The 57,671-nt window shown below is 44.9% G+C and carries 58 protein-coding genes, 1 tRNA gene and 3 pseudogenes (2 of these 62 only partly in view); 31 read left to right on the plus strand and 31 right to left on the minus strand.

The window, feature by feature from the left end:
* Positions 1-328, plus strand: partial view of an aspartate aminotransferase family protein gene (locus KHN79_RS20415; RefSeq protein ID WP_182010868.1) — the end only. It extends 1,079 nt beyond the left edge of the window; only the last 328 of its 1,407 coding nucleotides appear in the window; its start codon lies off the left edge, out of view; its stop codon occupies positions 326-328.
* A gap of 130 nt (positions 329-458) precedes the next feature.
* Positions 459-980: a DUF2058 domain-containing protein gene (locus KHN79_RS20420; protein WP_182010867.1), complete on the plus strand. Its 522-nt coding sequence runs from the start codon at positions 459-461 to the stop codon at positions 978-980.
* Positions 981-1,153: 173 nt separating this feature from the next.
* Here the strand turns inward: KHN79_RS20420 and KHN79_RS20425 are convergent, their stop codons facing one another.
* Genes KHN79_RS20425 through KHN79_RS20435 form a run of 3 tightly spaced genes read right to left on the minus strand, consistent with a single transcriptional unit; the run spans position 1,154 to position 3,001 of the window.
* Positions 1,154-1,672, minus strand: coding sequence for a phosphoribosyltransferase family protein (locus KHN79_RS20425; RefSeq protein ID WP_182010866.1), 519 nt, complete (start codon positions 1,670-1,672; stop codon positions 1,154-1,156).
* Between the two features lie 41 nt (positions 1,673-1,713).
* On the minus strand, positions 1,714-2,265 hold the full coding sequence (locus KHN79_RS20430; RefSeq protein ID WP_182010865.1) for a sugar O-acetyltransferase: 552 nt from the start codon (positions 2,263-2,265) through the stop codon (positions 1,714-1,716).
* A 49-nt stretch (positions 2,266-2,314) separates the two neighbouring features.
* Complete coding sequence (locus KHN79_RS20435; RefSeq protein WP_244812715.1) at positions 2,315-3,001, minus strand: sugar O-acetyltransferase; 687 nt, start codon at positions 2,999-3,001, stop codon at positions 2,315-2,317.
* 220 nt (positions 3,002-3,221) lie between these two features.
* Between KHN79_RS20435 and KHN79_RS20440 the strand changes: the two genes are divergently transcribed.
* On the plus strand, positions 3,222-4,028 hold the full coding sequence (locus tag KHN79_RS20440; RefSeq protein ID WP_182010863.1) for an HAD family hydrolase: 807 nt from the start codon (positions 3,222-3,224) through the stop codon (positions 4,026-4,028).
* Between the two features lie 124 nt (positions 4,029-4,152).
* Positions 4,153-4,923, plus strand: a complete 771-nt coding sequence (locus KHN79_RS20445; protein WP_182010862.1) for a DeoR/GlpR family DNA-binding transcription regulator — start codon at positions 4,153-4,155, stop codon at positions 4,921-4,923.
* Positions 4,924-5,110: 187 nt separating this feature from the next.
* On the opposite strand, the gene KHN79_RS20450 is transcribed toward KHN79_RS20445, so the two are convergent.
* Positions 5,111-6,055: a D-2-hydroxyacid dehydrogenase family protein gene (locus KHN79_RS20450; protein WP_182010861.1), complete on the minus strand. Its 945-nt coding sequence runs from the start codon at positions 6,053-6,055 to the stop codon at positions 5,111-5,113.
* A 35-nt stretch (positions 6,056-6,090) separates the two neighbouring features.
* Complete coding sequence (locus KHN79_RS20455; RefSeq protein WP_182010860.1) at positions 6,091-6,606, minus strand: GNAT family N-acetyltransferase; 516 nt, start codon at positions 6,604-6,606, stop codon at positions 6,091-6,093.
* Between the two features lie 313 nt (positions 6,607-6,919).
* Between KHN79_RS20455 and KHN79_RS20460 the strand changes: the two genes are divergently transcribed.
* A tRNA-Pro gene (locus tag KHN79_RS20460) sits at positions 6,920-6,996 on the plus strand.
* A gap of 258 nt (positions 6,997-7,254) precedes the next feature.
* On the opposite strand, the gene KHN79_RS20465 is transcribed toward KHN79_RS20460, so the two are convergent.
* Positions 7,255-8,394 carry a lipase family protein gene (locus tag KHN79_RS20465; protein ID WP_182010859.1) on the minus strand — a complete coding sequence of 380 codons (1,140 nt, stop codon included), beginning with the start codon at positions 8,392-8,394 and terminating at the stop codon, positions 7,255-7,257.
* A 3-nt stretch (positions 8,395-8,397) separates the two neighbouring features.
* The gene (locus KHN79_RS20470; RefSeq protein WP_244812717.1) at positions 8,398-8,862 is read right to left on the minus strand and encodes a DUF6795 domain-containing protein; all 465 of its coding nucleotides are present in this window, start codon (positions 8,860-8,862) and stop codon (positions 8,398-8,400) included.
* A 376-nt stretch (positions 8,863-9,238) separates the two neighbouring features.
* On the opposite strand from KHN79_RS20470, the gene KHN79_RS20475 reads away from it, so the two are divergent.
* The 3 genes and pseudogenes from KHN79_RS20475 to KHN79_RS20485 all read left to right on the plus strand — a co-directional run bounded on the left by KHN79_RS20475 (position 9,239) and on the right by KHN79_RS20485 (position 13,335).
* Positions 9,239-9,790, plus strand: a complete 552-nt coding sequence (locus KHN79_RS20475; protein WP_244812719.1) for a hypothetical protein — start codon at positions 9,239-9,241, stop codon at positions 9,788-9,790.
* 138 nt (positions 9,791-9,928) lie between these two features.
* Complete coding sequence (locus KHN79_RS20480) at positions 9,929-10,510, plus strand: class I SAM-dependent methyltransferase (protein ID WP_182010905.1); 582 nt, start codon at positions 9,929-9,931, stop codon at positions 10,508-10,510.
* A gap of 13 nt (positions 10,511-10,523) precedes the next feature.
* Positions 10,524-13,335: pseudogene (locus tag KHN79_RS20485) on the plus strand (DEAD/DEAH box helicase family protein).
* Between the two features lie 71 nt (positions 13,336-13,406).
* Here the strand turns inward: KHN79_RS20485 and tdh are convergent.
* The 9 genes and pseudogenes from tdh to KHN79_RS20530 form a co-directional block, all read right to left on the minus strand.
* A complete protein-coding gene (tdh, locus tag KHN79_RS20490; protein WP_182010857.1) occupies positions 13,407-14,438 on the minus strand; it encodes an L-threonine 3-dehydrogenase in 1,032 nt (343 codons plus the stop codon).
* A 142-nt stretch (positions 14,439-14,580) separates the two neighbouring features.
* On the minus strand, positions 14,581-15,774 hold the full coding sequence (locus KHN79_RS20495) for a glycine C-acetyltransferase (RefSeq protein WP_182010856.1): 1,194 nt from the start codon (positions 15,772-15,774) through the stop codon (positions 14,581-14,583).
* Positions 15,775-15,986: 212 nt separating this feature from the next.
* Positions 15,987-18,311: pseudogene (locus KHN79_RS20500) on the minus strand (EAL domain-containing protein).
* Positions 18,311-19,240, minus strand: a complete 930-nt coding sequence (locus tag KHN79_RS20505; RefSeq protein WP_182010855.1) for a transporter substrate-binding domain-containing protein — start codon at positions 19,238-19,240, stop codon at positions 18,311-18,313. Before KHN79_RS20505 ends, KHN79_RS20500 begins: the two are co-directional and overlap by 1 nt.
* Before the next feature lie 63 nt (positions 19,241-19,303).
* Positions 19,304-20,722: an aminotransferase class V-fold PLP-dependent enzyme gene (locus tag KHN79_RS20510; protein ID WP_182010854.1), complete on the minus strand. Its 1,419-nt coding sequence runs from the start codon at positions 20,720-20,722 to the stop codon at positions 19,304-19,306.
* Positions 20,723-21,169: 447 nt separating this feature from the next.
* Positions 21,170-22,543 carry a HAMP domain-containing sensor histidine kinase gene (locus tag KHN79_RS20515; protein WP_182010853.1) on the minus strand — a complete coding sequence of 458 codons (1,374 nt, stop codon included), beginning with the start codon at positions 22,541-22,543 and terminating at the stop codon, positions 21,170-21,172.
* A 12-nt stretch (positions 22,544-22,555) separates the two neighbouring features.
* Positions 22,556-23,299 carry a response regulator transcription factor gene (locus KHN79_RS20520; protein WP_182010852.1) on the minus strand — a complete coding sequence of 248 codons (744 nt, stop codon included), beginning with the start codon at positions 23,297-23,299 and terminating at the stop codon, positions 22,556-22,558.
* A gap of 195 nt (positions 23,300-23,494) precedes the next feature.
* The gene (locus KHN79_RS20525; RefSeq protein ID WP_182010851.1) at positions 23,495-24,220 is read right to left on the minus strand and encodes a spondin domain-containing protein; all 726 of its coding nucleotides are present in this window, start codon (positions 24,218-24,220) and stop codon (positions 23,495-23,497) included.
* Positions 24,221-24,229: 9 nt separating this feature from the next.
* On the minus strand, positions 24,230-24,925 hold the full coding sequence (locus KHN79_RS20530; RefSeq protein ID WP_182010850.1) for a spondin domain-containing protein: 696 nt from the start codon (positions 24,923-24,925) through the stop codon (positions 24,230-24,232).
* A 313-nt stretch (positions 24,926-25,238) separates the two neighbouring features.
* On the opposite strand from KHN79_RS20530, the gene KHN79_RS20535 reads away from it, so the two are divergent.
* On the plus strand, positions 25,239-26,168 hold the full coding sequence (locus tag KHN79_RS20535) for a LysR family transcriptional regulator (RefSeq protein WP_182010849.1): 930 nt from the start codon (positions 25,239-25,241) through the stop codon (positions 26,166-26,168).
* Positions 26,169-26,298: 130 nt separating this feature from the next.
* Here KHN79_RS20535 and fliJ read toward each other — a convergent pair whose 3' ends face one another.
* The 8 genes from fliJ to KHN79_RS20575 all read right to left on the minus strand — a co-directional run bounded on the left by fliJ (position 26,299) and on the right by KHN79_RS20575 (position 34,132).
* Positions 26,299-26,739: a flagellar export protein FliJ gene (gene fliJ / locus KHN79_RS20540; protein ID WP_182010848.1), complete on the minus strand. Its 441-nt coding sequence runs from the start codon at positions 26,737-26,739 to the stop codon at positions 26,299-26,301.
* Between the two features lie 25 nt (positions 26,740-26,764).
* Positions 26,765-28,105, minus strand: a complete 1,341-nt coding sequence (locus KHN79_RS20545; protein ID WP_182010847.1) for a FliI/YscN family ATPase — start codon at positions 28,103-28,105, stop codon at positions 26,765-26,767.
* Positions 28,098-28,850, minus strand: a complete 753-nt coding sequence (gene fliH, locus KHN79_RS20550) for a flagellar assembly protein FliH (RefSeq protein ID WP_182010846.1) — start codon at positions 28,848-28,850, stop codon at positions 28,098-28,100. Before fliH ends, KHN79_RS20545 begins: the two co-directional genes overlap by 8 nt.
* Before the next feature lie 3 nt (positions 28,851-28,853).
* Positions 28,854-29,876, minus strand: coding sequence for a flagellar motor switch protein FliG (locus KHN79_RS20555; RefSeq protein WP_182010845.1), 1,023 nt, complete (start codon positions 29,874-29,876; stop codon positions 28,854-28,856).
* Positions 29,836-31,590 carry a flagellar basal-body MS-ring/collar protein FliF gene (gene fliF / locus KHN79_RS20560; RefSeq protein ID WP_182010844.1) on the minus strand — a complete coding sequence of 585 codons (1,755 nt, stop codon included), beginning with the start codon at positions 31,588-31,590 and terminating at the stop codon, positions 29,836-29,838. Before fliF ends, KHN79_RS20555 begins: the two co-directional genes overlap by 41 nt.
* A 3-nt stretch (positions 31,591-31,593) precedes the next feature.
* Positions 31,594-31,950 (minus strand): flagellar hook-basal body complex protein FliE, encoded by a 357-nt coding sequence (gene fliE / locus KHN79_RS20565; RefSeq protein ID WP_182010843.1) that lies wholly within the window; start codon positions 31,948-31,950, stop codon positions 31,594-31,596.
* 13 nt (positions 31,951-31,963) lie between these two features.
* Positions 31,964-33,295: a sigma-54 dependent transcriptional regulator gene (locus tag KHN79_RS20570; protein ID WP_182010842.1), complete on the minus strand. Its 1,332-nt coding sequence runs from the start codon at positions 33,293-33,295 to the stop codon at positions 31,964-31,966.
* 150 nt (positions 33,296-33,445) lie between these two features.
* Positions 33,446-34,132 carry an OmpA family protein gene (locus KHN79_RS20575; RefSeq protein WP_211907288.1) on the minus strand — a complete coding sequence of 229 codons (687 nt, stop codon included), beginning with the start codon at positions 34,130-34,132 and terminating at the stop codon, positions 33,446-33,448.
* Positions 34,133-34,642: 510 nt separating this feature from the next.
* Here KHN79_RS20575 and KHN79_RS20580 point away from each other — a divergent pair.
* From KHN79_RS20580 to KHN79_RS20670, 19 genes and pseudogenes are all read left to right on the plus strand, one after another.
* Positions 34,643-35,443 carry a flagellar motor switch protein FliM gene (locus tag KHN79_RS20580; protein WP_182010840.1) on the plus strand — a complete coding sequence of 267 codons (801 nt, stop codon included), beginning with the start codon at positions 34,643-34,645 and terminating at the stop codon, positions 35,441-35,443.
* On the plus strand, positions 35,440-35,808 hold the full coding sequence (gene fliN / locus KHN79_RS20585) for a flagellar motor switch protein FliN (RefSeq protein WP_182010839.1): 369 nt from the start codon (positions 35,440-35,442) through the stop codon (positions 35,806-35,808). Before KHN79_RS20580 ends, fliN begins: the two co-directional genes overlap by 4 nt.
* 13 nt (positions 35,809-35,821) lie before the next feature.
* On the plus strand, positions 35,822-36,580 hold the full coding sequence (fliP, locus tag KHN79_RS20590; protein WP_182010838.1) for a flagellar type III secretion system pore protein FliP: 759 nt from the start codon (positions 35,822-35,824) through the stop codon (positions 36,578-36,580).
* A gap of 11 nt (positions 36,581-36,591) precedes the next feature.
* Complete coding sequence (gene fliQ / locus KHN79_RS20595; RefSeq protein ID WP_182010837.1) at positions 36,592-36,861, plus strand: flagellar biosynthesis protein FliQ; 270 nt, start codon at positions 36,592-36,594, stop codon at positions 36,859-36,861.
* Complete coding sequence (gene fliR / locus KHN79_RS20600) at positions 36,861-37,637, plus strand: flagellar biosynthetic protein FliR (protein WP_182010836.1); 777 nt, start codon at positions 36,861-36,863, stop codon at positions 37,635-37,637. Before fliQ ends, fliR begins: the two co-directional genes overlap by 1 nt.
* Entirely contained in the window at positions 37,634-38,761 is a 1,128-nt protein-coding gene (flhB, locus tag KHN79_RS20605) for a flagellar biosynthesis protein FlhB (RefSeq protein ID WP_182010835.1), read from the plus strand. The genes fliR and flhB overlap by 4 nt, the downstream gene beginning before the upstream one ends.
* 29 nt (positions 38,762-38,790) lie before the next feature.
* Entirely contained in the window at positions 38,791-40,881 is a 2,091-nt protein-coding gene (gene flhA, locus KHN79_RS20610; protein WP_182010834.1) for a flagellar biosynthesis protein FlhA, read from the plus strand.
* The gene (locus KHN79_RS20615) at positions 40,874-41,686 is read left to right on the plus strand and encodes a diguanylate phosphodiesterase (RefSeq protein WP_182010833.1); all 813 of its coding nucleotides are present in this window, start codon (positions 40,874-40,876) and stop codon (positions 41,684-41,686) included. The genes flhA and KHN79_RS20615 overlap by 8 nt, the downstream gene beginning before the upstream one ends.
* 237 nt (positions 41,687-41,923) lie before the next feature.
* Positions 41,924-42,760 (plus strand): lateral flagellin LafA, encoded by an 837-nt coding sequence (gene lafA / locus KHN79_RS20620; protein ID WP_182010832.1) that lies wholly within the window; start codon positions 41,924-41,926, stop codon positions 42,758-42,760.
* 358 nt (positions 42,761-43,118) lie between these two features.
* Positions 43,119-44,456, plus strand: a complete 1,338-nt coding sequence (gene fliD, locus KHN79_RS20625; protein WP_182010831.1) for a flagellar filament capping protein FliD — start codon at positions 43,119-43,121, stop codon at positions 44,454-44,456.
* A gap of 19 nt (positions 44,457-44,475) precedes the next feature.
* Positions 44,476-44,862, plus strand: coding sequence for a flagellar export chaperone FliS (gene fliS / locus KHN79_RS20630; protein ID WP_182010830.1), 387 nt, complete (start codon positions 44,476-44,478; stop codon positions 44,860-44,862).
* Positions 44,846-45,160 (plus strand): LafD, encoded by a 315-nt coding sequence (locus tag KHN79_RS20635; RefSeq protein ID WP_182010829.1) that lies wholly within the window; start codon positions 44,846-44,848, stop codon positions 45,158-45,160. The genes fliS and KHN79_RS20635 overlap by 17 nt, the downstream gene beginning before the upstream one ends.
* Positions 45,161-46,297, plus strand: coding sequence for a flagellar hook-length control protein FliK (locus tag KHN79_RS20640; protein WP_244812721.1), 1,137 nt, complete (start codon positions 45,161-45,163; stop codon positions 46,295-46,297).
* Between the two features lie 18 nt (positions 46,298-46,315).
* Positions 46,316-46,818: pseudogene (locus KHN79_RS20645) on the plus strand (flagellar basal body-associated FliL family protein).
* 9 nt (positions 46,819-46,827) lie between these two features.
* On the plus strand, positions 46,828-47,556 hold the full coding sequence (locus tag KHN79_RS20650) for a FliA/WhiG family RNA polymerase sigma factor (protein WP_182010827.1): 729 nt from the start codon (positions 46,828-46,830) through the stop codon (positions 47,554-47,556).
* 9 nt (positions 47,557-47,565) lie between these two features.
* Positions 47,566-48,423, plus strand: a complete 858-nt coding sequence (gene motA, locus KHN79_RS20655; protein WP_182010826.1) for a flagellar motor stator protein MotA — start codon at positions 47,566-47,568, stop codon at positions 48,421-48,423.
* Positions 48,423-49,394, plus strand: coding sequence for a flagellar motor protein MotB (locus tag KHN79_RS20660; RefSeq protein ID WP_182010825.1), 972 nt, complete (start codon positions 48,423-48,425; stop codon positions 49,392-49,394). The genes motA and KHN79_RS20660 overlap by 1 nt, the downstream gene beginning before the upstream one ends.
* 108 nt (positions 49,395-49,502) lie before the next feature.
* Positions 49,503-49,787 (plus strand): hypothetical protein, encoded by a 285-nt coding sequence (locus KHN79_RS20665; protein WP_182010901.1) that lies wholly within the window; start codon positions 49,503-49,505, stop codon positions 49,785-49,787.
* Between the two features lie 137 nt (positions 49,788-49,924).
* Positions 49,925-50,335 carry an SPOR domain-containing protein gene (locus KHN79_RS20670; protein ID WP_182010824.1) on the plus strand — a complete coding sequence of 137 codons (411 nt, stop codon included), beginning with the start codon at positions 49,925-49,927 and terminating at the stop codon, positions 50,333-50,335.
* Positions 50,336-50,463: 128 nt separating this feature from the next.
* Here KHN79_RS20670 and KHN79_RS20675 read toward each other — a convergent pair whose 3' ends face one another.
* The 3 genes from KHN79_RS20675 to KHN79_RS20685 form a co-directional block, all read right to left on the minus strand.
* Positions 50,464-50,943 (minus strand): GNAT family N-acetyltransferase, encoded by a 480-nt coding sequence (locus KHN79_RS20675; RefSeq protein ID WP_182010823.1) that lies wholly within the window; start codon positions 50,941-50,943, stop codon positions 50,464-50,466.
* Positions 50,944-51,056: 113 nt separating this feature from the next.
* Positions 51,057-51,809, minus strand: a complete 753-nt coding sequence (locus tag KHN79_RS20680) for a hypothetical protein (protein WP_182010822.1) — start codon at positions 51,807-51,809, stop codon at positions 51,057-51,059.
* Complete coding sequence (locus tag KHN79_RS20685; protein WP_182010821.1) at positions 51,806-52,141, minus strand: hypothetical protein; 336 nt, start codon at positions 52,139-52,141, stop codon at positions 51,806-51,808. The genes KHN79_RS20680 and KHN79_RS20685 overlap by 4 nt, the downstream gene beginning before the upstream one ends.
* Before the next feature lie 398 nt (positions 52,142-52,539).
* On the opposite strand from KHN79_RS20685, the gene KHN79_RS20690 reads away from it, so the two are divergent.
* Entirely contained in the window at positions 52,540-52,866 is a 327-nt protein-coding gene (locus tag KHN79_RS20690; protein WP_182010820.1) for a hypothetical protein, read from the plus strand.
* 400 nt (positions 52,867-53,266) lie between these two features.
* On the opposite strand, the gene KHN79_RS20695 is transcribed toward KHN79_RS20690, so the two are convergent.
* Positions 53,267-53,566: a hypothetical protein gene (locus KHN79_RS20695; RefSeq protein ID WP_182010819.1), complete on the minus strand. Its 300-nt coding sequence runs from the start codon at positions 53,564-53,566 to the stop codon at positions 53,267-53,269.
* A 237-nt stretch (positions 53,567-53,803) separates the two neighbouring features.
* Between KHN79_RS20695 and KHN79_RS20700 the strand changes: the two genes are divergently transcribed.
* Together KHN79_RS20700 and KHN79_RS20705 are read left to right on the plus strand one after the other, a co-directional pair.
* Positions 53,804-54,388 (plus strand): NADPH-dependent FMN reductase, encoded by a 585-nt coding sequence (locus tag KHN79_RS20700; RefSeq protein WP_182010818.1) that lies wholly within the window; start codon positions 53,804-53,806, stop codon positions 54,386-54,388.
* Between the two features lie 441 nt (positions 54,389-54,829).
* Positions 54,830-55,033 carry a cold-shock protein gene (locus KHN79_RS20705; protein ID WP_182010817.1) on the plus strand — a complete coding sequence of 68 codons (204 nt, stop codon included), beginning with the start codon at positions 54,830-54,832 and terminating at the stop codon, positions 55,031-55,033.
* A gap of 247 nt (positions 55,034-55,280) precedes the next feature.
* On the opposite strand, the gene KHN79_RS20710 is transcribed toward KHN79_RS20705, so the two are convergent.
* The 3 genes in view from KHN79_RS20710 to flgK are tightly spaced (at most 18 nt apart) and all read right to left on the minus strand, a layout consistent with a single transcriptional unit that may run on beyond the window.
* Positions 55,281-56,330, minus strand: a complete 1,050-nt coding sequence (locus tag KHN79_RS20710) for a flagellin (protein WP_182010816.1) — start codon at positions 56,328-56,330, stop codon at positions 55,281-55,283.
* 18 nt (positions 56,331-56,348) lie between these two features.
* Complete coding sequence (flgL, locus tag KHN79_RS20715) at positions 56,349-57,248, minus strand: flagellar hook-associated protein FlgL (RefSeq protein WP_182010815.1); 900 nt, start codon at positions 57,246-57,248, stop codon at positions 56,349-56,351.
* Positions 57,249-57,263: 15 nt separating this feature from the next.
* Positions 57,264-57,671, minus strand: the 3' portion of a protein-coding gene (gene flgK, locus KHN79_RS20720) for a flagellar hook-associated protein FlgK (protein ID WP_182010814.1). It continues 966 nt past the right edge of the window; the window shows 408 of its 1,374 coding nt (coding positions 967-1,374); its start codon lies beyond the right edge, outside the window — the gene reads right to left on this strand; its stop codon occupies positions 57,264-57,266.

The following is a 57,671-nucleotide window of genomic DNA, read 5'->3' on the forward strand; positions in this document are numbered from 1 at the left end:
GCAACAAAGTATGAATAAAACCTTTAAAGATCATCCGCTTGTAGGGGATTCTCGTGGTATTGGTTTACTCCATGCACTGGAATTTTCGCCGGACAAACTGCGTCGTGCGCACTTTGATCCCAACCTGAAAGTTGGCCCGCAAATATCCGCAGCGTGTCTAGAAGTCGGACTGATTGCCCGCGCCATGCCACACGGTGATATTCTGGGCTTTGCCCCGGCGCTTATTACCAGTCGCAACGACGTTGATACTATCGTGGATAAAGCGCATCGAGCCGTCAACAAAGTCATGGATAACCTCGTCACCTCGAAGCAATGGAACGCGAAGTAGCACTTACCTCATAATCTGCCGACTTTGACTTGCGAAGTCGGCATTTTATTAGGTTCCATCCCTTCCCTGCTCTTTCCTTGCGGATCAGTACTGGTTAAAATGGTAAAAATTGCGTATTACTGGATTAAACATGGCAAAACTTACCCTTCAAGAACAAATGCTAAAAGCTGGCTTGGTTAACGAGAAAAAACTGAAAAAAGCGAAGAAAGGCTCCAAGAAATCCCGCGTTCAGGCACGAGAAGTCAAAGCGGCTGTTGAAGAGAGCAAACGCCAGCAGTTAGAACGAGATAAAGAGTTGAGCAAGCAACAAAATGCTGAGCGCTTGAGTAAAGAGATCAAAGCGCAAATCAACCAACTTATTGAGATGAACAAAGTGGATTTGAAAGATGGCGACATCAAATACAACTTCACTGACGGTACTTTGGTGAAATCACTTTACGTTGATTCTGTCATTCGCGAGCAGCTGATCAAAGGCATCCTTGCTATCGCAGTTGTGGGCGAAAGTTACGTGGTTATCCCGCGTGGCGTAGCGAACAAAATTGCCCAGCGCGACGAGTCAGTCATTATCGATCAAAAAGAGCCTGAAGCGGATATCCCGGCAGAAGACGATCCATATGCAGAATTCGTCGTTCCAGACGATTTGATGTGGTAAATCCTACGCACTTTTTAAATAGATAGTGTACTAATTTAGTTCTGACCGTGTTGGTGGCTTGGTAATTTACCTGACGCCACCAACTCGATTCTGGACAAGCCTTACTGATAGACTTTGCTGAATTTAGCCATAGATAAATTAGTCTGTCTGTCACTCAATGACCTCAGCCCGAATCAGATAACTTTCGCTATGAAAGGTAAATTTCGGGACTTATCCTGCCAAGGTAGACCATACCCTACCAATAAATCGTCATTGTCCATTTCATAAGCAAAATATTGTGAAGCATGAATTTCAGCACGACTTGGTTTCACGAACAATGTCGCTATCGATAAAGACCTAAAATTAAAATTGTGAGTTAAGTAATCAACAATACGCTTCATAGTTCCACCGGACTCAATCGCATCATCAATTAAAATAACATCTCGTCCAGCAATATTGATGTTTTGGTGATACACAATTTCAGAGCGGTTATTTCGATCTCCGGGTGTATGCGGGCAAGAGATATAATCCATATTAATGTCAAATGTTAATAATCGAACCAGATCAGCAGTAAATAGTATCCCCCCAGGAACAACGGTTATAACGACAGCGTCATCGAACTGTTTATTAAGCTGGTCAGCGACCATTTTTACACCCGTCAAGATCTGGGTTTCATCCAGAACGGTCTTGCCGACATATTGATTAATATTCACAGTATCCCCCTTTCAGCCCAAGTGCTACGACCCATTACGCTTTAAATTTCCCGTAAAATTTTCGCAGGATTACCTCCGATGACGACATTGTCTCCAAAGCTTTTCGTGACAACGGCTCCTGATGCCACAACAACGTTATCGCCCAAAGTAACGCCAGGATTGATCGTGGCATGCCCTCCAATCCAGCAGTTATCCCCAATGATGATTGGTTGAGCGAACTCTTTACCACTGTTACGTTCAACTGGGTCCAGAGGATGACACGCTGTATATATACCGACTTGCGGCCCTATCAGACAATTGTCCCCGATAGTGACTTTCGCAACGTCTAATATCACACAACCAAAATTGACGTAAAAGTTTCTTCCTACCTCTATATTCGTTCCATAATCACAATTAAAAGGAGGTTCGATACTTACTCCATCAAACTCCTTACCAAACAAATCCTTTAGTATCTGTTTGCGCTCGTTTATTTGGCTACGTAGCGAGACATTATATTGTGTCGTCAACGCCCTAGCTTTATCACGCATAAGAGATAACGTCGAATCACTAGGATCGTACATTTCGCCAGCCAACATCTTTTCTAACTCGTTCATTAGATATGTCTCTCATTAATTTCGTCCAGAAATCGGCATTGATTTCCTATTACCTCAAGCGTGCTTCCTCATTTAAATCGTCTAGAGAGATTTCACGGCCTTTATAATAATGCCTCATGTCATGTTCATTAATCTCGCGCAATACTCTACAAGGGTTACCTACCGCAATGGTATTAGGTGGTATATCTCCGGTAACCACACTGCCTGCTCCAATTACGGAGTTTTCCCCTATCGTCACGCCAGGTAAGATCGTTGTACCAGCACCTATCCAGCAGTTATCTTTGATGACGACCGAATCAGCAAACATGTATTCCCGATAATCTGGATTGATAGGATGACCAACGGTTGCAATCGTCACAGCAGGGCCAAACATCACCTTGTTACCAATAATGATTTTTCCGTCATCTACAAAATTGCAATTAAAATTGATGTAGCAGTCATCGCCGAGTTCAATGTTAGTCCCGTAGCAAAAATATATCGGCGGCTCTATCCAAGAATTCGTGTGTTTCCCGAATATTTCGGTCATCAAGCGAGAGCGCTCTTCCAGTTCATCAGGTCCAGTCAGGTTGAATGCTTTCATTCTTCTCTTAGCGTTCGCTCTGTCTTCTGGTAAACCCTCACAGTGATCAGTGAATAGTTTTCCTTCAGAAATTCTCGCTCTCATACTCATCGAATTGACCTCTTGATATTGCATGCGTTGTTGAAAACTAGGATTTATTACGTTTCTTACAGGCATGAAGTTAGCTCCTGAGACCTGTCAGGATTTTCATCCATAACCATATGGTTAATAGAACTGTCATCACCAGCACTCACTGATGTACCAACAGTATCAAACTGGAGCATATCGCAAACGAACCAAAACGATCAACATAAATGTTCATAATTGCATTATTGTGTTCATTTGAGTTTATGTGTAACAATAAACGGTGTTACGACTGATAGCGAAGAGCTTACTTATGATTAAATTAATTGTTACAGACATGGACGGAACGTTTCTTAACAGCCACGGGGATTACAATCGCGAGCTTTTCCGGACTGTAGTGGAAACAATGCGTGAGCATGATGTGATGTTTGCCCCTTGCACTGGTAAACAAGTTGAAAGAGTTGAAGAACTATTAGGTGAATACAGTAAGGATTTTTGGATACTCGGAGACAGTGCGACTCGCATCAAGCACCAAGGAGAATATGTTTATCAATCATTGCTCAACAATGACTTGGGACTGAATATCATAAAACACTTAGAGTCTATAGAAGGATCACATATTGTGATTGCCTGCACCCCTCAGTTTGCAGCAATTAAACGCGATACTCCTGAGCATTTACGTAGACTGGTCAGGCGCTCATATACAGAAGTTAAACTCGTAGAATCTTATGACGACATCGGCGCTGATTTCGTAAAAATTACTGTCTACGATGAAAAGAAACAATGTCCGGCAATCCGCCCTCAACTCAATGCCTTTGATGAGCAAGCCTATATCGTAGTATCGGAAGATGCATGGATCGATATTGCTAACTTAGGGGTTCACAAAGGAACAACCGTCAAAAAGTTGCAATCCATGATTGGAGCAACAGAAGCTGAAACCATGGTATTTGGCGATGGTCTCAATGATATTGAACTGATGGAACGTGCACACTTTAGCTTTGCCATGCGTAACGCTTTTGAAGAAACCAAAGCCGCTGCAAATTACATCACTCGTTCAAATGATGAAGATGGTGTGATGCACACTATTTTGCAGTTCTTAGCACTTCAAAGAAGAATGTGATCTGTTTGATTAAAGAGATGTAACCAACCACCCCCTCGAAACTCGACATGCTTAAATGAACAGATATGAACACTAAGTGTGTTTGTTTATAATGGTCGTATTAGTCCAAAGATAGAAAATGATAATGGAAAAATTTTCACCGGAAGAACGTCATCAGTTAATCCTGAATTTACTGAAGTCTCATAATAAAGTGATGGCGAACGACCTTGCTGTTCAACTTGGAACAACCGAAGCCACTATACGTCGAGACCTACGTTTTCTTGCTAATGAAGGATTGTGTAAACGAATTCATGGCGGTGCACTGTCTCTTGTACCACCGACAGGTACACAAGAGCAGCGTCTGGAAAACAGTAATAGTGAAAAGCAAGCCCTGGCTCTAGCTGCACTAACTATTATCAAAGCAGAACAAGTCATTTTCTTAGACGCCAGCAGTACTCACATGCTGCTGGCAAGCCTGTTACCAAACGATATCGATCTAACAGTCGTAACCAATAGTCCCGCTATCGCAACTCGACTACTGGAAAGGCAGTCTATCAGAACCATTCTCATCGGTGGTGAAGTGAATTATGCAGTTGGCGGAGCGATAGATATCACAGCTGTGGAAGCGTTAAACAAGTTCCGATTTGATCTTTGTTTTATGGGTATTTGTGGATGGTCATCTGAGGCAGGGTTCAGTGCAATTCATTATCAAGACGGCGAGTTTAAACGCCACGCAGCGTCTAAAGCGGGAGCTATCGTTGCCCTGTGTACAGAAGACAAAATCGAAGCATTAGGTCCGTATCCATTTATGACATCAGAAGATGTGGATTACCTGATATGCTCTCCAGACAATACCGTTGTAAAAGACTATTTTAATCGATTGGACTGCACCGTAGTAACCAGCAATCCTCTATAACCGGAAAGCTCCAGAACCTCTTTCACTGAGTTGAACGAATTACCTTCATACGGATTGGCCGAATGAAGGTAAGACCAACGTTAAACACCTAACTTAAGACATTACTGACTAAACTCATCCGCCGTTTAAGCTGAACAAGCCTGGCATAGAGCACTCTTTAAAATAGTGGTTTCCTTATCGCAAAGGTTTACACCGTCTCCCGCTCAAACGACAGAATGTTCTCGAACGCTATTCTGAAGTACAGCTCATAACTATTATGTTCAACGTAGCCAATGTGAGGTGTCGCTGTCACATTTGATAATGAGAGCAAAGGTTCATCTTTTACAGATGCAGGCTCACTATCAAATACATCGATCGCTGCTCTTTTGGTTGGGACGGAGCGTAGTTCATTATATAACGCAGATGTCTCAACAAGCTCCGCACGACTGATGTTTAGAAAGAGAGAATCCGGTTTCATTAGCCTTAGATCGTCAGCAGTCACACTTGCTCTGGTTGCTTCGTTTAAGCGTAAATGGAGCGAAACAACGTCTGAGGTGGAAAAGAACTCTTGTTTGGAAGTGGCAGCTTCAAAACCATGTTCAAGGGCTAAGTTTCGGGACGACTCGCTTCCCCAAACTAAAACTGACATTTCAAAGGCTTTTGCATATTGGGCCATGCGCTGACCTATTTTACCGTAACCCCAAATACCTAATTTTAAGCCTTTTAGCGTGCGACCTAACCCTAACACACCTGAGTTCTGCCATTGATCATTTTGAAGATTGGAAGCGTATGTTGGTATATGCCGACTGGCGGCCATGAGCAGTGCCCAACCCAGTTCAGAAGGTGCAACAGGAGAGCCCTGGCCTTCGAGGACGCTGACTCCAAACTTCTTACAGAGCTCAACATCAATGTGACTACTCACTTTACCCGTCTGACTAATCACTTTTAAACATGGCAACTGAGATAATAGTGATTCTGTAATTACCGTTCGCTCTCTAATAAGTACAAGCGCTTCGGTGTCTTTGAGTTTGGTAATTAGGTCTGACTCTGTAAAGGATTCAGTCAGAACCGTTACATCATGATATGACAATAGCTTGAAGCAATCTAAAGTTTTGACTACATCCTGATAGTCATCCAACACTGTAATTTTCACGGAACTCTCCTTATTGCTATCATGCCGAATTTAAATTAGGTTTCAATCCAATAGTACTGAACTAAACCTTCTTGCCCCGATACTTTCTTTTCCGCTTCGAGCACGCCTCCATTGGACTGAATAGCTTTAACTGAACCCAGATTTGACTTGTTCACGGTAAGCAAAGCTTTATCAATACCAGCGTGTTTAGCCTTAGGTAAAGTGAGTTCTAAAATAAGTTTTGCGTACCCTTTTTTACGCTCCGATGGTTTGATTCCATAACCTATATGTCCACCCAAGACTAACAGCCCTTCATTTAACTCATGCCTTAGATTTGAGCACCCGACGACTTGATTACTATCATCAACCAACCAGAATGAACTGTGAGCGACAAAACCTCTGGGCATCTGATCACCTCTGGAGTACGCAGCTAACCTATCCAGCATTAAAGGAAAATCGTCATAATCTTCAGCCAATATAAATGGCACAAAAGCTTCGCCTCGGTCAGAAAACTCACGAACCATCTGAATATAAGACTCTTGATACTCAGCACTTGGAACTACTAATTTCATCATCATTTCCTTTGATAGGCATACTTTTGTTTAGGCGAAGGCAGCGCCCTAGCATGATGAAGTCTTTCTTGTAACTCTTCAATTGATAATCAATAGATTAGAGAACCGAAAAGGAAGAACTGATTGCAAAATGAGGTTTAATTTTATGAAAGGGTCGCATCTAGATGCTTAGGGTAACGTCAGACCATGAATACTCGTATCAATAAAATACAAATTAGCTTCAGAACCAGATCACTTCGAGAAGATTTTGTTTAAACTTCATGAAGTTAAATATTGACAGTACGCGTAGACCTGCGTTAAAACGTAACTCAGTCGGACTGTAGCGCAGCTTGGTAGCGCACCGTCATGGGGTGTCGGGGGTCGCTGGTTCAAATCCAGTCAGTCCGACCATCTCCTTCCCCTTGTCAACATCACGTTAATTGCTGCAATGAACCGATTTTAGCCAATCTCAAATGTCATCTGATACTTAAATAAACAGCGCACCGTCCAGTGCTATCTGACCTTACTCCCAAACAATAATAGCTTTGCCAGAAGTCCCGCTACACATCCTGTCTAGTCTTCTTGGAAGTCATCGATATTGTTAAGGAGAGCAACAATTGGTGATAGATCCAGACCAGATTGGCTCAAGAGAAGCTAGCCGTTTTGTAGTTAAGCGACAATATTTAGTGCGCTTCTAACATGATTATCCAGTCTTCTAACTAGCTTAGAAAAACAAAGCTTTATAACTCTATAAGTAATATTAGATAGATCGATAGTCACATTACCAGACATTACATTCATGTGACCTAGAATACCGCGAACATGTTCTGTGTACTCATTTTTGAGCTGGGAAATGTGTGCCATCGCTTTAGCTAATTGATCCCAAGCTGTAAGACCTACTGTTGCTATTTGCTGTATAATATGACCCAATCCTGAAATCCGTAATAACGTTAGGATTGAAGATACAATTCGGCTGACCCAACCATCAGTCATTCGCGCATTATGTCTATTATTGAAGTCGAGAAATACGTTTCGTTCTAAATAAGTTTGAGACTTAGGTTGTAATGCTGACCACTCATTGCTTGTAGCTGTATTTACATAACCTGGAACAGATTTCTTTCCCAGTCCATGGGCACAAAAGTAGATACCAGAGCTTCCATCTAGTCGATACTCAACACCACCGTGAATAAAAGGCCAAAGAGGAGACATAGGAACCGGGTCTGCCCCATGAGTACAGCGATATGAAGCATCTAGGTCTCTTCTCGCGTATGGCTTAAAGCCGACTTTTGGTGCTCCAAAAGTATATAGGTGTACACTATAACCATAATTATTCTTCACCCAGTCTGCCGCTAATGAAGCAAGGGCGCCACCTAAGCTGTGACCTACGCAATGTATCGCTTTTGGTGCTTTCATATTCTCTTTCAAATAACTTGCGATGTATCTTGCAAGCTGTGGTTTTATGGTGTTGAAGAGATTTATGAAGCCTGCATGTACCCTGTAACCTGATGAGGTTCCTGAAATCCCAACGTTTCCATCGGTCATAATGTCACCAATGTTTCTTTGAGTACCCCGGAAGGAGAATACTAAAGTGTCAGCAAAGTCTCCTTTACCTCGACCAATCGCCACAAAATCGGAAGTCATTCCGCCAAATCCCAGAAAGCCGCTTGTCGTTCCCTTTTTAACATCATTTCGTAGATCAAATGTAAAAGACTTTGCTATAAAGCCACTAACAGTACGAATATTCGTAGCAAATACAGAATAAGGAATTTCTGCAATCCTAGATGATAGTTTTGGAGAGAGTGATTTCATTATTTAATTTCCATATAAATCAGAGTCAATATATCCAAATAAATCACATTGGCTATTTACGTAGTAATCATCATTTCCTGCATCATCAATTGAAAAGGCAAAGTACTTGAGTGGATTTTCAGTATCACAGATGAGTCTACTCATGTTGTTTCTTAAATAATCTTCAATTTCATAACCATCGAATGAACCTTCCCAAATTATAATCGTCTCGTCTACGTCTAAATCTGCTGATAAAACTATAGTTACATAATGCTCAACAATAGGAAGTTTAAAGAGTTTTTTATTTTCATATACGGGTGAAAATTCAAACTGACCATCAGCGTCAGTGAATGTAGAGAAATCGATTGATTTTCCAAAAGCGCTTAAACCAATACTAAGATTTATCTTTTGGTTACTTATTGGTTTTCCTTTTTTTGTTAACACGCCATTAATTTGTGGAGTGTATTGATTAACTTGTGCTTTGTTCAATATGTATTCTCCAAAACTCATCTTAATGCTTAATAGTATGATTGTAATAAATACAAAAAGGTAAATTCTCACATTAAATTACCCCAACCACTTTAAAAGCGTAAATATATGGCATTACTATTTCTGTGCAATTTATAGACTAAAGTTTGGAAAGTATTTTGCATTAGTTATGTAATTACTATAATTAACCATTACATCATACGATTTATCTTCATTTTCTATCGCTTAATATAAGCATGAAGACAGACAATAAACGCAACACATTCGTAGGCATAGAAGACACAGGCAATCGCTGGTAAACGATGTGCTCTTCTGACTGGAAGAGCATGCTGCAGTGTTGAATTCAACCAGTGTTTAAACAGTGGAGATAGGACAAATGCTTCCAAGCCAATCAGAGCCGTCTATGATCGGAGAACTCATTTATTGGCACCGTAATAAACACTATAGCTTTACGGGCGAGAACACCCCATCTAAGGATTCTTTCACTCAACTGCACCTATTGCAGTCTCGTCTCTTAATTCCTCTCACCAAGTTAGGAATGGTTAAGATTACCTACGGTTTTACAAGCCATGCCCTACTTCGCTACATCCTTAAAAACAGTCCTGGAGATATGGCTCCTGACATAGACCAACATGCTTCTATGGAACTAAACAGCAAAGGCAACCGAATTTGCAAACGGGATGGTGCAGCTTGTGATTTGTACATAGAAGGCTACGAACAACGAATGGATGAAGTCGCGAGTTACATTTGCAAAAATATCGAGTTCGACCGTCTCTATTTCTACGGTAAAGACAGACCGCTCCACATTAGTATTGGGCCTGAAAACAGCCGATATGCCTTAATTCGTGAGAGACGAAGTGATGGAGTTCGCGTAAATTCGAAAAGTGCAAAAGGCAGCGCCACACTGACCTTGTTCGATAGCTTATAATCGAGAAAAGTTTGAAGAGGATTAGGAATGAACGAAGAACAGTTTACTGAGCTCATTGCACACCAATTCACATGGAACAAATTTTGTGAATGATGCAAAATAACGACTTTCAAACCTCAGCTAATCCACACAATGAACATTACCAACCAATATTACAATGAACACGCACAGAGTTTCTTCGATACAACCGTAAATGTAGACGTTCAGAAGCTTTACGACCGTTTCCTCCCTCGGATCAATGATCAAGGAAAAATATTGGATGCAGGATGTGGTTCGGGTCGAGATAGTAAAAACTTTCTAAATTTGGCCTACAAAGTCTCAGCCTTTGATGCCAACGAGGCACTCGCAGAACTCGCAAGCAAACATCTGGGCCAAGCTGTCACACAAGCGTCATTTGAATCATTTAATGCCGAGCCAAACAGCTTTGATGGTATTTGGGCATGCGCTTCGCTACTACATGTTCCGAGTGACGCTCTCCCGCGCACGTTATCTCATTTAAGTGAACTACTAAAGCCGAGCGGAGTTTTCTACTGCTCATTTAAATATGGTAAGGCAGAACAAGTACGTAATGGTCGCTTCTTTACTGACATGAATGAGAAAAGTCTTTCAGAGGCTTTGAGCACAACCAAATTGAAAATCGAAGAGACTTGGATTAGCTCAGATGCCAGGCCGGGACGAGAAGCCGAGAAGTGGCTAAATGCAATTTTAGTAAGAGTTTAAAAGAAGGATACCAATGCCAACTCAATCACTAACCATTCAAGACAACCTGCTGACAACAGGCGGTGATAACCCACTCTTACCTCAACTCAGACATGCCATAAATCACGCCACTGAAATTGAGATAGCGGTCTCTTTTATTCAGCCATCAGGGCTTGCTTTATTGTTGCCAAGTATTCAAGAAGCGATAGAACGCAAAGCTGCACGCAGCCACCCACTTAAGCTGAGAATTTTAACTTCTGATTATCTTCACATCACTCACCCAACCGCTCTACGTTCACTAGTTGGTCTGGATGGGGACGACGTTGAAGTCAAAATCTTTGAAACCAATAATCACAGCTTCCACTTAAAATCGTACATTTTTGTCCGTGCAGATGAATCACAATCCTTCTTCAATGGCACTGCCTTTGTTGGTTCAAATAACATCAGTAAAACTGCACTTACCGATGCGCATGAATGGTGTCTTCGATTAGATTACCACCAGCCTGACGACTCACCGCAAGCGAAACAGTTTCACAACATTCGACAGCAGTTTAATAAGCTATTCCATCATCCGTCTGCCATATCACTAACGGATAATTGGATTGATGCCTACATTAAACGTCGAAAGACACCAAAACTGTCTGTGGTTGGCGATTCGAGCCTGCTCGATGATGAAGAATACACCCCAAACCCTGTCCAACTTGAAGCGCTTGAAGCTCTCCACAAGACCCGAAGTGAAGGCAACGTTCGTGGACTTGTTGTAATGGGTACGGGCATGGGTAAAACATGGCTGTCTGCGTTTGATGCCAAGCAAATAGAAGCGAAACGAGTTCTGTTTGTTGCCCATCGAGAAGAGATCTTAACTCAAGCATTCAATACTTTTGCTAAGCTGTGGCCGGAGAAATCGGCTGGGTACTATCACGGTAAGAGCAAAGATACAGAAAAACAGATGTTGTTTGCTTCGGTGCAGAGCTTGGGCAAGCAAGACAATCTCAAGCACTTTGCTACCGATTTCTTTGATTACATTGTGGTTGATGAATTTCATCATGCCAGCGCAAAAACTTACCTCAATATCCTCAATCACTTTGAGCCTAAGTTCTTACTTGGATTAACGGCAACACCCGAGCGAACTGACCAAGCCAACATTCTGTCACTCTGCCATGATAATTTGGTGTTTGAGCGCAATTTAGTACACGGCATCGACGGTGAAATTTTAGTTCCATTTCACTATCATGGCATTTGGGATGACTCCGTCAATTACCAAGAGATCCCTTGGAGAAACGGTAAGTTCGATCCTGATGAGCTAGATGCTCAATTTGCTACCACTCGCAGAGCTAAACACATATTTAAACATTGGGAACTGAATCAGCAATCTCGCACACTCGCTTTCGGTGCATAGCGACTCTTCTGTTCGCCGCAATGAAGCATTGACTATGTTAGATAATGGTGAGGTTCAAATTCTGTTTTCTGTCGATCTCTTCAACGAGGGGACGGACTTACCATCAATCGATACCGTGTTGATGCTGCGCCCAACAGAATCCAACATTGTCTTTATCCAACAACTGGGACGCGGCCTTCGTCGACATGCCAATAAATCTCACTTGGTGGTATTAGACTTCATCGGTAACCACCGTTCATTTTTAAATAAGACTGAGATCCTCGGTCTCACGAAAACGACACTTCCCTCTTTCAAAGGTGGTCGTGCTACAGCTAGCCCTAAACTAGGCAAAGGCTGCTTTGTAAATATTGCTCCTCAAGTCATAGATTTTTGGCAACAGTTGGTCAAGCAATTGCGCTACTCAGCAGCCGATGAGTTTGAGAACCTCACCAACCACTTAGGACATCGACCTCGCGCTGTCGAGTTTTTCCGTGCGGGTTATGATTTAAATAAAGTTAACAAACAGCATGGCAGTTGGTTGGAATTGGTGGCCGCTAAGATCAACGATGCCGACTTGCAGCAGCTTGCAGACCAACACAAAGCGTTCTTTTTGGATGCCATCCAAAAAATGAGCATGACTAAGTGCTTCAAAGCCATATTGTTAGAAGCGTATCTTGAGCTTGACGGATTTATCACTCCACCATCGATTGAAATGCTTTCTGCCAAGAGTTGGGATGTTTTATCAAGATACCCTAAGTTAAAAGCTTCTGACCTTTCAGATAAAAACCAACAGCTAGACGCAGAGTCTTCTGAGTGGCAAAAGTATTGGCTAAACAACCCAATTAACGCTTTTTTCGGTGGCAATACAAAGAAAGATAATGCTTGGTTTAGTAATGTTGATGGCAAGTTGGTCGCAAACTTTACTGTTCAAAGTTCGCTAATTGAGTGCTTTCAAGATTTTGTGAAGGAACTGGTTGATTTACAGTTGGCAAAATACGCAAACAGAGAGCAAAAGAAATCAGAGCCCTTGCCAATACAAAACGCGGTTAATGATGAAACTCTGCTGCCGTATTATCCAAACCTGAAAATTGCTTGCGGCCATTTCAAAACCGGAACCAATGATGACGCTGAGTTGATGCCTGTTCATGTGAATAACGTGAGCCCTGACAAACACTTTTTAGCCAGAGCGTCCGGTAACTCTATGAACGGAGGGAAGTCCCCGATTTATGATGGTGACTTATTGCTACTAGAATTTGTTACACCAACATCGGCTGGTTCTATTACCGGTCTAACGATGGCGGTCGAAATGCAAGATGAGTCTGGTGATGACCAATATTTATTACGCGTAGTTCAAAAGGACGACCAAGGACAGTATTGGTTGAAAGCAAACAACCCTGATTACGCACTCATGCCTGCGAATGAATCAATGAAAACCTTTGCTCGTTTAAAGCAAGTGATTCGACAGTAAATGATGGTCATTACCAATAGGTAAGTTTAAAAAAAGCGCCCCTTTCGGAGCGCTGTTCTTACTTAAAATCGTTATTCCCAATCAAGGATAACTTTACCGGAAGCCCCGCTGCGCATAGCGTCGAAGCCTTTTTGGAAGTCATCAACCTTGAAGTGGTGCGTGATGATTGGCGACAGATCCAGACCTGATTGGATCAGGCTTGCCATCTTGTACCAAGTTTCGAACATCTCACGACCGTAGATGCCTTTGATAACCAGACCTTTGAAGATAACCTGGTTCCAGTCGATACCCATGTCTGATGGTGGAATACCCAGAAGGGCAATACGGCCACCGTGGTTCATGGTTTGCAGCATTGAGTTAAATGCTGAAGGGTTGCCCGACATTTCCAGACCGACATCGAAGCCTTCAGTCATTTTCAACTCAGACATTACATCTTCTAGCTTCTCTTCAGCTACGTTCACTGCGCGAGTTACGCCCATTTTACGAGCAAGCTCCAGACGGTATTCGTTAACGTCTGTGATCACTACGTGGCGAGCGCCAACGTGTTTTGCAACCGCAGCAGCCATGATACCGATAGGGCCTGCACCCGTGATTAACACGTCTTCACCAACCAGGTCGAAAGATAGTGCTGTGTGAACTGCGTTACCAAACGGGTCGAAGATTGATGCAAGATCATCAGAAATCTCATCAGGGATCTTAAATGCGTTAAATGCAGGGATAACTAAGTATTCTGCAAATGCGCCTTCACGGTTTACACCTACACCGATAGTATTACGACATAGGTGAGTACGGCCGCCACGACAGTTACGACAGTGACCACAGGTGATGTGACCTTCGCCGGAAACGCGGTCACCGATTTCAAAGCCACGGACTTCCTGACCAATTGCAACTACTTCCCCCACGTACTCGTGGCCTACAACCATAGGAACAGGAATGGTTTTTTGTGACCATTCATCCCAGTTGTAAATGTGTACGTCGGTACCACAAATCGCGGTTTTCTTAATTTTGATCAGGATATCGTTGTGACCGATTTCAGGTTTGTCTACCTCGGTCATCCAAATGCCTTCTTCAGGCTTTAGCTTTGATAATGCTTTAATTTTCATAATATTCACCAAACATTGCCCGCTCTGTGCGTGACAAAAAATACTGTCATCAATGATGTTTAAAGAAGCGGTAAAAGGCTTTGCCCATGAGCCGACTCAAGAAGAGTTGGGAAAGCCTTTGTAACCTCAAGCATCCGCAAACTTAGATGATGCCCATGTCCTTACCAACTTGAATGAACGCATCGATCGCACGATCTAGCTGCTCACGAGAGTGTGCTGCTGACATTTGAGTACGGATTCGCGCCTGACCTTTTGGTACAACAGGGAAAGAGAAACCGATAACGTAGATGCCTTTTTCCAGCGCGCGCTCAGCAAACTCAGCCGCCACTTTTGCATCACCTAACATGATTGGAATGATCGCGTGGTCTGCACCACCCATGGTGAAGCCTGCATCTTCCATACGAGTACGGAAGTGTGCTGCGTTTTCCCATAAACGGTCACGCAGTTCACCACTTTGCTCTAGCAGGTCCAGCACTTTGATAGAAGCATTTACAATAGATGGCGCAACTGAATTTGAGAACAGGTATGGACGCGAACGCTGACGTAACCAGTCGATCACTTCTGCTTTACCTGACGTGTAACCGCCTGAAGCACCGCCCAATGCTTTGCCAAGCGTACCAGTGATAATATCGATACGGTCAACGACATTATGGTACTCAGGTGTACCTGCGCCTGTTTTACCCATGAAGCCAACCGCGTGAGAGTCATCGACCATGGTCAATGCGCCGTATTTCTCTGCAAGGTCACAGATAGCAGGAAGGTTCGCCACCACGCCGTCCATAGAGAACACACCGTCAGTAACAATAAGAATGTGGCGTGCGCCAGCTTCTTTCGCCGCGATTAACTGTTGTTCCAACTCTTCCATATTATTGTTTGAGTAACGGAAGCGCATTGCTTTACAAAGACGAACACCGTCAATAATAGAAGCATGGTTAAGTGCATCAGAAATGATTGCGTCTTCTTTACCAAGGATCGTTTCGAACAGGCCTGCGTTCGCATCAAAACATGAAGTGTAAAGAATCGTATCTTCTTTACCTAAGAACTTAGACAGCTTCTGCTCAAGCTCTTTGTGGATGTCTTGAGTACCACAGATAAAGCGCACTGACGCCATACCAAAGCCGTGCTCGTCCATACCTGCTTTACCCGCTTCGATAAGCGCTGGATGGTTAGCCAGACCCAGATAGTTATTCGCACAGAAGTTCAGAACTTCTTCGCCAGTAGAGATTTTTACGGCAGCTTGCTGCTGAGAGGTAATAACACGCTCAGATTTGTAAAGACCTTCAGCCTTTACTTCTTCAATTTGTTGCTGGATCTGTTGGTAAAATGCAGAAGACATTCGCAATTCCTTCTTGAGTATTTTGGCGAGAACTTGTTCGCTTTGAATTTGATTTAGCCTTTATGTGACGGGCGTCAACGGCGATCATTTATCAATTAATTGTAGTGTAATTCAAAGCAGGGACAGCGATTATCCCTTGAGGTGGAAAAGCATTAATGAATCTGAAGCACAAATATCATTAATGCTTTTGTAGGGCATTGTATTAGAAAGGTTTATTGCCAAGGTGCTTGTTTCAGTAACGCTTCAAACTCCTCGGCTGGCAGTGGACGGCTATAGTAGAAACCTTGGCCAAACTCACAGTTTCGCTCGTTAAGGTAATCTACATGACGACGCTCTTCGATACCTTCAGCAACGATCTTCAGATTCAGAGCCTTGGCCATTGCAATGATTACATTAACCAGTTCTCGGTCAGAATCGTTTTCAAACACGTTCTGCATAAATGCGCGGTCAATCTTCAGACGGTCAAATGGAAACTTCTGTAAGTAACTTAGGGCCGAGTAGCCGGTACCAAAATCATCAATCGTCAGTTTGGTGCCCAGTGCTCTTAAGTTATCCAGCATGTCTAGTAAACTTTGATCATGATTGAAGAGCAAGCTTTCTGTTACTTCTACATCAAACTTATCAGTAGGAAGACCGGATTCGTTTAAACACTTCTTAATAAATTCAAGTAAACGTTCGCAATAACGGAACTGAACACTAGAGAAGTTAACCGACATAAACAATGGCGTGATAGCTTGCCATTGCGCTGCCTGAAGGCAAGCTTGTTGAATTGCAAACTCACCCACTTGGTGAATTAAGCCGTTTTTCTCTGCAATAGAGATGAACTCATCAGGATTAACAAATCCGTACTTCTCATCTTTCCAGCGCATCAAAGCTTCTGCGCCGACAATCTGGCCACTTTTCAGTTCAATAATCGGCTGATAATAAAGCTCTAATGATTGATTAGCGATGGCGTTACGTAAACGACTTTCCAGATCAAGGTAGCGCTGTAAATCTTGATTCATGTTTTGATTATAAAAACAGAATGCGTCACGGCCATCTTCCTTCACCCGATACATCGCCATATCAGCACAAGCCAGCAGTTGTTGAGCGCTGTCTCCATCGTCAGGGTAGACAGACATCCCTATACTGCTAGATAGGAAGAATTCATGCGTGTTCCAAACTAACGGTTTATCAAATGCTGAAAGTACGCTTGAAGCAACACGTTTGGCGGTATCATTGTCAGGTAAGTCAGGTACAACCAACAAGAACTCATCACCACCAATTCGGGCTAACAGATCCGTTTTTCTTGTTACGCAGTGCAAGCGTTGTGCGCTGAGTTTTAGAATTTCATCACCGACAATATGCCCCATCGAGTCATTAATCTGTTTGAAATGATCCAAATCGATAAACATGACGAGGACTTTAGAGCCATTGCGGGATGCACGAATCAGCTCTGACTCAAGTCGCTCGGAGCCATAACTTCGATTAGGCAAATTCGTTAAAGTGTCATATTTGGCCTGGAACTCGAGCTCTTTTTCAGACGCTTTACGACGCTCTATCTCATTCGTTAATTTTTCATTTTGCTGTGAAAGTATATCTTTGCGCTTTTTCTCTTCTTCCAGCTTTATCTTTAATTCTATTCGATTGTTATTAGCAACAAACGCATAGCACAAACCAATGACAATCATCACTGCCAGAATACTTAATCCGACAATAAATAGTCGAGAAGTATAAATAGCACTTTCATTCAGAGGCTTGAACCAGGCTCTTAATTTGAAGTGGTATCGGTCTACCGGAATTTCAAAATATATTTTCCCAGAAAGTTCTTTAGCCACAGATTCACTTTCATGGCTGCTATCAACTAAACTTCCGGAAATAGAGTCCCACACGACCATCTCAACATCTTTAATATTGAGTACCATACGGCTGCCACTGTCTTTATGTTCTTGATTAGTAAGTTGGTCAATAACTACATCAGGATCAATATCAGCGACAATAAACGCAACGCGTTTTCCGGAGAATTCAACTTTCTTAACAACCTGAATGAGTTTAGAACTACCATCCGAATAGGCGTATACCTCTTCAACATGGTCATGGTCGTTCGTAAACTGGCTAACATCCAATAATTCTAATGGTTCAGAGCCTGTGGTAACGATAGTCTTACCATCACTACCAATCAGCGCCAATTTACTATATATGTTACTGCCATTAATTTTTTTTACTGTCAATTTTGTTGTCAAAGCGAAGTTTAAGGTTAAACAGACTTGCTCCTAAACCATACTCCATGGACATGCCAGAAGCTAAATTAGCAAAAAATGACTGAACAGCTCTGTCACCAGATAAGTTGTCGATATCTTCGCTAGCTATGGTAAACAAGTTATCTAATTTACTTGCATAGCTTTTTACTTTTAAATCCAGCTCTCTGTATTGAGATTCTTTTAACTTATTTTGTCCAAGACTAGTAATAACAATAATCATCGCCAAATAAATGGAAACTAGTATTGCGCTTATTGTTATAATTTCTTACTGGAAATTCTTTTAGCGGACTTTTTCATTAATTTTTCTTACTGTCTTCCATGAAGTAATCATTATAAAAATAGTAAATAGACGGATAATACTTCTTTACTAACCTTTCGTAAGTTCCATCTTTTTTAATAGAGTCTAAATATTGGTCAAACGCTTTGCGTAATTGCGGTGAGTCTTTGCGAAAAGCAACCGCCATCTTTTGGTTTTCAGATATCGGGCCAATCACTTTTACTTCACCTGGCCACTTTTCTAAAGCGATAAGTGTATCTGCAACATCTAACAAGGTGCTCTCAGCATCGTTCTTCATGATTGCCGGAACCATCTCATTAAGAAGACGGTGACCATCCGGCAGAATCACATTTGCCCCGGTGTCATACAAGTCATAAAGATTAGGATCAAGACAAGAATGCTCCAGAGCTAACACGTCTCTGCCGTCAATCAGCTTTTTGACGCTCTCTATATCGTCATCAATCGAGCCGCTTGGTTTAATTGGAGAGAGTGTTGAATCGGTTCTGGATACCAACCAAACGCCTGATGGGAAATAGTCCTGCGAAAAATCGACCACTTCACTTCGCCAGTCTAAAATGGTCACACCATTTGCGATCAAGTCCCCTTCAACTGGTGTGTGCTCTCCTAGTACTGCACGTTTATCCTGGTACTTAACGTGCTGGCCAGTGAGCTTACCAAGCATGTTACTCCACTGAGCTGGGACATACTCGTAACGTACACCAAGTGATTGAGCAAAGCCTTTTACTATGTCTACATCAAACCCCGTCAGTGTTTGTATTTCTCCCTGCTCAATATAGGAGACAAAATTGGCGTAAGAAACACCGATATGACGCAATACACCACTTTCGCGGACTTCTTCTAGGTCATATGACCACGTTGGAGCTGATACAACAGTAGCTGTAATTAACCCCAGCGCTGTTACAGCTCTCTTAATAATACTGACTGACATAGTAAATAACTTTTCCTACCACAAACAAAGCGCCCAATAGAGGGCGCTTGAGGATCTACAACTTTAAAATGAATAGTACAAGTCTGTGATTGCCTGAACCAGACCTTCTACATCTTGTTCATCATGGAACAAGTGAGTCGAGATACGAAGTGCATAAGTATCGAAGCCATCATCTTTATACAGCTTGAAACTTGTCGTACGGATGATATATCCATACTCTTCTCTCAGGCGGTCACGAAACTCAGTGAGAATTGCGCCGTCTGTAACATCAGAGAAAGGGTTAAACGTTGTAATACCACTGGTTAACCCCTCAACATTCGGAGAGAAAATTTTAGCTTGTGGCAGTGCCTCAGCTAGCGATACTTTGCATTGCGCTCCCAGTGCTAGTACACGCTCCTCAATACGATCTCGTCCGATCTCATCCCACATTTTACAGCTATCGGTTAGTGCTTGTTTCGCTGGGAAATTATCGTTACCACAATACTGCAGCTGGATCTGTTTACCCATGTACTCGGCATGAGAGAGTGATGAGTTAATCAACCACAGCGGGTTTTTTCGGTCGTTCCAGTATTCATTCAAGCGTTCACCAAGAACGTTCTCACCTTTACGCACATATAGAATACCAGTCGCACCAGCTCCACACTGCCACTTATGGCCAGAACCTGCATAAAAATCACAGTCTATGTCATGGAAATCAAGATCGAGCATACCTATAGTGTGGGCACCATCAATAATGGTAGGAATGTTGTTTGCTTTCGCTAGATCACATATTGCCTTAGCCGGTAGAGTCGAGCCTGTTTTGTATGTCACATGAGAGAATACTATCAAGCGTACATTTTGATGAATTTCAATCGCTTCACGGAACGCTTCAATATAATCATCTTCTGTCACTTCTTCAGTTCCGGTAAACACCGGAAGCTGAATCTCTACAACCTCTGCACCGAAGCGATTCTTAGCGATATTAAGTTGAGAAATAGCACCAGCATGCTCATGGTGGGTCGTTAGAATTACATCACCTTCCTCGAAGTGCAGACCATTGATGATCGTACATAATCCATCAGTCGTATTGCGGCTCAGGATAATTTCTTCTGGATCGGCGCCAAAGCCAGCAGCAATTTCTGCCGCCATATCCGTTACATATGGCCAAGAACCAAACTTACCTTGCATATCCCATGGGTGTGTGGCGATCAATCTGTTGTTTTCTTCGTAGCCTTCCAGAACATGCTTAGGCATAGAACCTGTTGTGCCGATGTTCATGTAAGTTGTTTTTTTATCCAAAACGAACTGCTTTTGCACTTTACGCCAAAAGTGCTTATCGTTTTTGCTACCTAGACCATTACTGCTCCAGTCAATTTTCTGCTCGCCAGCTAGCGCTGAGCTAGAAAAAGCAGAAGCGCTAACCCCTGCCACAACGGCACCCGTTGCGCCTTTCAGAAAATTACGGCGACTTTGATTCGTCTGAGTAGACTCCTTGTTGCTCATTTGTTATTCCTTATTAAAAATAGACATCATATTGTTATTCTGAATACGTAACTCTCTGTTACTGAAACATTATTACTTATTAAAACTTAAGTTTAATTTACATCACTACACAAAAGTGACGTTAGTTCCACTTTTATATTCAAAATGAAGATAAAAACATCAAATTCACCGCCAGAGATAGTTGGCGTATTTCATATGAAAAAAGTATGGACATTGCTTTTTGATTAGGTTTGAAACGACATCAGAAAACCGGGAAGGCGGGGTCGGAAAACTTAAACTTTTTTCTTACTCTAAGTGGTTATTTTGCTAAACATTTTAGTGCAAAAAAACAAAAACAATCTATACAGTTTAGTATGAGTTGATGATGTATATACAGGTGAACTTATTTTTACCTGTTTAGATCAACAGTCCATCATCCTCTTGAACCGCCTTGAATTAACACTCAATTCATACAGCCAGAAGTGTGAACCGCTGCGTAAACATGGAAGAGGTAATATCTGTCTCTAAGTAACTATGATGCAACATTAGAATAGACTGCACAATTTTAGTTCCGATACCTAAAGATCCCTTCTGAGCCCCCTTATCGACGGGGTTAGAAAGTGTAAAGTGAACATTTGACTTATCTTCACTGAAGCTGACCCGACAATGTATCGTTGACTTCGGCGGGCTATGACGTAGAGCATTTTCAAGCAAATTTAACAACACCCTTTCCAGTAACCCCTTATCCCCAATGGTCTGCACTTTCTCGGCCATATCAACACTCAAGGTAACCCTCTTGTTCTGAAACTGATTTTGCATCGTTTCGGCGCATTCCGTCATCAGTTCTGCCAGATTGACAGGAAGATAATCATAGCTCGGCGATGTGGTCTCTTTTTTCGCCTCATCGAGCAATGTATGCAGCTGTCCGGAGAGTTTTTCACCGTTGCGGAAAGCCACGTCGATAAGGGGATCAGACTCCGGATGCTGTAATCGCCACGTTTCTAAATACCCCAGCACGCTCGAAAGCGGAGTCTTCAGATCATGGCTGAGCTGAAGGAGACTCTGACGGCGGTGGGAAGGCTGATACTCGAGTTGCAGAAACTGCTGCTGAATGTGCTTTGCCATCAGATGGTAAGAGTGAGCAACAGGAACCAGCTCCGGAACCTGATGAACAAACTCCGGCTTCAGGCGGAAACCGTGCTCTGCCTGCTGTTGCAATTGATCCGCCACATGGGCAATCGGGTTGAGAAAACTGCGCTTCACCAGCACGTAAGCACCAAATGCAAAACCTACTATGGAAAGTAAAACCAGACCTGCTAGCGCAATGTACGGCGTATCGACTTGCGCATCGGCTATCGCAGTATGTCTGGAGCTGCCTATCACCACGTACAAATAACCAACAGTTGAGCCGAACTCCTCAATCGCAGCAACAGAAAACACTTTATGCGCATCACGATTTCGCGGGTCATCACCCAAAATAGGAAAAGGCTCATCACGTAAAAACTGCTTTATCGGCGATAGACTTACCGAGGCCAATAGCTCAGTCCCTTCCGGGGCAGCATGTGTAGTGACATTGCCCTGGCTATCAAGAAAGTAAATTTCAAAATCAGGGCCAATCAACATCAGAGTATGAAAGATAGATTTTAGCGCCTTGGGATTATAATCCGTTCCGATCATTAACGGGTTATCATCACGCATATGACTGGCCAGGTCTTTGTGTAAGCTCTGCTGAGTGCGAAGCTCAATGGTCTCTTTTTGCCAGTTGTAAGTCAGTGCAATAGCCGCAGCTGTCAGACAAAACCACACCGTGGTAAACACCACCAAACGGGATTTAAAACTCATCCTGACACCTCCTCATTGATGTGGCAGAAATTTGTAACCGACACCCCAGACAGTTTGGATAAAGTGATGCTCAGAATCCGGCAGGAGTAACTTTGACCGCAAGCGGTTAATGGTGCTGCAAACCGTGTGATGATATCCTGCGTGGTTGGTGTTCCAGACGTGATCAAGCAACTCATCTTTGCTGTATACTCTGCCCGGGCGTGTCGCGAGGAACTGCAACAAAGAGAACTCCGTAGCCGTCAGCGAGACATCCTGATTATTAAGCGATACCTGATGTAAATCCGGAACAATCTTTAATGAACCGAAATTTAAAACGCTTTCACACTCTGGCCGTTGCGGTTCCTTTTCCGTCACCTGCTTAATCCGGCGCAGTACATTCCTCACCCGAGCCTGAAACTCCAGCACACTAAAGGGTTTCGTGATGTAGTCGTCGACGTCGGCCTCTAACCCTTCGACTTTGTCCATCTCGCTGTCTCTAGCGGTCAGCACCAATACCGGAGTCCAGTCCTGTTGCTGACGCAGGTAATGGCAAAATGCCAAACCATCTCCATCTGGTAAACCCCGATCAAGGATGACTAAATCAAAAACCTGCCGCCGATATTCCTCTTCACCTTTTTCGATGCTAATGACCCGTTGAACACTATGTCCCTGAAACTTAAGATGCATTTGAATCAGTTCTGCCAAATCGTTGTCATCTTCGACCAGCAAAATGTTCGCCGCTAAATTGGCCGCTGGGTGAATCGCCTGTTGAGCCATGATCTTTCCCCTGCCGATGACTTTCTCTGCCTTTGAGAAGCCTCATTCTGCACATGACCGGATATAAGCAGGCTTTATTTCAAAAAAGGATCCGGCGGCAACGGAAAGATCAAAAGTGAGGGAGAGAGCCGCCGGAATCTGGGATTATTCTGTTCGTATCACCGTTTTATTCAAGTAACTACTCTGTTTGAGTCACTATTCAATTCGAGTGATAGTAACCTTCGCTCCAGGGTTAAGAAATCGGTGATTTGCGGACAACGCAGAATCCGTCAATCCGTCATCCTGGCTGATAACTCCCGCATGGAAAGAGACTATGTCAGAACTGTCGTTCCGATCAGCATTAAAGCCTTCACCGCCACCAGCTGGCCCCGGAATCGTCGCCGCAAGTTCATCATTAAGCTCGGTTCCGGAATCCCACACGTTCATGTTCATTATGTAGCTTTCACCAACCGCGAGCGATTTAAGCGACAACCCAGCCTCTCCCACAAAAGCATCATTAGTATTTACCAACATTGACGCCACCGATAAATAAGTATTTACCAACATTGACGCCACCGATAAATAACCGAAGCGGTTTGGGTTTATCGAGATGGTCACCTCATCAGAAGCTCCTGGAAGCAACAAACCATTACCAGATATACCTTGATCAATATTGTCGTCATCATTCATCATGGCTATCAGCTCAGCATTACTGCCGCCTTCAGCTAAGTGCTCTAATGCAACCGATGCACTGTGGCCAACCTCAAACAGTTGGAAATCGCTGTTATGAACAAGTACCGCCAGCGGAGACATAGGCTGATTTGCGGTTAAGTTCTCCACACTGACCGTATATGTGTATGACTTTATTACGTCAGTATCGCTGTCAGAACAACCTGCCAATATAGCAACTGAGGCTGCCGCGAGTAAGATTTTGTATTTCATACATCCCCCTTACTTCACTTCGATGACGATGGTCGCAACCGGATTTAACCAGCGATGGCTACTACTGTCGAGATCACTTAATCCATCCACTGGATCGCTGTCACCTAAGTTCCCCGGATGTACGTGAACTTTGTCGTTAGAAACCGCCGTTTCCACCCCGGTACCTCCGCTGCCAAAAGTAATAAAGGGAGGATTAGGAATACTGGCCATTAACTCGTCATTAGCTTCGGTACCGGCATCATAACTGTTTAACGTTGCTTTATAAGTTCCTGCTTCTTCGGGAATTTTCCAGCTATCTAATCCAACGAACCCGTCATTAGTCGGTAAAAGCATTGCACCGAGAGAAAGGTAGGCATGCTCACCACTGTCGAATGTAAATGTGGTTTCAGTACCGGGGTCAAGAAAGCCACCAGCCGGATTTTCCAGCACTGCGCCACCAGCGTTGCCAATTACACTGGATAAACCTGAAATGTCACCTTCTTCCGCCATCGATTCAAGCTCAGATGTTGCAGCCTCTCCCACTCTGAACATATGCAGATCAGAACCATGCGCTGCTACAATAAGTGGGGTAAAATAGATGCCTTTGGTGGCGTTGGTTATGGTGATCTCCAGTTCTGCCGCGTTGACTGACGCTGCGCCAAGCGCAGAAGCAACAGTAATGGCAACCGAAGTAATGGCGAGGCCAAGCTGGGTACGTTTTTTCATTGTGAATCCATCCTTTAATGAGAGTGTTCCTCAAGCCTATAAAGCGGCCTGGGTAAGATTGCTCGTCGAACGATTACCGTTCTTGCCTCTAAGCATGACAAGTAGTTCTACCGGCAACCTCATCAAACTCTCATAAATTTCTCACAACTTCTGACCGGGTACCTCACATGAGTAGATATCGTTCCATTACCGCTGATAATCAGCAACTTAACGCCTTTGAGCGAAAAATATCACGAAAGCACGACGCATACACTTGAACCAATTTCAACCGTACCGGAAAATACCCCCATTCCGTTCGACAACACCGAAACTTATGGTTAATCCAAAACTTATCGCCCTGCTGCCAGATCTTGCTTCATTTATCCTGGTCGTCAATGAAGGCAGCTTTACCGCCGCCGCAAAAAAGCTCGGGGTTACCCCGTCTGCACTGAGTAAGTTGATCACGCGATTAGAGCATGCGCTTTCGGTGAAGTTATTTGAACGTACCACACGCAAACTTCTTATCACCCAGGCCGGGCAAAAGGTCTACGACCAGAGTATTGCGATGGTTAACGCTGCCCAGCAAGCGGTGGAACTGTCGGCGGAAGATCATACTGAACCAACTGGCGCATTAACGGTTGCCGCTCCAGAGGCATTCCTGAATTCGGTACTTCAGCCTTTTGTGTTGCCTTTTTTACAACGATATCCGGAAATTCAGTTAAAACTCCGCGCTGCAGATGGCGAAATCGACTTGTTCCGAGAAGGAATAGACGTAGCCTTTAAACTGACTGACAAACCCGACGAAAACCTGGTGCTGAAAGAGATCAGTAAAACCAATCTCGTATTGTGCGCATCCCCGGACTATCTGGCCCAACACGGCATGCCTGATCATCCGACTCAGTTGGAAAAACATGACTGTATTTATCTTGCAGAAAACGATAAAGACAACATCTGGTCGTTCTTTAAAGAAGAGGCCTTTCACTCCGTTGCGGTAAGAGGCCGTTACGCCGTTAACCACTCACAAATGCGTTTAAACGGGGTAAAAGCTGGATTAGGCATCGGTATCTTTCACGATTTTGTGGTTAAAGATGCGCTAGAGCGAGAAGAAGTCGTTGAAGTGCTCTCGGACTGGATGATTAAAAGTAACTATCATGGCGCTATTGCTATGCAGTACCCGCAGACAAAGTACATGCCAGCGCGTTTACGGGTATTCATCGATTTCGTCAACGAGCATCTCGTATCAAAGGGCTCAACCCACAATTAAACAGGCTGGTTTATTCTGCTTTTGGTTAGGGGAGAAGCTGCTATAGCTCGTCTGTTTAATGCCATAAGTTATTTAATGCCCTGAGCCATCATTTAGGCGCGCCTCAGGGAAACAGTTGGGATGGTACTGTTCAGAACAGTTTCATCTTGAAACGGCTATTCACGATCTCTTCAGTTGCATTGTCTTCAAGCTGCTGTTTCTGAATTTTTAGCTCTGACTGCCAGCTTTCAACAACCTTCTCCAGGCCTTTTACTTTCATGTGCTTATGTTCAAGCTGCTTTTGCAGAGAAGAACACTGAGCCTGCATCACCGCCTGCTCACTCTCCTGATGGACAATAAATCGTTGCAGCATCTGATCAACGCGGTTTAAATTCATCAGCGCCTCGCTGTTTAAACTGACTGCGTTACGTACCGAACTGCCGGTAATAGTTCGTAACTGAGCAAGCTGTTCAAGCTTACCTTGTGTCTGCGTATGTTGCTGGCGCATAGACTCAAGCTGCTGAGACATAAGATCGCGGCTTTTTTCCTGTATCTTCTGAAACTGTCCGACTGCTCTTAATTTTGCTTCCATCGTGTTTATCCCCTATCGAGTAAATTTACTGGAACAGCTGCGCCAGTTCGGTCAAGCTAGTTTTATAATCGACAGCGGTATCGGCAGACTGCTGAAGGTATGCTCTAAGCTGTGGGTATAAAGAAACAGCTCTGTCCAACTCATGATCTTGTCCGGGCTGATATCCGCCCAATGGGAGGAGATCTTTAACCTGAAGATAATTGGAGTACATCTGCCGGAAGTTCTGCACAACCGTCAAATGCGCAGGCTGAGTACATGCCGACATACAACGGCTGACCGAAGCGTTAATGTCTATGGCAGGATAATGGCCCTGCTCGGCCAGCTTCCTTGTCAGTACCACATGTCCGTCAAGAATAGCGCGCGCGGAATCGACAACCGGATCTTGCTGATCATCTCCGGCAGCAAGAACGGTATAAATCGCAGTCAGACTGCCGTCATGGTTTTCGCCGTTTCCTGAACGCTCTAAAAGCTGGGGTAGAATATTGAACACTGAAGGCGGATAGCCTCGAGAGACAGGAGGCTCGCCTAATGACAGCGCGATCTCACGCTGCGCCATTGCATAGCGGGTTAACGAGTCCATAAGCAGCAGTACGTCTTTGCCTCTGTCACGGAAATATTCCGCAACACGGTGACAAAGTAGCGTCGCTCTAAGCCTCATTAACGGAGACTCATCCGCAGGCGCTGCAATAATGATGGCTTTGTGACGAGTTTCAGGTGTCAGATTACGCTCAACAAACTCCCTGACTTCACGTCCACGCTCACCAATCAGGCCTACCACAATCACATCGGCTTCGGTATTTTGGGTAATCATTCCCATCAACACACTTTTACCTACGCCACTACCCGCCATCAGGCCGATACGCTGACCTTTACCTATGGTTAATAACCCGTTAATCGTGCGTACACCCACGTCCAGAGGAGTATCCACCGGACGACGCTTAAGTGGGTTAATAGGATTCGGGTGCAGTGACACGCGTTCACCGCCCTGAAGTTTCGGCCCGTCATCGAGCGCTTCACCCAAGCCATTAACGACGCGGCCCAGCCACTTTTCACTCAACTGGATTGTACTGTCACCATCAAGGGGTACCACTTTCGCACCAGCAAACAGGCCGCCCAGTCGGCTGATTGGAATTAAGTAAGCGACTGAATGATCAAAGCCAACAACTTGGGCTTCAATCATCTCGCCCTCAGCGGTTTCCACTAAACAGCGTTGTTCAAGTTTGAACCTGCAACCAACAGCCTGGAGCATAAAGCCACTTACTTTGACTAAGCGTCCGGTCACTTTTGCAACCGGTACAGAATCGAGCGATGCTAACGCCCCATTCATTCGCTCAGAGAGCATGTCATTTTCGAATGTGTTACCCATCAAGACCTTCTGCTACTAATGGCGTGGCTTCATCGAGAAGATGTTGTTTCACATTGTCCATGCACACTTCCAGACGAGAGTCACAACTCGCATCAGCTTCCGCTTCCTCTGTCACAACGTGACATCCGCCGACGGACAGTTCCGGATTCGCAACCAACTTCCATTCATCCGGAAGGTCAGAGTTCACCTGCGTGATACGCTCAAGATCCTGAGGGTTCAGATGTACAGTGATTTTCTCTGACTTACCAGGCATGGCCTCGAGGATCTCATCAACCAGAGAGAGAATTTGCTGAGGGCGGAGAGTAAGCTCCGCCCTAATGACCTGCTGAGCCACTTTTTGCACCAGTTCACAGATGATGTGTCGCTGCTGCTGTTCGCGTTCATCTTGCCAGTTAGAAAGCGCCTGATAGAGTTGATGTACTGGCTGTGCCGCTTGGATGAATGACTGCTGGCCTGATTGCTCCCCGGAGGCAAAACCCTTCTGGAAGCCCTCTTTCTGACCTTCCGCTAATCCTTGCTGCTTACCTTGTTCCAGCCCCTGACGAAAGCCTTCCTGATGACCCTGGTCAATCCCTTGCTGGAAACCTGCTTCTAGCTGCTGTTGCAAATCAGCTTGCGCATCCTGCCAGCTCTCATCTGTGTGTATTTCGCTCTCTTTACGCACGGGCTGAGCCAAAGGAGGAAACCGGTGAACACGATAGCCGGAAGCAGCCCCATTGAGTAAGTTCGATTTTGTCGCCGACATAGTTTACTCCACAGTTGGCTCTTCATAGAGCAGCAACTCAATTTCGCCTGAGTCATGAAGTTCACGGACCAGGGCCATAATTTCCTGGCGTGCGCTTTCCACACGGCTAACCGGAACAGCACCACGAGCCTGCATATCATCTTCCAGGGCTTTTGCCATACGCTGCGGCATAGAGGCTTTTATAGCCTGCTGAATAGTGATTTCAGCACCTTTCAGCGCCACACCCCAAAGATCAACCGGAATTAACTGTACCAGCTTAACAATGGTGTCTTCCCGCTGACGCGCCAGCACCATAAAGTCAAACATGTTCTGTTCAACTTTACCGACCATCTCTTCATCATGCAGCTTAAGCATTTCCATAAGAGAACCGCGATCGCCATCGTAACGGTTAATAATATCCGCTACCTGTTTAACGCCGGAGAGCGGTGCACTCTGAGCGATCGAAACCTGTTCAATGCAACGCTCAATCAGATCATTAAGATCTCTGACGATCTGGTGGTCGATATCCTGTAAAGAAGCGATTCGGTACAGAAGTTCGTCATGGTAATCGTCAGGCAGGTGCTTAAGCACAAGAGAAGAACTTTCAGCGGGCAAATACGCTAGAAAAATGGCCTGCATTTCCGGATGCTCACCAGCAATGAACCGCGCGAGTATTTCAGCATCAACCCACTGCAGGCGCTGCATATTATTCTGGATTTCATCACCGTAAATGTTATTCAGCAAGCCTTTCGCGAGATCGTTACCAAGGGCTTTTCTCAATGTGTTTGATAAATACTCTTTGGACGCTCCGCGAATACCACTGTGCTGACGAAAGTCCTCGAAGAAACTCTGAATTACGCCATAAGCACTATCACTTTTAATGCCGCTTAAACGCGCCATGGCTTTGGTTACCCGTTGAGTCTCATCACGGCTAAAATGACGCAGAACTTTCGCTGCCGCATCTTCACCCATACCAAGCAGTACAAGTGCCGTTTGTTCAACTTGATTAAGCGTTGCTTGTTGCTGCGCTGGCTGTTGTGTATTCATTAACATTTACCCATTGTTTCAGTACTTCGGCAACTCGCTCTGGCTCTTCATTCGCGATTAGCTGCAGGTGTTTAAGCTGTATTTCCAAAGGAGATCCCGGCGGCGGCAACATATCATTGCTCACATCAAGTCCGGTTGAAGCTGTTATTCCCTTTTCCATTAAACGGCGGTTGAGCAGTTCTTCCCGTTCACGCTCCTCACGGGTTTGCATGTTGTCGTAGAGGTGCTCCTCTTGATCCGCAGCAGGCTGAACTTCACGTGATGCCTTATCCGCTCCTGTCACATGCATAATTAACGGACGCAGAACAAAGAAGATCATCGCTAAACCCAGCATACCGCCAATTGCGTAACGTAATGGCTGCTGAATGGTAGGATCCTGCCACCAAGGAATCGTCGGCGGAGCTTCAATGCTAATCGGCATGAAATTGAAGCTCATCATGCTTAGTCGGTCACCGCGCTCAGCAGTGATACCAACAGCATCTGAGATCATGGTTGAGATCTGTTCTTTCTCACCCGGCAGCCAGTTTGTTCCGTTAGGTGCCGCGGCATCGTTCAGAAGGATGGAGACGCTGATCTTTTCAATCTGTCCCTGCTGATGCTGAGTACGTCGAACACTGCTGCCTACTGCATACTGACGATTCACTTCTGCGCGAGCATTGGTGTTTTGGCTGTCTTTGGTCTCAACTTCGCCATTCACCGGCGGTAAGTTACTTAATGTACCCGGTACACCAAGCGCGATGTTATCGATGGAATTGTTCTGGATGGTGTGCTCTTTACGGACGACCGGATTGTTATCCAGGATCTCCTGAGTTTCTTCAACTCGGCTAAAATCCATGTTTGCCGCAACCTGAACGCGAAAGTTACTTGGCCCCACAATCGGCGTCAGCATGTCCGCAGCACGCTGGATGATCTGCTTCTCGACATTTTTCTGGTATTCGAGATATTTTGCATTCACCTTGCCCGATTCGGTTGAACCGATATCCGCACTCAGCAAGCGACCGTACTGATCGACTACAGAGACAAATTCAGGTTTCATGGCAGTCACGCTACCAACCACAAGGTTCACTACCGCTTCTACCTGCTCAGGCTTGAGGTCTTCACCTGGTTTAAGCTCAAGCATGACAGAGGCTGAAGGTTGCTCAGCGTTTTGACGTACAAAAAGAGTTTTGGCCGGAACGGCAAGATGAACGCGCGCATTTGATACCGAGTTGAGCGACATAATCGTGCGCACCAATTCACCTTCAAGACCGTGACGGTAGCGTGCCGTTTCCATAAACTGACTGGTACCAAGTGAGCTGTCTTCCTGAAGCGAATCAAAACCTGTCGGCAGCTTCGCTTTTACACCCTTAGCCGCAAGTAACATACGGAGACGGGCAACTTCACCTTCCGGGACCAGCACCTGACCACTCTGCTCCTGAAGACGATAGCTGATGCCGTCCGCTTCCAGCACTGAGACGATTTCACTGATATCGAATCGTTCTTGCTTACTGTATAGCGGGCGATAGCTTTGCGACGCACTCCACAAAGCGACCACAATGATGGCAGCGACGATTGCCGCCAGCACTGCAGATAAGACGAGATTACGCTGACTGCTCGCCCAGATTTGCTTCACTTTATGGGTGAATTCTCCGGGATCTTTAGCGGAAGCTGAACCGCTGATCGGTTCAGGTTTCACAGCCAGATTGCTCATTACATTGGTAGATATATCAGTCATGGATTACACCGGCATTTTCATTACGTCTTCGAACGAAGCGACCACTTTATTGCGTACTTGCATAAGTGCATTAAATGACAGGCTGGCTTTCTGACTTGCAATCATAGCGCCAACCAAATCATCACTCTGACCGGTTTCAACCGCCGTCATCTTTTCACTCGCTACGGATTGATGCTTGTTCACCACATCCAGAACATTGGTCATCGCGTTAGAAAAGGACATCGGCTGATTCACCTTTTGCATATCCAGCGGATGAGCGGTCACAACAAACTCTGGTGCAACCTGTGCACGCATGTTCTCCATTTTCGACAGCATAAGCTGTTCAGCAGTCATCAAATTATTGAGCGGTTGACTTTCCATAATGTCATCTCCTCTAGGCAGCTGAGCCAAGCACCGACTGTAGATCGATGCCGTACTCTCTCATTGCCGCAAGTTTGTAGCGTAATGCACGAGTGGATACGCCGAGAGCGTTAGCGGTTTTGGTACGGTTACCGCCAAACTCACGCAACTTATCCAAAATATATTGATATTCCGCCTGCTTCTTCACTTCTACATGTCCGAGCTTATTGGCTGGCATCTCTTCAGGTACGGCACCAATCAACTTAACCGGCAGCATCAGATCATGAGCGGTAATGTAGTCACCATGACGCATGACCAACGCTCGCTGAATCACATTCTCTAGCTCACGAATATTGCCTGGCCAGTGATACTGACTAAGGGCAACCATGGCATCCTGCGACAGCTGACAGTGGCTTCCGTCCTGATATTTTTTGATAAAAAACTGACTGATAGGCAGGATATCTTCCTGACGTTCACGTAGTGGTGGCCAGTGAAGTGGCAGAACGTCGAGGCGATAGTAGAGATCCTCGCGAAACGTGCCTTTTTGCACTTCTTCACGCAGGTCTTTATTTGTTGCAGCGATAACACGAATATCGAGTTGAATGGTTTTATGACTACCTACACGCTCGACCACTCGCTCTTGCAGAATACGCAATAACTTGGCCTGAACTTCAGGAGACATTTCACCAATCTCATCGAGTAAGATGGTTCCGCCGTTCGCTTCCTCAAACTTACCGGTTTGTGAACCCGTAGCACCGGTAAAGGCACCTTTCACGTGACCGAAAAGAACCGCCTCAAGCATTGATTCAGGAATCGCAGCGCAGTTAACCGCAATAAAAGGCCCATCAGCTCTTGGTGAGTGCTCATGAACATAACGAGCCAGCACTTCTTTACCTGTACCCGATTCACCAGTAATCAGTACGCTGGCATTTGTACAAGCCGCTCGATGTGCCAGCTGAAGTACCTGTTTGCTGCGCCAGGACTCGGCAACGATGTTTGCCATTGGCTTACGTAGAGCATCAACCCTGCGTAGCAAACTGACCAGCTGGGTCGATTCAAAAGGGCGCAACAGATAGTCTGTTGCTCCTGCTTTCATTGTTTCTGCCGCTAAAAGGCCTTGTTCTTGCTCAACTATCGCAATAACAAAACCGTTATTAGCCCGCTTCTGATGACTGGCGACAAACTCCCTCACACACATGTCGGGCAGGTTTGAACTGACTAATGTCACGTCTGCACGCTCATCAATCAGTGCCGCACGCCCGGTGCGCGAGTGCCTGACCTGGTAGTCAGACTTTTCCAATACATTCATTACAAGCTGGGCACAATGTTCGTTGGGCTCAACCAACAATATTTCCATCCTTGACATAGACAACCTTTAGTCATTCTGTTGGTACTTTTTTTTGTTCGTACCAGTTATTTTTTTTATTTTGAATAGATTGCAGGCATTACGTTTTCGTTATCACGTACTAACCTAACCGTGACACGTCTGTTTTTTGCTCGTCCTGCTTTTGTTACATTAGTTAAAACCGGATAACGAGATCCATGAGCTCTGAGCTCTATTTTTTTTTTCGTTAACGCCGAGTTTTCTTAGTTCACGGGCAACCAGCTTTGCTCGCTGCCTGGAAATTTTTAGATTAGTAACTGAGTCACCCGTACTATCTGTATGTCCGTCAATCAGAACTTTATCGATACGTGCATCAGCAATCAGATAGCTGTGTAGTGCTCGTATGTACTTACGCTGAGCGGCCGACAGAGTTGATTGGCCAGATTTAAAATAGATATCAGCATCCCGAGCCTCGGCAAAAGACATTTCAGGTAAGCCTGCCGCGCACTGCTTGAACTCAGATAATGCCTCTTGAAATCGAATTAGGGGAATCAGATACTCCGTAGAGCCGGAAGCGTTACTTCCGCTTGCCGCGATCTTTAACCAATTTCCCTCAGCTATAGCATTAAGTAATATTTTACTATTATTACTAAAAGAGATTTTATTTTTGGTAATGGCTGCATCATTAGAGATTAGTTTTTGTTCTGCATCATTAACCCACGGAGCTGAGTGACTGAATAAAGAGCTTTTACTCCAATCTTCCGCATGTTTTTTTAATTCAATATTAAATAGAAGTTCGTTTTTTTTTATTAGAGCGGAAGTAAAACTTCCCATATTGCGGAATATAATTTTCCAGCGTGCAAAATAAACTTCCGCCATTATATTTCCAACTTACTAAGTCCATTGGAATTTCTATTGAAAAAGCCTTTCCAATAGAAAAAGTCCAGAAACAAATGAGCCAAAAAAAAACACTTTCTCATATTCATAAAGCAAATAAGAAACTAGTATCTTATACTACGTAAGGTACGTTCTAATTTACACTGCTCCATTTATGTAACAACAACTATACATATCATTCATGGAATGAGGATCAAAAAACATACCTGACATATATACAACCAAAGCCAGTATATGCAACACCATAACCATCAAGGACGAGACTCTACGCAATTTTAAGTGCCTGCGCAATACTAAAAAATCACTATATTAATAAATAAGACACTTCTCGATAGTTAAATTTTATTTTAAGAATAAACATCACATTTATTTATATTAAACATAATCCTCTATATAGACACTCCTCCCCCTCCGCTGTAATATCATTTTCACCTTTTTGGAGATATCGTATATCACTCCATTAAACAAATAATAAGCAAAAACTGAATTAAAATGTCTATTCAAGAATTTCAGCCATTAAATATAGAGTGGTTGGGTAAGCCAGTACATATTATCCGCGAAAAGCTAGAGAACCTGTTATCAGACTCATGCAATACGCTGACATATGAACTGCAAAATTGGCTAAAAACAGAAAAAGTAGAGACGTCGATTAGTGAAGTCTCTCTCCATACGCTTGTACCCAACAAAATGTTCAAGCCTCATACCTGCACATTTCAACACAATGCAGGAGGGCTTCTCTATGTCCATATCGACCAGGCAATGCTCCTACGAATCGCTGACACCTTCTTTGGTGCCAGAATTGAGCGAAAGACAAACGTTCTGAGTAACAGCGATTGTCGTTTGCAGGAAAGAATTGGCAAGTTCATCATCAACTGGCTGGCACCAGACGAAATGTGGTCAGTATCCGAGTTTGAGCCTTCTCAGGGGCTGGGGCTGTATGCAACCATTAAAGTGACGATTGCCAACACCAGTGGCCTTATTCACCTTAGACTGAATGAAGAACTGATCGGTGTTTTAACCCAGCAGCTGGGGCTAAAATCGAATCAGGACTTATATGATCCATTTTGCCACTCACTAGAATCCACACCGGTGAGACTCACTGCACAACTCAGTAAGAAGACACTGCCACTGAGCGAGTTAGTCGCTTTAAAACCAGACGATATTTTACCCATTGAATTACTTTCTGACGTTCCGGTGAGCATCGGTCAGGAGCACCTGTTTACAGGACACGTCGCCGAAAAAGATGGCCAATTAGTTTTGATTATTAACCAAGACAAGGAGTCCTTGAGATGAGTGAGTCACTAGAACAAAACGCCTTTGACAGCGAAGAACTGAACTTTGATGATTTCCACCTGGAAGGGATTGAGGACGAGACACCAAAGTTCACACCGGCAGTAACTGAACGCGACCTCAGCTTTTTCAAAAACATTCCGGTGACACTTACGCTGGAAGTTGCCAGCAAAGAAGTCGCACTTGCTGATCTAATGAAAGCAGGCGAAGGCAGCGTTATCGAGCTGGATAAGCTTAACGGTGAGCCACTTGATGTCAGAGTGAACGGCGCTTTAATGGGTCACGCAGAGGTGGTAGTTGTCAATGACAAGTACGGACTGCGCCTGACGAGTGTATTAGATACTACTCTGGCAAACGCGGTGAAATAAGGCTGTTCATTGGATGAATAAACCTCTGTACCAGCAGCGATGGCTCGCATTGATTGGCATCGTCATTCTGCTCTTTTCCTTACCGTCTGTGGCTGCCGATAATGGTTTAACCATCTTATCCGTCATTGATGGGGAATCTCAGCAGGAATACAGTGTAAAACTGCAAATTCTGTTGTTGATGACTGCGCTGAGCTTTTTGCCAGCCTTCATTCTCATGGCGACCAGCTTTACGCGAATTATTATTGTACTCGCCATACTCCGTCAGGCACTTGGTTTGCAACAGAGTCCGCCTAACCGTGTATTAGTGGGCATTGCGCTGACGCTGTCACTGCTTATCATGCGTCCGGTTTGGACAGATGTGTATGAGAACGCCTTCACACCCTATGACCAAGGTGAGATTACTCTGATGCAGGCAGCGTCTATCGCTGAGAAACCTGTTCGCCATTTCATGCTGACCCAGACTCAGCAAAGCTCTTTAGAGCAAATGCTCCGTATCGCCAATGAACCGCTAGACTCAAACCTGGAGGACATCTCCTTTGCCGTTGTGCTGCCAGCCTTTGTGATCAGCGAACTGAAAACCGCCTTCCAGATTGGTTTTATGCTGTTTATCCCTTTTCTGATTATCGACCTTGTCGTCGCCAGCGTACTGATGGCAATGGGTATGATGATGCTGTCTCCGCTGATCGTTTCACTGCCATTTAAACTGGTTGTGTTTGTTCTTGTTGACGGCTGGGCGATGACAGTCGGAACGCTTGCAGCAAGCTTTGGATAACGGGTGATGCCATGACTCCAGAATTAGTTGTAACCCTGTTTTCCAATGCCGTATGGATGATCATTACCATGGTCGCGGTCCTGGTTGTACCCGGTCTTATTACCGGCCTGATAATCGCCGTTTTTCAGGCAGCGACTCAAATTAATGAACAGACACTCAGCTTTCTTCCGCGTTTGTTGGTTACGCTGTTAATGGTAATTTTTGCGGGTCACTGGATGCTTAGAACCATCATGGACCTGTTCGACCACTTATTCCACAACATACCGGGAATGATTGGCTGATGGAAATGACGTTTGCAGACATCTCCCGTATCTTAGGTCAGTTTTGGTGGCCTTTTTTCCGCGTGAGCGCAGTATTCATCTCGATGCCATTTTTCGGCGATGCGTTGATACCTGTCTGGATTCGTACCCTTCTTGCGTTATCGATCGTTGTCATTTCAGCACCACTCATGCCGGCCATGCCTGCTGTCGAGCTATTTTCCTTAACTTCTCTGCTACTGGCGTTTGAACAGGCAATATGGGGATTACTTTTCGGTCTGGTTCTACACATGCTTTTTACCATTTTCACCATGCTTGGTCAGATCGTCTCCCTGCAGATGGGCCTTGGTATGGCAATGATGAATGACCCGGTAAACGGTATGTCGGTCGCCATTCTGGGACGGATATTTCTTATCTTCAGCACGCTTCTGTTCCTTGCTCTAGAAGGGCACCTCGTTGTCATCGATATTGTTATCCAAAGCTTTACTGTCTGGCCGGTAGGTTCGGGATTAAACACGGTCTCACTGGACGGAATAATAAGCGTATTTGGCTGGATGTTTGCTTCTTCTCTGGCTTTAGCATTACCGGCAATTGTGGCCATGCTGCTTGCTAACATCAGTTTCGGTGTGATGAACCGCGCAGCCCCGTCGCTTAACGTGTATGCGCTTGGCTTTCCTATGACTATGCTGCTTGGTCTTGTTGCTGTGCTCATCTCCATTTCAGGTGTACCAAGCCGATACAACGCGCTAGTGCACGACGCGTTAGATTTTCTTAGCAAATATCTTCTGGGGCAGGCATGAGTAACTCATCATCTCAGGATAAAACCGAAAAAGCCTCACCACAGAAAATCAAGAAGGCGCGTCAGGACGGAAAGATTCCCCGTGCAAAAGAGTTCACCACCGCGGTGATCTTTTTTGCTGTACTTGTCTATTTCTACAGTCAGTTCTCTTCTATCTGGGAAAATATATCGGGCATATTCCGCTATAACATGGTGCTTACGCGAGCGGATTTAGATAACCCTCAGCAACTTGTCGAGCAAATGGGTCACAGCCTGGGAATGATCATTACAATGCTTACTCCAATGTTCGTCATTATCATTGTCGCTACGGTGGCGAGCAGCCTGGTGCTTGGCGGATGGATGCTCCATTTTCCCAATGTTCAGCCTAAATTAAGTAAGCTCAGTCCGATTTCCGGCGTTAAACGCATGTTCTCTACTCGTTCGCTGGTCGAACTGATTAAGTCATCATTAAAAGTCGCGGTCATATTTGCTGTTTTGTACTGGTACCTGGACAGTAACATTCAGCCACTGCTTAATCTTCTCCACCTTCCTTTAAGCCAGGGCGTAAGAGAGATCATGCTGATTCTCTTCGACGGAATGCTACTTATGGGCGCTATCCTTTTGCTGTTCGGTTTGATCGACATCCCCTACCAGCGCTGGGAGCACCTGAAAGAACTCAAAATGACCAAGCAAGAGCTTAAAGAAGAGTACAAGAACAACGAAGGTAATCCGGAAGTAAAACAGCGTATTCGTCAGATTCAGCAACAGTTCGCACGCCGAAAAATCGACAAAATGGTACCAACTGCGGATGTAGTGATCACTAACCCAACCCACTACGCGGTCGCACTGAAGTACGACCCGTTATTGTCTGATGCCCCGTTTGTTGTCGCGAAAGGCGTGGATGAAACCGCCATGCACATTCAGCGAATTGCCAGAGAGAACAGTGTAGAGATCATAAACTCTCCGCCTTTAACGCGTTCGATTTACCATACCACGGCTATAGAACAGGCTGTTCCGAGCCAGCTCTATACCGCTGTGGCATATATTTTAACTTACGTGATGCAGCTAAAAGCATTCCGCACCAAACAGGGCGAAAAGCCTATGCCACTGCCGCACTTTACGATCCCTCAACACTTGCAGCATTAACATAAGATTTATCGTTAGGAAACAAACACATGCTTGACCGGTTAAAACAACTCCAGATTTCCAGCAAAGGCTATGTCGGAATACCGTTAGTTCTGCTAATGGTATTGGCAATGGTTATTCTGCCGTTGCCGCCACTACTGCTGGATGCTCTGTTTACCTTCAACATTGTACTGGCCATTCTGGTTTTACTGGTCAGTACAACAGCCAGACGTCCGCTGGACTTCTCCATATTCCCGACAATTTTGCTGATTGCTACGCTGCTGCGTCTGACGCTGAACGTTGCTTCGACCCGCGTCGTGTTGCTTGATGGCCATAACGGTGGCGATGCCGCGGGTAAAGTAATTCAGGCTTTTGGTGAAGTCGTGATCGGCGGTAACTACGTTGTTGGTATGGTGGTCTTTGTCATTCTGATGATCATCAACTTCGTGGTTATCACTAAAGGTGGCGAACGTATCTCAGAAGTTGCAGCCCGATTCACACTCGATGCCCTACCGGGTAAACAGATGGCGATAGATGCCGATCTTAACGCCGGTCTGATTGATCAGGACACAGCGCGCCAGCGTCGCCGTGAAGTGGCCAATGAAGCCGACTTCCACGGCTCCATGGATGGTGCATCCAAGTTCGTTCGCGGTGATGCCATCGCCGGCTTGCTAATCCTGTTTATCAATATCATCGGTGGTATTAGCATCGGGGTATTTGAACACGGTCTTGCTGCCTCTGAAGCGTTCAAGGTTTATGCACTGCTGACTATCGGTGATGGTCTGGTTGCCCAGATCCCGTCTCTGCTACTTGCTACTTCTGCTGCGATCATCGTTACGCGTATCAACGACAGCGACAACGGTATGTCGGAAACCATGCAGAAACAGCTGCTAGCGTCACCTGCCACTCTGTTTACCGTTGCCGCTATCATGCTGATGATCGGCATGGTACCGGGCATGCCTCATCTCGCCTTTTTCACCTTTGCTGCCGCGTTAGGTTTTGCCGGCTGGCGTCAGTATAAAAACCCTGCCGTTGATACACAGCTTGATGAAGTCGAAGTGATTTCTCAGGCGATGCAACAAGAAGACGCGCCACTGAGCTGGGATGATATTCCTCACGTGCACACTCTGTCACTGGCATTAGGATACCGTCTGGTTCACCTGGTGAATAAAGATCAGGGCGCACCTTTAACCAAACGTATTCGCGGCTTGCGACGTAACCTGTCTGAACAGGTCGGTTTTCTGCTGCCTGAAATCCGTATCCGTGACAACCTCAGCCTAAAACCGAACCAGTATACAATTGCACTTAACGGCGAAGTGATAGAACAAGGCTTTATTGAACCTGATCGTCTGATGGCAATCGCAGTGGGCGAAACCTACGGAGAAGTAGACGGCATTTTAGGCCACGACCCTGCATACCAGCTCCCTGCTGTATGGATTGAGCACAATGATAAAGCCAAAGCACTGAATATGGGTTACCAGGTTGTTGATGACGCAACCGTGATCGCAACACACATCAGTAAAGTAGTTAAGACAAACCTAGCGGAACTGTTTAATCATGATGACGTTGATGCGATAACCCAGCGTCTGACCCAGCAAGCACCAAAACTGGCAGAAGCACTCAGCGCCGCTTTAAACCCGGCACAGCAGCTGAAAGTTTACCGCCAGCTACTGCTTGATCAGGTACCTCTGAAAGACATCCGTACCATAGCTAACTCAATGCTAGAGTCTTCTGAAAACACCAAAGACCCAATTTTACTGGCAGCGGACATACGCTATTCGCTTCGACGCACCTTAATCAACTTGGTTGCGGGTCAAAAAAATGAGCTCAACGTATATGCACTGTCGGATGAACTTGAACAAATGCTGATGACCTCACTGCAACAAGCTCAGGCCAGTGGTAAAGTTATGTTGGACAGTTTCCCGATAGAACCAAACATTCTCAGTCAGTTTCAGCAGAATTTACCTTTAATTAAACAGCAATTGAAACAGCAGGGTATGGCACCGATCCTATTGGTGATGCCGCAACTGCGCCCGTTAATTGCTCGTTATGCGCGGACCTTCTCTCAAGGATTGGCGGTCTTGTCTTACAATGAAATCCCAGAAAACAAACAGATAAACGTGGTAGGAAACCTTGGCTAGTCTCAAATCATATCAAGCAATATACCTTTATCTTGATAAACTCATGGAAGCACATCTCGAAACGGATGATGATAAGCTGATTCACGATGCCTTCAAGCATAACGATATTCGTCATGCTTGCCAGGCAATCCGCGAAACTCGTTCAGGCGAAGTCGAGTTTCAGCACTTAACACTGCGCTTTGGCGGTGGAGGAGAACAGAGTGTCTATCAGTTCGAGCTGTCAGAAAAAATTGCCTACTGTCTAGATCTGTACAGTTTGTATCTCGCGCTGCGCCAGACCCGGTTTCAGATGGAAACATTCCACCCGGATTTGATCAGCAACGTAGTCGTTCCTTTAAAGCTGGATGCTCTGATCTGGCCGCCCGGAAAAGAGTTTTTCGAACAGGTTTTGCAGTGCCATAAGAGAGAGTTCTCTCATGTGATCCCTTCACTTCAGCTGAACGAGCATTCGAGTTTTACTCCTGTTGGCCAGATTCTCATTGAACAGATAAAGAATTTTGCACATGCATTGTGGTTCGAAGCTGTAGCACCTTGTCGTTATCTGGAGCAACTAGAGCCGTTTAAGCCAGATGTACTAAAGCTTGCTATTACACTCGAAGATAAAGAGTCACGCATGGCTTATCTCCCAATAGTGCGTTTTGTCAGAAAACTCAAAATTCAATGGGTAGCGAGCCGCGTCGCTTGTCAGGCAGAACTCAGCCAGTACAAACTGTTAGGTGCCAATTACTACTTTGGTTACTTTAGTGATATTCCGACCCCGCTATCTTTAAAAAGCTTCGGAACTGAGAACGAAAACTGGAACTAACCCTTAAGTTAATGTGAGCATTTATACCTCACTTTCCCTCCTCTTTTAAATGCTCCGAATCTGGCGCCAGCTACCGTCATTACAAGCCTCGGTGTGGCGCCAGAATAAAAAAAAGCAAATTAATTTAAAATTTAATTAATTTTCCCACTCCTTCAACCGCCTCTATTAATTAACGGGGAAAGACCCCTAGTCCTGAATCAAGTTACAGACTATTGAGAAAAACGAAGGAGTTTTACAATGGCTTTATCAATGCACACTAACTACGCATCACTAGTTACTCAAAACACACTTAGCAGCAACAACGAACTGTTAACAACAGCAATGGAACGCCTGAGTACTGGCCTTCGCATTAACTCTGCAGCTGACGATGCAGCAGGTCTTACAATTGCAAACAAACTAGAAGCGCAAACTCGCGGCATGTCTGTTGCAATGCGCAACTCTCAAGACGCTATCTCTATGCTACAAACTGCTGACGGCGCTCTAGACGAAATTACAAACATTGCGTACCGTATGAAAGACCTAGCAACACAAGCGTCGAACGGCACGAACGGTACAACTGAACTAGCAGCACTTGATGCGGAATACCAAGAGCTAAAAACAGAAGCAACTCGTATTCTTACTGAAACAACCTACGGTGCAGGCCAGAAGCTTCTTGTTGGCGGTAAACTTGCTGCAGCAGTTGATTTCCAGATTGGTGCGAGCGCTGCTGAAACACTAACTTTTGATATGTCAGCAGATCTAACAACTCTAAATACTGCAGCTACAACAGGTATTGGCGGTTTGACTACTAACGCACTTGCTAACGCTGAAATCACTGCAGTTGACGGCCTATTTGACGTAGTTAACACAGTACGTTCTTCTCTGGGTGCGAACATCAACCGCTTAGACCACACAATCAACAACCTGGCTAACGTTTCTGAGAACACTGCTGCTGCTAAAGGCCGTATCACTGATGCTGACTTCGCAGTTGAATCTTCAAACATGACGAAGAACCAAATGCTGATGCAAGCTGGTACAACAGTACTATCTCAGACAAACCAGCTACCAGGCATGGCAATGTCTCTACTTCGATAATGTAAGTCGCGGAGTCCTCCTCCTCCGCCTTATTTTATCCGTCCTAAAAACAGCCTCCCCCCAGAGGCTGTTTTTATTTTATTAGTCAATACGTTAAGAAACATAGCAGCACATCTTATTTAATCTCTCCCCCCTATTGGTCGCCTTTTATTATCAAAAGCATCCTCACTTAACGCACGAGGGAAATGCGGAACTGCACGTATGGAATCACAGCTTCCGCAAAGCGCTGGGTTTATAAATAACCCATTGTTAAATAACGATTTATTTTCTGGCATTCATCTTGCTCAACGTCATTAATGGAGCACGCGATGATGCGCGACACCAAGCTAAAACCTAGCGACGATACGGGAGTACTCCAATGAGTTCATTAGATCCAATTACGATGGCGACCCAATTGGCGACATATGATGTCCAGCCTTTTCAAGCACGCTATTCGACACAAACACAGCAGTACCAGTCACAGCTAAAAGCGCTGAAAGAAGTTGAAAGCGCGCTGCGAGATTTCCGCACAGCTGTAAGTGAAATGAACAGTAGTACCAGCAGCATCATCAAAAACAGCGCGACCACTTCAGAAGAAGGCTTCTTTTCTGCGAGCGCTGATGCGACCGCTCTTTCGGGCAGCTATCAAATCTTTGTCGAGCAGGTAGCGACTGCTCATCAGGTTTCAGCAAGCCTACCGGCTACGCTTGATTCGACGACAGAGATACCATTAACCGGAACCATGGAGTTCACAGTTAACGGCGAGACTATGACGCTCGATCTATCGACTGTCGACAGCGACGGAGATGGCGTTGCTACGATGGCGGATCTCGCTAAGGCAATCAATAACGACCCTAACAACCCCGGCGTCAACGCCACTCTGGTTCGCTCTAACGGACAAACACACTTCATGCTATCCAGTGAAGAAACGGGTGTTGCAAACAGCATTAGCGTCACCACTTCCGGTACGGGTCAAGCCTGGTTTGAAGACGGCTTTAATACGCTTAATGAAATTACTACCCCTCAAGACGCGATTATCTGGCTAGGCGCGAAAGATACCGGTCTAAAGCTGACAGAGAGTAGCAATACGTTCAGCAATGTCATTGACGGGGTTGATATTACGGTGACAAAGGCACAAAGCGCCACTGACGCAGCACTGACAATGGATATTGGCGCTGATGAAGAGGCTACTAAAGAACAGGTAAATAAGTTTATCGATGCCTACAACTCTTTGATGTCGACTATCGATAAATATTCCGAAGTAGACAGTGAATCTCAAACACGCCCGGTTCTGGCCAGCGACCCGACTTTACGTTCGATAGAAAGCCAGCTCAAATCCATGATCCGAAGTGATTTTGGTGGATTACGCCTGGCAGATGCTGGAATAGAAATTAACCGAGATGGCACGATGAAGCTGGACGCGGAGAAGTTTGAAGAGGCTCAGCTCAATAACAGTACCGCACTAGAAGAGATGTTTAACGGTGACGGCAATCTACTCGATTCAATTGACAGCTTAATGGAACCATATCTCCAGTTCTCGTCTGGATTATTCAAATCGCGTAAGGATGCCATCCAACAGAATATTGACCGAATAGATGATAAGCAGGTTGCGCTGGATCGTAAATACGATATGGCGTACGACCGCTACCTGAGACAATTTACTCAAATGAACACCATTATGCGCCAAATGAATCAAACCATGAGCATGTTTGGTTAATAACAACTAGGAGACAGTTATGTTAATGGGATCAGATTACGACTCATACCAACAAGTAGAACTGGATGCACAGGCAGCATCTGCCTCCCCGCATCAGTTAGTTGTGATGTTACTTGACGGACTGCTTGATGAGATAGAGCGCATCCGCGGTCATATGACCACGGAGCGATTGGCAGAAAAAGGGGCTGGTATCAACAAATGCATGAACATCATTGTTGGCCTCGATAGTGCGCTGGATACCGAAAAAGGCGGTGAAATCGCTGAAAACCTCCACCAGCTTTATGATTTCTGCCAGTTAGAGCTTTATCAGGCAAGCATCCACAACGACTTGAACAAGTTAGCTAATGTGGAGCAGGTGATGAATAACATTCGAGAAGGATGGGTAAATTATGGTCTACAAGCATAAAGTGTCTCCGGAACGTTTTCGTCATCTGTCTCAACTGATACAGATTTCTTTTAAAACAAAAGACTGGCATAGCCTGCAGCGTCACGACATCACGTTGAGAGAGCTGCTGACCGCCCATGAGCCTCATCTTAAGGATCCGCAACTGGCACCGGAAATTGAAAATGTCAGAGCGATCCACAAAGAAGCATTCGCAGCACTGCAAAAGGCGACGAAAGAGCTAGGTGAAGAACTTGGTACTACCCAGGCACATAATGAGCGGGCAAAAGCGTATGAGCTCGCCGTTGCCATGGAGTACTAAATGATGAATACGCCGTTATTGCAAGCATCATCGACCCAAATCTCCGCAGCGAAGACTCAGGTGGTCAACATACAGGACGCCCGCCCCTCCGGCAGCGCCGATGAACTGACCGCCAGTTTTCAGTTGGCAACAACAGACGCCAATACGCCGGATCAAGCGCTTTCCGGCTCTCAGGAAGAAACGTTGCTACTGACCGACGAGCCTGAACTTGCGGAGCTTGGAATGACAGAAATGGTGCCAGTGTTAATTGGTAACGCGCAAGGCACCGTCACGCCAGGTAATCCGCAAGTATCTGGCGAAGGTGCAATGGCGCTGGTAACACCTGCGACAGAGTCAGCTACGTTAGCCGGTTTTTCACATCCGGTACGAGAGGCTGCCAAGGACGTTTTGCTTAAGTTAAGCGAAACCAAAATGGATAAGCTACTTAACGTGCCTGCCTCTGGCAATCTGAACCCTTCTTCCTCTGCGTCGTCTTCTCCTACAGAGAGCGGAATGCTGCACACCACCGTTATGGGTTCAGTAGGTGAAAACAAAAGTAGCTTCCCTTTAACTGCATCCTCTAACGATCCGGTCTCACAACTGTCTGGAAGCCAAAGCTTAAAGGACATATTGCCCATCGCAATGGCTGCCCAGAATCACTCTCAATCCGGTACCGCAACGACTCAGAATGCGATTCATTTTGGAACTCCGGCTCAGGTTCACAGCACAGAGTGGGCCAGCATAAAAGTGGATACCAACGCTGCAAAGTGGGGAGAGCAAATGATGCAGGTGCTGCATGACAGAGTCACTCTGCAGGCACAACAGAACATGCAAGAAGCAAAGATTCGCCTCGACCCGCCCGAACTTGGAAAACTGAATCTGATTGTCCGTGTCGAAGGCGACACTCTCAACGTTCAGATTAATGCGAATGCTGCTTCTACCCGAGAGGCATTGGTGCAGGTTTCCGAACGATTACGCACTGAACTGCAAAATCAAAACTTTCTAAATGTGAATGTCAATGTCGGCTCAGATGACAGCCATCAGCAACAAGCGGCACAGCAAGAACTGGACGAATTCACGATTTTTTCAGCACGAGACACCAGTCAACCTGACTCGTTATCTAACCTGTCTGAGCACTGGCTCAGTACTCAAGCATAATTTTCGAGGAATAGATTTATGTCTAAAAAGCAGCTACTTGCCGTAGTTATTTCAGTGGCTATTACTAGTGTTCTGGTGTCAGCAGGAACATTTATAGGCGGGCTCTGGTTTTTGACCCATTCCAACCAGAGTGGAGAAAACAAAGAGTGGCTTGAAGGTACACCACTTTCCTTTCTGACTGAGAGCACGCCGGCATCAAAAGAGACCGAATCAAGCTTTCACTCTCTGGAAAAAATCGTGCTCAGTGTAAAAGGCAAAAAGCAATCTCATTTCGTTATGCTAGAAGTGGCCATAGAGACCAGAACCCGGAACGTATTCAAGCCATCGACCACTACATGCCTGTCGTGCGGAACTCGCTACTTAAGCTTTTCAGCGATAAGACATACGAAGCGTTAAGAGAACACGGAACAGTGAATCAGCTTCAGGAAGAAGTGAAAAAAAGCATACTTCTGGCTTTCGCTGACAACGATATCGCCCGCGATATCGATGACGTTTTGCTCACTAAATATGTACTCCAGTAGGTAGACGCTATGTTGGACATCAATTTTCAGGAAGATTATGGCGTGGAAGGAGATATTCACTCCCCTTCCAATGCTATTGATGAAAACAAGCTTCTAAAGCAACACCAGATTCTGGTCAAACGTATCGTCAACCAGCTCAGAATCCATGCCAATCAACACTGCACGATAGAAGATATGCAGCAGATTGGCCTTATCGGGTTACTGGAAGCCGGTCGCCGCTACGGTGATATCGACGATACGAACTTTCCTGCCTTCGCAGTATGCCGAATCCGTGGCGCAATTCTCGATGAGCTGCGCCGTCTCGACTGGCGTTCACGTAAAACCCGTCAGCAGGCTCATGAACTGAATGACATAACGCGTGACTTAACCCGCGCCTTGGGTAGGCAGCCTTCCGATACCGAGATCATGCAGGCGCTGGGGACAAACCAGGAAGATTACCTTGCTCGCCAGAATGCAGCACTGGCCGGTGAAATGCAGAGTCTGGATCAGCTGATTGAGAACGGCATTGAAAACCACCTGGACGCTCACTATGACGGCATGGCACACGAGCAGACACGACGCAGTCTGGAATCTGCAATGGAAAGTCTCTCTAAAAGGGACCAGTTGATGCTGACCTTGTTTTACCAGCATGAGCTTAACCTGAATGAAATCGCACTGGTGCTAAACCTGACACCTCCGAGAGTTTGTCAGCTGCACAAGCAAGCACTAAAACAACTCAACCAATACCTGTCTTCCTAGGAGTTATAAATGCAAAAGTTTTTTGGAGCCATTACCATATTATTGTGCGTGTTTGGTGGATACATGTGGGCAGGCGGGAAGATGGGGGCTATATGGCAACCTGCAGAATTCCTGATCATCATTGGTGCTTCTTTCGGCTCACTGATCGTTGGCAACCCTCCACAAGTGCTAAAAGAAATGCGCAGCCAACTTCGCTCTACTATTTCCGGCGCGAAAAACGAACGTGAATACTATATGCAGCTAATGGCCCTGCTTCAGAGTCTGCTTGAAACCGTGCGAAATGGCGGATTTAAATCTCTGGACAGCCATATTGAAGAGCCACAAAACAGTGAGTTAATCAACCGCTACCCTCTAGTTGCAGCCGATTACCGCCTGATCTCATTTATTACCGACAACCTTCGTCTGATGGCAATGGGCCAGATGTCTCCACATGAGTTAGAGGGCTTGCTTGAGCAGGAAATCGACGCTATCGAAACCGATCTTCTGCTGCCATCCCGATCTTTACAACGCACTGCAGAAGCATTGCCGGGTTTTGGGATACTGGCTGCAGTCGGCGGCATCATCATCACCATGCAGGCGATCGACGGATCAATTGCAATGGTTGGCTACCACGTTGCGGCTGCTCTGGTTGGTACTTTTCTTGGTATATTCGGCTGCTATTGCTGCCTAGACCCACTAAGCAACGCCATGGCACAGCGTGTAAAGCGCAACATGTCTGCATTTGAATGTGTGCGAGAGACACTTGTTGCCTACGTAGCTAAAAAACCAACCTTGCTCGCAATTGACGCTGGTCGCAAACATATTCAACTGGACATTAAACCTACCTTTAACCAGATGGAAAAATGGCTGGCTGAGCAGGAGGCATAATGCAAAAGCAAGAACATGTGGTATTCAAACGAACGAAAGCAAAGACACATGAAGAGTTTCACGGCGGCGCATGGAAAGTCGCTTTCGCGGACTTCATGATCGCCTTGATGGCACTCTTTCTTGTACTCTGGATCTTGCAGGTGGTTGATAAGGATGAGCGTAAAGCCATCATTGCTCAGTTACAAAGTGCCAGTGTTTTTGAAAATAGCTTCAACTATCCCTTTGACACGGCTCAGAGTATTTCTCCGATTGATCTGGCATCAGACTCGTCTGTTCCAAGCCGTCACGACTCCAACCATGTTGTCACTTCATTTTTCCAGGGAGATGGTGACGGGCCAGAGAGCGACTCACTCATTCCCGGCAATTATGACACGCAGGAACAACTTGCGGCTCTGGCAAAAGTGGTCGAAAACGCAGTACGTCAAAGCAGCGCCCAGGGTAACGTGAATGTTACAGTGACCCCGCAAGGCTTACGCATTGTGCTTCAAGATGATTACAAGCAGCATATGTTCAGCCGTGGCGGAGACGAGCTGACACCATTTTTTGAAGACCTGCTGTTAGCTATGTCGCCAATATTCGAAAAGGTGACTAATCCGCTCATCATCAGTGGACATACCGATGCGACCCTGTTTAAACATCGATTAAGTGGTGAAACGAACTGGGAGCTCTCCTCTTCTCGTGCTAATGCCGCAAGACAAACTTTAGTATCAGGAGGAATGCCAGAAGCACGTGTACTTCAGGTAACCGGCATGTCTGATCGTGCCCTGTTAAATGAGGAAAATCCGGATTCAAGTGAAAACCGCCGTATTGAGTTGTTTGTTCTCACTACTGTGGCTGCTCAGGTACTGGAAACTTTCTTTGGCAATCAACACGATAGCGAATTACAAAAAGCACGTGAAAAAGCTGAATTTAATCAACCTGTTATTCGACAAACGGCAACGAACAAACCGTTAAGTTCTGAAAACGCTTAATTCAGAAACGGGAATTTAGGGTCTCTTGACCTAGTAACTTTGATGGCCGACCATTTTTACAGCGTAAATGGTCGGCTTCTGAATAGTCCAACTAAAGTAAGCACGCATATGCCTGTTCATATTGAAAATCAAAGAAAAGATGGGTTAAAGAAAGCCTTTATGTGGCTGATCATTATCGACTATGCGCTGCTCGCTTTTTTTCTCAGCCAGCTGTACAACTTAACGTTAAACAGCGGAACGGCTATCAGTACTCTGTTACTCGTTTACAATATTCTGCTGACGTTTCTCTGCTTCCAGCGAACTGAGAAACAAGACGCCTACATTCTTTACCCCACCCTTTCGGCGACTCTGTTAGCGTTTATATGTTTTCTCTATTTCTTTTTCCTGGTGTAAAGCAGTCTCTGCTTTTCGCGTTAAAGGTCTAACAATCAGTAAGCTAATACAACCATCTGAAATTTCAGCTAAACCTTTCACCAATAGCTGCCGCCTATAAATAATAAGTCGTTGTCATTTAATAGACAGAGAAAAATATGAAGGTATTAAAAGCAACCCCCTTGCTACTCAGTTTAATGTTATTGGGCTGCAGCGTCACACCCAGCCCGGTTCCAGACGCACAATGCGTAGGTGTAATGACTTCTCAGGATGCCTACGGAAATATGAACCCTGACAATTTTACCGTACAGGTTTTAGCGTTGAGACAAGAGGCTGATGTTCAGGAATATATCAGCCAGATTAAGTCCGACTATCCGGTGTGGGTAAACTGGAAATCTAGCCGGGGAGCACGTTGGTATGCAGTAACAGCCGGAGACTTTAAGACAAAAGATGAGGCGGCTCGCGCTATTCAACACTTACCCCGACATGTACAACGTTCCGAACCATTCATCCTGACCTTCGAACAGATGAAAATGCAACAAGAAACCAATGTAGTACGCATACGATAGATTTATCCGCCAGAGGTTGGATTACACATCAGTACTAAAAGGTTTTTCCGTCTTCGTTTCAGCCAGCCTCGGCTGAAACGTCTATCCCCTGTTCTAAACAAAAACGGTTTGACTGAAAGAGTTGCTGGCTACTGGTCAAGCTCATGAGTAACTAACTGCATCATCATAACTTCTACATCATTTTGATGATATTTTTCGTGTTTAATCGTCCTCCAGCCCAATGATTGGTATAGCTCAGAGCTTTTCTCTGTGAACAGGTAAATCTCAGCCATACCACTACTTTTGGCTTGTTCCTGAACATGATTTATTAACAAACGACCTAACCCCTCTCCTCTGTACTCAGGTTTGATAAATACATTGGCGAGCCATGGAGAAAGATGCCTGTTAGTTTCCATATCATGATGAACAATTGATGCACTGCCAACCGGCTTGTCTTTATCTATTAAAACCCATGTCGTAGGTATGAGATCATCAATCAGAGACTGCTTTAGATCCTCTATAAAATCATGAAACGTGTCATCAGGGTATAAGTGTTGCCATTCTTGATAATGCCAGTCTGCAATCTCATTTAAAAAGCAGAGGCAGTCATTTAATTGTTTTATTTCCATAGAGATATACCTGTTCACCACAAGACACTAACTTGAATACTTAATCGGGTTATACAAGTATGAAAATCTGTTGTGAAGGGCATTAATACAGTTAAGTCACCGTTATCTGTAACTCAGTCACTCTTTACTTCTTGCGAAGGCCTTTCGAAAACATCGACTCTGAGTTGACCTGTATTATTCCCATATCGACTTCGCCAGTCATTAGCAAATAAATACAAACGTCGGCTCTCTTCATCCTGGCCCTTTAATGATGAAGGGGCAGTCCAGCGCCGCTGAGCGCCTATTACAAAATTAAGAGCCGGTTCATCCCAGTTCGCTCCGACAGAACCGCACAACGTGAATATTGGTTTCCATTTTATGCGGTTGAAATAGTTAAGCGGGTTCCAATCTGGTCCCCACCCATAAGCCCCGCAGCCAATAAACCAATCCGCCCAACATCCCTTCGCAACAAACAAGTACTCCATACCCGGCCTGATGACCACATTTGTGTAATTATTTTGCTTTGCCGCTTCAACGTTCACACAATCGAGCTTGGTAGCACCTGCCAGATCTAAATCGACCGATTTAGAACGGTATGAACCTGCCGACAGCCAGCCAATACCAAACAACGCAAGGCCATACAACTCTGACCAAAACATTGGAGCGTAACGCTTGCCATCATTACCAAACAGGTAAACCAGCGGAATACCGAACAGCATCAGTAAACTGATTATGCAGTACCCATTAGACCTTATATTTTGTTGTTTATATTTCGCCCGTAGTGAGAAAAACCCCATCAGCAAGACCAAACAGGCAAACAAGAAGACCGCGAACAGAGTGTGAATAAAATCGTGATAACCGGCAGTTAATGCTGCAACCCAGCTCACCGGGGTATCACAAGTGGGATTAAGCCTGCACCGGCCGGAACCAGAGCCACGACTAAGGCGGATACTCCCGCCAACTTACTTAACCAATACTCACTGTCTTTCTTGCAAACTCCCGTTCCGTTATAAGATGCCAAAGCAAACGCTACCGCTGTCATGCACCCAACAAAAATGTCACGGGAGTCGGTCCAGTAGGATGCGCTAATTGAATCCATTTCTCCTACTTTGTCACCTGCAAACAATAGCACGGAGATCGGCATGAATAAGGCAACAATACCAATACCTATGCGTACGGTTTTATGATCGACAATACGGCGGCCTTCTTCCTGAGCCATGAACCCCTCGCTTTATTCAGAATAAAGATAAACACAAACCTATTCTAGTATAGTGTTCCAGCGGGCGTCGTTAATGTATTTAAAACAAACTCAACACAAATAGAAAATCATTTGAAGCCAGTATATATCAGCTACTAGTGCAAAGCTTAACTCACCTCTTTTAGGTGTAATTTCCCCTAACCAAAGTTATCAGAAGCAACTTCATTGTTAGCGTTTCTGGCCACAATTAGTAATCTTGCGAGCTAACGCCCTATATTGCCATTAACTTATAGATTATCGGTTGAAGTACCATCAGATAGGCTACATCATTGCCATTTAATAAGCATTAGTAACCTAGTACATGCGTAACGTGTGAAGGGGTAATTAATTATCATTAATGGATTAATTTAGGCAAAAAGATGAAATCTTATATTTTAGGTAAAGGAAGTCATAGGTTTGGAAATGGTAGTAAGAGAGAGCATTTGTATTGCATTGAATACCACCCCGAAAACTTAGCTAACCCTTTTGGTGTTTGGGAGGGTGTCCGTGAGCGAGATTACGGTTCAAACATATCAGCGGAGCAATTACTTACAAAACCATTTGATCACTTTTTATACGACACTAACTCTGAATGGCTAATACCATTATTAGAGAAGGTTAACAACGATTGTGATCTAAAACCAGACGATGTCATACAAGCATATATTGCTAAGTATGGTGAAGAGCCAACAGTGATAACTTGGTGAGAACTAAATTCTAAACTGATGAATATAACCAAGTTGATTCATTTCTGACATGCTAATTTAAACTATTTTCTAAGATACAGATTAGTAGAACGGTTAGTATTTCCCTTTATTTATAACAGCCCTAATATCCATGCCTGATGTAGAAGGCATAATATTTTAAGGCTGGAGGTTATTTTTATAATCAGACAGAAACAGTTTGGGTCAACACCACCAGAACATTAATGACCAATAGTTTTCTGAACCTATATAAGCTAATTGTGGTAATTAAACTAGTACTGTTCAGAATATATGTTTGTATCTTGGACCAACAACACCTAAAGTGGTTAAAACCTCTGAGGTATAACGATAACTAATAATAAAGCCCACCTTAGTGGGCTTTTTCTGATTTAGTTAGATAAGCCTAGTCTGTCAGAAGGCTTTCAATCAACTCGCAAGTGTACTCCAGATTCCCTCTCTCAACGACATTAGCCAGGCCTTTGCGCGGCTCGTCCGCTGTTCCTGGTCCATGACCATCGCCCGACGGGTCAGCGGAATGGCCACCCTGGTCGAAGTCAGCTTCTTTGATCATCTCCATGGTCAGTTTCCCCCAATTACACTCTACCGTCATCGATTTTACGGGTGGGGTTGCAAATGCAGACGCAGCAAATATGGTCGTAAGTCCTGCAAAAATCACAGGTATACATACTTTAGATATATTCATAATCTCCTCCGTTCTTTTACCTGTATCGACGGCGAAATATCACCATCGCTTTATACTGTAGCCCACATCTCATCTGCGCTCCCGAACACTACCCTGTAGAACGAAAGCTTGAAGATATAAAAGCCTGAGGCTGCGGGTTTGAACTACACTTTTATGGAGGAAAAACGAGGAGTTGGATTGCTACGCAACTATGTGAATTGAAGTTGGGTAACTAATTAGGAGAAGGAGAAAAGTCACATGGCAAAATACAAAGTCGGATACTTCGTTGGTAGTTTATCTTCCAACTCAATTAACAGAATGCTTGCAAAAGCACTCGCTCGTTTGGCACCGCCAGAGCTTGAGTTAGTGGAAATCCCAATTAAAGATCTACCTCTTTACAGCCCCGATTATGATGACGATTTCCCTCCTGTCGCGCGAGAGTTTAAACAAGCCATTGCAGATATGGATGGTGTTCTTTTTGTAACGCCTGAGTATAACCGCTCCATACCTGGCGGATTGAAAAACGCGATAGACTGGGCGAGTCGGCCATGGGGACAAAATTCCTTTACTGCCAAGCCGTCAGGTGTGATTGGTGCGTCGCCGGGCTCTATCGGAACTGCATTAGCGCAGCAAAGTTTGCGTGGTGTTTTATGTTTTTGCAACTCTCCGCTGATGAACACAGTAGAAGCTTACGTCCAATTTAAGCCGGGGCTTATTACTGAAGATGGCGTGGTTACCGATGAGAGAACAGCTGAGTTCCTGCGTAATTACATGACAGAATTACACGCTTTCATCGTTCGCGTTCTCACCGTGCTACCCCGGACGTCTACAAAGTGCGAGTAGTTCTCCCTAAAAGTGTCGTCATCGGAAAGTGACGCTCTTAAACCAAGTGGAACTAAATTACGTTCGAGCATTTTTACGGTCTGCTTGCCGCCAGAGCGGCCATAAAACTGGACCGTTAAACACCGAGCTAGTAAGAGGTTAGCTCGCTAGGTACGAGGGTCACTGATAGTGCTAATGAGGTTAAGAAATTATAAAGTTAGACAGCTTTGAGCTGTCAAAACATTTCCACATTAGATCGCTATATTCACAGAAACTAACCAAATTTATTCAGCATTTTTCTCATCTATTGTCCATACTAAACCAAAGGTTAACTGTATCTCTAACTGAAACTCATCAATTAGATTAGTTTTTGCAAATAGGCAGTCCTAAAAGATAGTGACTCTTGTGATGGTGATAGCAAGGTAAGTCATCCATAGTTCACCAAATATGAAGATTGAGAATATGAGTACAGGAATAGTTAAGTGGTTCAATGGTGATAAAGGATTCGGTTTTATTACACCAGACGATGGCAGTAAAGATTTGTTCGTTCATCATTCGGAAATTAAAATGAGTGGTTATAAATCGCTGAATGAAGGTCAGAAAGTCGAATTTGAAATAGGACAAGGACAAAAAGGTCCGTGTGCGACTAATGTAAAGCCAATATAAAGTAAGCCATGAAGTGAAGCTTAACTTGTTTGGAAAACAGACTCACTAAGTTAATTTTGAGTCTGTTTACTCTACCCCGTCACATTCAATCGGCTTATTCTTTTTGTTTAACGCTGATAATACTCCTACAAGCTGGTAGCTGCCATATCGCTACGTCTAGTAACATCGCCCCAACATATAGTGTTCAGCTGCTTTAAACCTAGACTAAATAATTTTAGGTTGCAGTAGTCCGTAAAAGTCCACATCTCTAACTACGCATCAAGGCAACGACGGTATGTCGCTTTACATTCGCTTGTGCGTTTAGCGCTTTAAACGAGGAAGTAAACGCGCCTGAAGTTGACATGGCATCGAACTGAGCAAGCTTCTCGTTGACTTCATTTATCGTCAGCGTGTTGGATTGTTTCTGAATAGATTGCATTTGTGAGCCAAGATCTGCGTTAATGCTACGTGCCTGCTCTAGGCTCTTTTGCACCTGCTTTAAGTGCTGGTTCACCTTGATAATGGTGTTTTTGATCCCGTCCCTTGAACCAAGATCAAACCTAAGCTCTGCAATACCATCCGGCTCAGATTTCAGATTCAGCTGGTTTGCCTGACCTGCAGGAAAACGATACCCCTGACCGGTGACCATCACCTTTTGCTGCATTTGATGATAAGCCTGCTCCGAAGACTCAAACAGAATGGTACCGTCATTGGAAAGCGACGCTCTTAAACCAAGTGGGACTAAGCTGCGATCGAGCATTTTTACGGTCTGCTTGCCGTCAGAGCGGCCATCAAACTGCACCACGACAGACTGCCCCTGAGGAAAGTCGAGCCTTATTTGCTCAGCTCGTTCGCTTTGTCGGTGTACATTAAGACCGGGAATCGAAAAACGGCGCACATCAGCTTGGTTTAACGTTAGATTAAGCTCATTGTTTACCACTCTGTTGCCGTCAAATCTCGACTGTTCAAGCACAGAGCGGATATTATCTTTTGAGCGGCTTAGTTCATTTTGTAACTCTGGTTGCTTCTCTACTCCATGATTGAGCGCCTGAGTAAGACCTCGCTTAACCATAGTCAGCTCTTTTCCAACAGCTTGCAGCGCTTTTGTTGCCATCTGTACCGATGTAGCTTGTTGCTGCCCCTGCGTGAGCATAATGCCAGAAACAGAGTAAGACACAGAAGGAGTCGTTCGACTGGTTACTTTGCGTGAAACACTGGCACCGGCTGCGTCAGTCGTTCGCGACGACGCAATTGAAGTATTATCTCTGCCAGGTACTCGAAGATCGTACGAGCGAACCTCTACAGTACTCATTACCATAACGGGAAATCCTGCTTATTAAATTCGATTAAACAGACTCAGATCCTGAATCTTCACATAACTTGCCTGAGTGGCTTCCAGGGCAGCCATGTAGTTACTTAATCGAACAGACGCTTCAGCGTAATCCAGAGCTGACAGATCAGAGTTAACTTTATCGACAAACAGCTTGTTCTCACCATGTGCGTTATCAAGCATTTCCAGGTTATTATGGGCACCACCAATCTTAGCCATCGCTCCAAGCACGTTATCATGAGTAGCATCTATCGCTGCGATCGACGTATCAACAGTATTTCTGAAGTTTGCAGTAGGGTTACGAAACTCTGCTATCAAGGCATCAATCTGGTTAAGTACATTACTACCGCCGCCAAGGTCTAGAACCTCTGCTGCGGTCATGTTCGACTCCATTGTGACACCTTTCGCCACCGTGACAACACGCTTGTCCGCATTACCTTCAATCACATAAGTACCACCTGCATTTGATAAAGCCGCAGTGTCACTTTTGGTGCCGGAGAACAGGTAAAGCCCCTCTTCATCCTGAGCGTTAAACGACGATGCGACGGCATTACGTAAGCTTTCTAACTCTACGACAATACCAGTACGGTCCTCTGTGCTTAACGACCCGTTAGCTCCCCACAACGCAAGCTCACGCATAGATTGCAAACTTTCATTTACGTTATCAAGATGCACTTCCTGGCTGGAAAGCGTGCTCTTCACATTAGCAATGTTGGATTGATACTGGTTAATCGCAGAACCTTCGCGATCTAGGTTTAACAATCGTATCGAAGCCATTGGATCGTCCGATAACTTAGTCAGGCGATCACCGGTTGCCATCTGCTGCAGTACTTTGCCCAGACCAGCATTGTTGCTCTCTAAGCTCTGCAACATCATCTGACTAAATTGAGTATCACTGATTCGCATCTTCTTTCCCTACCCTTAGAATAACTGGAGAACGGTATCAAAAAGCTGATTAGCCGTGCTGATCACTTTCATATTGGCATTATGTGCATTGGCGAACGTCATTAAGTTTGCCGCTTCCTCATCGCTGTTGACGGCGCTGACATTATCACGTGCAGAAATCGCTTGCTGATTCATAGAAGTCTTGGCCTGATAATCTGCGTCCGCCTGACGCGCTTTAATTGCCACTTCGCCTATCATCGCAGAGTATGCGTCGTTGAGAGTTAACGAACCAAAGCCTGACACAGTCACAGGTTGGTTGCTTAGAGCGATAAGGTCCGTTAATACATCAGCATTGCCCGGGTTACCGTCAGAGGAAAACGCAAGCTCTTTAGGATCAATACCTGTAACAGTAAGACTGGAAGCTGGGCTCGTCGGATCATAACT

The sequence above is a fragment of the Vibrio sp. B1FLJ16 genome, from assembly GCF_905175385.1.
Lineage (GTDB): Bacteria > Pseudomonadota > Gammaproteobacteria > Enterobacterales > Vibrionaceae > Vibrio.

What these genes read in the sequence shown, in the direction of transcription:
- KHN79_RS20535 (WP_182010849.1), top strand. Translation starts at nt 25,239, where the DNA reads ATGGTTAATCCAAAACTTATCGCCCTGCTGCCAGATCTTGCTTCATTT.
- KHN79_RS20530 (WP_182010850.1), bottom strand. Translation starts at nt 24,925, where the DNA reads ATGAAAAAACGTACCCAGCTTGGCCTCGCCATTACTTCGGTTGCCATT.
- KHN79_RS20580 (WP_182010840.1), top strand. Translation starts at nt 34,643, where the DNA reads ATGTCTATTCAAGAATTTCAGCCATTAAATATAGAGTGGTTGGGTAAG.
- fliR (WP_182010836.1), top strand. Translation starts at nt 36,861, where the DNA reads ATGGAAATGACGTTTGCAGACATCTCCCGTATCTTAGGTCAGTTTTGG.
- fliS (WP_182010830.1), top strand. Translation starts at nt 44,476, where the DNA reads ATGTTAATGGGATCAGATTACGACTCATACCAACAAGTAGAACTGGAT.
- KHN79_RS20635 (WP_182010829.1), top strand. Translation starts at nt 44,846, where the DNA reads ATGGTCTACAAGCATAAAGTGTCTCCGGAACGTTTTCGTCATCTGTCT.
- fliJ (WP_182010848.1), bottom strand. Translation starts at nt 26,739, where the DNA reads ATGGAAGCAAAATTAAGAGCAGTCGGACAGTTTCAGAAGATACAGGAA.
- KHN79_RS20675 (WP_182010823.1), bottom strand. Translation starts at nt 50,943, where the DNA reads ATGGAAATAAAACAATTAAATGACTGCCTCTGCTTTTTAAATGAGATT.
- KHN79_RS20555 (WP_182010845.1), bottom strand. Translation starts at nt 29,876, where the DNA reads ATGAATACACAACAGCCAGCGCAGCAACAAGCAACGCTTAATCAAGTT.
- fliQ (WP_182010837.1), top strand. Translation starts at nt 36,592, where the DNA reads ATGACTCCAGAATTAGTTGTAACCCTGTTTTCCAATGCCGTATGGATG.
- KHN79_RS20665 (WP_182010901.1), top strand. Translation starts at nt 49,503, where the DNA reads ATGCCTGTTCATATTGAAAATCAAAGAAAAGATGGGTTAAAGAAAGCC.
- KHN79_RS20670 (WP_182010824.1), top strand. Translation starts at nt 49,925, where the DNA reads ATGAAGGTATTAAAAGCAACCCCCTTGCTACTCAGTTTAATGTTATTG.
- KHN79_RS20545 (WP_182010847.1), bottom strand. Translation starts at nt 28,105, where the DNA reads ATGGGTAACACATTCGAAAATGACATGCTCTCTGAGCGAATGAATGGG.
- flgL (WP_182010815.1), bottom strand. Translation starts at nt 57,248, where the DNA reads ATGCGAATCAGTGATACTCAATTTAGTCAGATGATGTTGCAGAGCTTA.
- KHN79_RS20685 (WP_182010821.1), bottom strand. Translation starts at nt 52,141, where the DNA reads ATGGCTCAGGAAGAAGGCCGCCGTATTGTCGATCATAAAACCGTACGC.
- KHN79_RS20445 (WP_182010862.1), top strand. Translation starts at nt 4,153, where the DNA reads ATGGAAAAATTTTCACCGGAAGAACGTCATCAGTTAATCCTGAATTTA.
- fliF (WP_182010844.1), bottom strand. Translation starts at nt 31,590, where the DNA reads ATGACTGATATATCTACCAATGTAATGAGCAATCTGGCTGTGAAACCT.
- KHN79_RS20690 (WP_182010820.1), top strand. Translation starts at nt 52,540, where the DNA reads ATGAAATCTTATATTTTAGGTAAAGGAAGTCATAGGTTTGGAAATGGT.
- fliH (WP_182010846.1), bottom strand. Translation starts at nt 28,850, where the DNA reads ATGTCGGCGACAAAATCGAACTTACTCAATGGGGCTGCTTCCGGCTAT.
- KHN79_RS20700 (WP_182010818.1), top strand. Translation starts at nt 53,804, where the DNA reads ATGGCAAAATACAAAGTCGGATACTTCGTTGGTAGTTTATCTTCCAAC.
- tdh (WP_182010857.1), bottom strand. Translation starts at nt 14,438, where the DNA reads ATGAAAATTAAAGCATTATCAAAGCTAAAGCCTGAAGAAGGCATTTGG.
- flhB (WP_182010835.1), top strand. Translation starts at nt 37,634, where the DNA reads ATGAGTAACTCATCATCTCAGGATAAAACCGAAAAAGCCTCACCACAG.
- KHN79_RS20575 (WP_211907288.1), bottom strand. Translation starts at nt 34,132, where the DNA reads ATGGCGGAAGTTTATTTTGCACGCTGGAAAATTATATTCCGCAATATG.
- KHN79_RS20495 (WP_182010856.1), bottom strand. Translation starts at nt 15,774, where the DNA reads ATGTCTTCTGCATTTTACCAACAGATCCAGCAACAAATTGAAGAAGTA.
- KHN79_RS20640 (WP_244812721.1), top strand. Translation starts at nt 45,161, where the DNA reads ATGATGAATACGCCGTTATTGCAAGCATCATCGACCCAAATCTCCGCA.
- KHN79_RS20570 (WP_182010842.1), bottom strand. Translation starts at nt 33,295, where the DNA reads ATGTCAAGGATGGAAATATTGTTGGTTGAGCCCAACGAACATTGTGCC.
- KHN79_RS20420 (WP_182010867.1), top strand. Translation starts at nt 459, where the DNA reads ATGGCAAAACTTACCCTTCAAGAACAAATGCTAAAAGCTGGCTTGGTT.
- fliP (WP_182010838.1), top strand. Translation starts at nt 35,822, where the DNA reads ATGAATAAACCTCTGTACCAGCAGCGATGGCTCGCATTGATTGGCATC.
- KHN79_RS20435 (WP_244812715.1), bottom strand. Translation starts at nt 3,001, where the DNA reads ATGCCTGTAAGAAACGTAATAAATCCTAGTTTTCAACAACGCATGCAA.
- KHN79_RS20505 (WP_182010855.1), bottom strand. Translation starts at nt 19,240, where the DNA reads ATGTCAGTCAGTATTATTAAGAGAGCTGTAACAGCGCTGGGGTTAATT.
- KHN79_RS20515 (WP_182010853.1), bottom strand. Translation starts at nt 22,543, where the DNA reads ATGAGTTTTAAATCCCGTTTGGTGGTGTTTACCACGGTGTGGTTTTGT.
- KHN79_RS20705 (WP_182010817.1), top strand. Translation starts at nt 54,830, where the DNA reads ATGAGTACAGGAATAGTTAAGTGGTTCAATGGTGATAAAGGATTCGGT.
- KHN79_RS20475 (WP_244812719.1), top strand. Translation starts at nt 9,239, where the DNA reads ATGCTTCCAAGCCAATCAGAGCCGTCTATGATCGGAGAACTCATTTAT.
- motA (WP_182010826.1), top strand. Translation starts at nt 47,566, where the DNA reads ATGCAAAAGTTTTTTGGAGCCATTACCATATTATTGTGCGTGTTTGGT.
- lafA (WP_182010832.1), top strand. Translation starts at nt 41,924, where the DNA reads ATGGCTTTATCAATGCACACTAACTACGCATCACTAGTTACTCAAAAC.
- fliD (WP_182010831.1), top strand. Translation starts at nt 43,119, where the DNA reads ATGAGTTCATTAGATCCAATTACGATGGCGACCCAATTGGCGACATAT.
- KHN79_RS20455 (WP_182010860.1), bottom strand. Translation starts at nt 6,606, where the DNA reads ATGAAATTAGTAGTTCCAAGTGCTGAGTATCAAGAGTCTTATATTCAG.
- KHN79_RS20520 (WP_182010852.1), bottom strand. Translation starts at nt 23,299, where the DNA reads ATGGCTCAACAGGCGATTCACCCAGCGGCCAATTTAGCGGCGAACATT.
- KHN79_RS20650 (WP_182010827.1), top strand. Translation starts at nt 46,828, where the DNA reads ATGTTGGACATCAATTTTCAGGAAGATTATGGCGTGGAAGGAGATATT.
- flhA (WP_182010834.1), top strand. Translation starts at nt 38,791, where the DNA reads ATGCTTGACCGGTTAAAACAACTCCAGATTTCCAGCAAAGGCTATGTC.
- KHN79_RS20525 (WP_182010851.1), bottom strand. Translation starts at nt 24,220, where the DNA reads ATGAAATACAAAATCTTACTCGCGGCAGCCTCAGTTGCTATATTGGCA.
- KHN79_RS20660 (WP_182010825.1), top strand. Translation starts at nt 48,423, where the DNA reads ATGCAAAAGCAAGAACATGTGGTATTCAAACGAACGAAAGCAAAGACA.
- fliE (WP_182010843.1), bottom strand. Translation starts at nt 31,950, where the DNA reads ATGGAAAGTCAACCGCTCAATAATTTGATGACTGCTGAACAGCTTATG.
- KHN79_RS20510 (WP_182010854.1), bottom strand. Translation starts at nt 20,722, where the DNA reads ATGAGCAACAAGGAGTCTACTCAGACGAATCAAAGTCGCCGTAATTTT.
- KHN79_RS20710 (WP_182010816.1), bottom strand. Translation starts at nt 56,330, where the DNA reads ATGGTAATGAGTACTGTAGAGGTTCGCTCGTACGATCTTCGAGTACCT.
- fliN (WP_182010839.1), top strand. Translation starts at nt 35,440, where the DNA reads ATGAGTGAGTCACTAGAACAAAACGCCTTTGACAGCGAAGAACTGAAC.
- KHN79_RS20430 (WP_182010865.1), bottom strand. Translation starts at nt 2,265, where the DNA reads ATGAACGAGTTAGAAAAGATGTTGGCTGGCGAAATGTACGATCCTAGT.
- KHN79_RS20465 (WP_182010859.1), bottom strand. Translation starts at nt 8,394, where the DNA reads ATGAAATCACTCTCTCCAAAACTATCATCTAGGATTGCAGAAATTCCT.
- KHN79_RS20440 (WP_182010863.1), top strand. Translation starts at nt 3,222, where the DNA reads ATGATTAAATTAATTGTTACAGACATGGACGGAACGTTTCTTAACAGC.
- KHN79_RS20695 (WP_182010819.1), bottom strand. Translation starts at nt 53,566, where the DNA reads ATGAATATATCTAAAGTATGTATACCTGTGATTTTTGCAGGACTTACG.